Raw genomic sequence first — 55,717 nt, 5'->3', positions numbered from 1 at the left:
ATACCGGGGTTGAGGTCAATTGGAGATCAATGTGGCGCGCGCGTACGCCGTGACGACTGCCGCTCTACGCTCTTTGCACCGCACCGCACCGTCCCTCGCTCGCCCACCCCAGGAGCGCCCGCGTGACCGAACAGCCGACCAAGCCCGGCGTTCCCATACCGGACAGGGCGAACGCGGGGGGAGGGAGCACTCCTGTCGAGTGCTCCCCCCCTCCGCCGTCAGCTTCCCACGGTCAGGGCGCCCTGAAGGGCGTCAGTGCCGCGGGCCCTGCTTCCGGTCGCGCATGCCTTCGCCCTTGGCGTTGCGCTCGCCCTTGGCGTCGTCGAACTCGATCTGCTCCTTGCGCACGGTGTCGGAGACCTCCTGGGTCTCGGTGACCTTCTCGGTCTCCAGGCGGACCCGCTCGACCGGCACGGACTCCTTGCTGACCACCGCCCTCTCGGCGTGCAGGGTCACTTCGGTCTGCTCCTCGCCGATGTTGGCACGCGTGCTGCGGTCACCCTCGCGGATGGGCTCGCGTACGACGCGCACCTCCTCGTGGGAGAGGGGCACGGAGGTCTTCACGTCCTCGCTGACGACCACCTTGCGCAGTCGGGCGTGCCCGACCTCTTCCTCTTCCGTCCCGACACGCAGCCGCTCCTCGGAGCGCACCATCTCGTGTTCGTGGGCGGCCTTGCTGTCGTCGGCCGCTCCGGATCGGGTCGCGAACTCACGCGCGCCCGCGTTGCGGCCCTCGCCTGCGCCCATGCCCATACCGGCACCAGCACCGGCACCGGCCATCCCCGCGGCCCCAGCGCGGTCGCGGCCACTGGCCGCCGGCTTACGGGGCTGCTGCGTGCCACCGGGACGGGTGAGGCCGTAGTGGGCGTAGAGGTCCTGCTCCTGGTCCGGCTCGAGGTGCTGGTCGGCGTCCACGCGCGGGGCCTCCTTGACGGCCTCCTTCGTGGCCGCCACGTGCAGCTCGTCCTGCTGGCGGCGGGCTCCGGAGAGCGGCACGAAGCTCTGCTTCATACCGAAGAGACCGGTCTTGACGGTCACCCACTCGGGACGCCCAGTTCGGTCGTCGAGATACACCTGCTCGACGCTGCCGATCTTCTCGCCGGTCCGGTCGTAGGCCGTAAGGCCCGCGAGCCCATCGGCGCTGGTGAAGGCCTCGCCCTGAGTCATGGGTGATCACTCCCTCGCAGCGGGCGACGGGCAGAATCGAATTTCGCCACGGACGTCGCACGCGTCCCCTCCATCGCGCGCCCCACAGGTGCGTGACGCAACCAGGAGAGTCACTGAGCGTGCGCGGATGGCTCGCCGAGAGCCCTTCGGGGGGCTATTTGCGGCGATCGGGCCGATCTGGTCCCTCATTCCCTCGTTAGCCCGTTCGAGTGAGGGGGTGGGGGTGGCTAGGGGAGGGCTGCCCCTACCGGGAGGGTTGCTGCCCCCAGTGGCAGGGCCGCCCGCATCAGGACCTGTTCCGTTTCGGACGGGAAGAAGCCGGTGATCCCCTGCATCAGGCACAGCGCGGTGCTCACGCGTCGGGGGAGCGGCCGCAGCAGTCCCACCGGCGCGAGGGCGGGCCCGCACGGTTGGGTTCGTGCCCGGTCCAGTTCGTTCTCGGCGTCCTGGACCTCACCGTTGTGGATGTGGACGAGAGCGCGCCGGACACTGCCTGACGCCTGTTCCGAGACGGTCAGGAGCGCGGCGATGCCAGATGCGGTGATACCGGTGGCTGTGGTGCCGGACGTGGCCGTGGTGGTGCCCGATGTGGCGGGGTCGGCGGTCGGCCGGGTCGCGGCCGTCGCGGATCCGGTGGGGGCGCACTCGCGGGCAGCCAGCCGGAGATGGGTGCTTGCCTGGTCCAGGATTTTGACGATCGCACACAACCGTCCCGTGTCGAACGAGGCCATGGGATGACTCCTCTTCGATGCCGCGTGGCGATGAACACGCGCACGAGTATTTGGTCCTTCAGGCGTATCACCGGTACATGCCCTGCCCGAACCCCCGAGAGGGGAGCGCACGCGGCGCGCAGGGAAGGGTGCACGCGGGCACACGGACCCGGATTTCCGCCTGGGGGCGCACAGTTCGGCCGCGCATGGGACGAGTTCGGGGCTACGGCTTGGGGCTCAGCCCCTGTCGGTCGCTACCCTTCGATGCCCTGTTCGGGGCAGTGCACCGCCGGGGTGCGAGCCATCTCCACCGTGAACTGCGCTCCCGCGAGCAGCGCCAGGTTGGACACCCAGAGCCACACGAGGAACACGACCACTCCCGCCAGCGAGCCGTACAGCTTGCCGTAGGTGCCGAACCCCGAGGCGTACAAGGTGAACAGGCCCGAGGACAGGAGCCACAGCAGCGCGGCAAGCAATCCGCCGGGCAGGCTGCGGCGCCAACCGCGCTCCGAGGGCGGCGCGTTGAAGAAGAGTACGAGGACGAGCAGGACCACCAGGCAGACCAGGGTGGGCCATTTCATGACATTCCATACGGTCTGCCCCGCGTCGCCGACACCGGCGTACTGCCCCACGGCCTGGGCGAGCGAGCCGCTCAGTACGAGCACGACCGCACTGGCGGCCAGCAGCGCGAGCAGGGCGACGGCGGTCATGAGCACACGGTGCGCCTTGCGCCACGCGGGCCGCGTGTCCTTCACGCCGTGCATCGCGTGCAGCGCCCGCCGGAAGACGGCCGCGTAACTGGAGGCGGACCACAGCGCGCTGACCCCGCCGGCGACCACGACCGTCACGGCGGCGGAACGCGCGCCGGCCATCTCGGTGAGCGCCTCGTTCAAGGCGCTGCCCGCCTGCGCCGGCGCCCAGTCGGTGACCTCGGCGATGAGCGTCTGCGTCGTGCCGGGACTGACGAGGCTGATCAGGCTGACCGTGACCAGGAGGGCGGGCAGCAGAGCGAGAATCGCGTAGTACGTCAACGCCGCGGCCCAGTCCGACACGTCGTCGTTCCACATCGACACCGGGGTACGGCGCAGTGCGGCCCCCCGCCGCGCCCACGGGGAAGGGGCATCGGCCCGCCCGGCAGCAGCGGAGAGTGTGCCGGACCCGTCCGCGACGCCGGCGGACGCCGCATGCGCGGGTGTCGCGGAACTGTCCATGGGGCTACTCCTCGTTGTCTCTTGCGGACGGCGCTCTGCGCCGCCTTCCCGGCTCGACCCCTTGGACACGTGTCGCGCGGGTCCGTCACGCGGAAGCGGGCGGAAAGTAATCTTCCCCTTCCCGCTGCGCGCCGGTCGCAGCGGGTACCAGCGCACCCGTGCACGTGAACACGCTTGCGGACGTTGCCGTTCCATGACATAGCGGACGGAGCTGTGACGCGGGCGGGGGCAACGGGTGCGGGGTGTCGCGGGTCGTATGTGGCATGAGGGTCGGGCAACAGACAGGCCGGCCTTTCGACAACGGGGAGTTGACGATCATGAGCGTTCGTATGAGCCGAGGACTGTGTGCACTGGGGGCCGCGGTGGCAGTGGCGGGTGTGGTGGCCGGTACGGGTCCGGCGGCCGCCGCCGACTCGCCCCGGTTCCTGGCTCCGTCCGAACTGCCGCCGCACGCGACGTCGGCCTGGACCGCGGGACCGGTGACCGCCGGGCAGCCCGACCCGCTGCCGATGTGTGTGGGAGGTGCCCTGCCGTCGATCTCCGTGCACCGCGCCTACCGCACCGACCTCGACACCGGCGCCCTCCAGGTGACGGTCGTCGAGCGCAGCGAGCAGCGTGCCAAGGACTTCGCGGCCCTGTTGCGCAAGGACCTCGACAACTGCGCGAAGGATCTGATGAACCAGGATCCCGAGATCACCGCGACGCAGAAGTACTACGGAAAGCTGAACGTCGAGGAGGGCGCCCACGTCTACGGCGTCCACACCGAGGCCACGTGGGGAGCCTCGGACATCAACATGTTCTCGGTCGGCCGGGACGGCACCACGGTGACACTCGTCCAGTGGGGACAGATGGGCGGCTTCGCCCAGGCGCAGGTGGCCGACTTCAAGACAACGACCGTCAAGGCGGTCAACAAGCTGTACTGACGAGACAGGAGTGACCCCAGTGTCACCGGTGCCGCCCGTCGTCTCGACCGACGGGCGGCACCGGTGCGTTCCGCGCGTGCCTTTCGCCCGAGTTCGAACCCCCTACTTCCGGCCAGGATTAGGTTAGGCTAACCTTCATGCCGTGAGATCAGGTGAACGCGCAGGTAGCGCTACCCGTCCGCGCGGTCACGAACTGTCCGCCGAGCACATGACCGTGTCGTACGACGGCGTCGATGTCGTCCACGACGCCGCCATCCAGCTAAGGCCCGGCGAAGTGACGGCCCTCGTCGGACCCAACGGAAGCGGCAAGTCGACGCTGCTGCGCACCGTCGCCCGCCTGCAGGGCGCCCGGCTCGGCACGCTGACCCTGGATTCCGGCACGGCCGAGGCCGCCGACGGCTTCGACCTCACCGCCCGTCAGTTCGCCCGGCGCGTCGCGCTCCTGACCCAAGGACGCCCCACGCCCGGAGGTCTGACCGTCCGTGACGTCGTGGAGTTCGGCCGCTACCCCTACCGGGGCCGCTGGGGCCGGACGGATGCCGGTGGCGTCGCCGTGGTGGACCGCGTGCTCGCCATGACCGGCGTCGACGGTCTGGCCGACCGCGCCGTCGACCAGCTCTCCGGCGGACAGCTCCAGCGGGTGTGGCTCGCGAGCTGTCTGGCCCAGGAGACCGGCGTACTCCTCCTCGACGAGCCGACCACCTACCTCGACCTGCGCTACCAGATCGAACTCCTCGACCTCATGCGTGACCTCGCGGACGACGGCGGCATCGCCGTCGGCGTCGTCCTGCACGACCTCGACCAGGCGGCCGCCGTCGCCGACCGGATCGCCCTGCTCGACGCGGGGCGCATCGTCGCCGACGGCGCCCCCGATGACGTACTGCGACCGGAACGCCTGTCCGAGACCTACGGCATCCGCATCGAGGTCGACACCGACCCCCTCACCGGCCGGCTGCGCACCCGCGCGATAGGCCGCCACCACAGCAGACGTGAAAGGCTCCACACCTCCTCATGAGACGCCCCCTCATCGCCGCGGCGGCCGCCAGCGCCGTGGCCCTCATCCTGTCCGGTTGCGGCACCTCCGAGCCCGCCGAGACCGGTTCGGACAAGAAGTCCGAACCGATCACTCTCACCGACGCGGGCGGCGCGACGGTGAAGCTCGACGGCCCGGCCAAGAAGGTCGTCGGCACCGAGTGGAACGTCGTCGAATCCATGGTCACACTCGGCGTGGACCCCGTCGGTGTCGCCGACGTCAAGGGCTACAAGGCGTGGGACTCGGCGGTACCGCTCAAGAACGAGCCCAAGGACATCGGCACCCGCGGTGAGCCGAGCATGGACACCCTCGCCGGTCTCACCCCGGACCTCATCGTCACCACGACCGACATGTCGGCGTCCGCGGTGAAGCAGATGAAGAAGGTCGGCCCGGTCCTCCAGGTCAAGGCCGCCGACGGCGCCGACCAGGTCGGGCAGATGATGGACACGCTCGACGTCATCGCCAAGGCCACCGGCACGACCGACGAGGCCAAGAAGGCCAAGGAGTCGTACGAGGCCAAGGTCGCCGAAGGCAAGAAGGCGCTGAAGGAGGCCAAGCTCGACGGCTCGAAGGTCGCCTTCGCCGACGGCTACGCCGCCTCCAACCAGGTCTCCATTCGCGGCTACACCAGCAACTCCCTGCTCGGCGCCGTGAATGAGGACCTCGGCCTCAAGAACGCCTGGAAGATCAAGGGCGACAAGGACTACGGCCTCGCGACCACCGACGTCGAAGGCCTCACCGAGCTCGGTGACGACGTGCGGTTCGTCCACATCGGCAACAAGACCGACGGTACGAGCGACGTGTTCACCGACGAACTCGCCAAGAACGGCGTCTGGAAGTCGCTGCCGTTCGTCAAGTCCGGTGACGTGCACCCGGTGGCCGACGGCATCTGGATGTTCGGCGGGCCCGGGGCGATGGAGGCGTACATCGACGCCCTCGTCGACGCCCTGACGAAGTAACGCCGTGGCCGTCACCGCAACTCCCCCCGCCACGCCCGAGCGCGCGGCTGTGTCCTCCTCGGGTGCGGTCGCGGTGACGGCCGGGCTCGTACTTCTGGTCGCCGTCCTGGCCGTCGTCGACGTCACCCAGGGCACCAGTTCCGTCGGCCCCGGCCAGGTGTGGAAGGCACTCACCGGCCAGGCCGAGCAGGGCGACTCCTCCGTCGTCATCGCCTCACGCGTGCCGCGCATGGTCGCCGGGATACTCATCGGCCTCGCGCTCGGCGCGGCGGGCGTCGCGCTGCAGGCGGTGAGCCGCAATGTGCTCGCCGCGCCGGACACCCTCGCCGTCAACGCGGGTTCGTACCTTGCCCTGACCGCGCTGGTCGCCAGCGGTACGACGGCGCCGCTGCTCGCCTCCTCGGGAGTGGCGTTCGTCGGTGGACTCGCGGCGGCCGCCGTCGTGCTCGTACTCGCGGGGCGGAGCGCCGGAACGGTCCGCCTCGTCCTGGCGGGCAGCGCGCTCGCCCTGGGACTCAACGCCATCACCGAGGCGTTGCTCCTGCTGTTCCCCGAACGGACCGAGGGCCTCTACCAGTGGGGCCAGGGAAGCATCAGCCAGAACGGATTCGACGGCGTGGCCCAGATGGCGCCCGTCATCGTGGCCGCCCTCGCGGGCCTGCTCCTCATCGCCCGCCGCATCGACGCCCTGGCCCTCGGGGACGACGCCGCGCACGGGCTCGGCATCCCGGTCCGCGGCACGCGCGTCACGGCCGTCGTCCTCGCGTCGCTGCTCGCTGCCGGGACAGTGACCCTCGCAGGGCCGATCGCCTTCGTGGGGCTGTGCGCACCGGCCCTCGTACGGCCACTCGCCGGCCGTTTCCGTGCGCTCGTGCGCCATCGGACCCGCATCCCCGTCGCGGGTCTCGTGGGCGCGGCCCTCGTGCTGGGTTCCGACGTACTCCTGCGTGCTGTGACGTCGTCCCAGACCGCGGTCACCGTGCCCACGGGCGTCATCACGAGCGTCGTCGGCGCCGTGTTCCTCGTCGTCATGGCGATGCGCACCCGCGACAGCGGCCATGCCGGCGCGCCGGACCGGCTGCGCATTCCGAGCCGGACGGCGTACGTCATCACCGTGGTGCTTCTCGTGGGCGCGCTGGTCGGCGTCACGACCGCCGCGGTGCTCGTCGGCGACAGCACGTTCCTGCTCGGCGACGTGGTCAACTGGCTGCGGGGACAGTCGGGCCAGGCCATCACCTTCGTCCTCGACACCCGCGTGCCGCGCGTGCTCGCCGCGCTCCTCGCGGGTGCGGCGCTGGCCCTGTCCGGCACGCTCGTGCAGTCCGTGACCCGCAATCCGCTCGCGGAACCGGGCGTCCTCGGCGTTTCCGGCGGAGCGGCGCTCGGCGCGATCATCCTCGTCACCTCGGCACCGGGCTCGGGACCGTGGAGCATCGCGGGCGCGGCGTTCGCCGGCGCCGCGGTCAGCTCCCTGGTCGTCTTCGGGCTCGCGGCGAAGGGCGGCTTCCAGAACAGCAGGCTCGTCCTCGTCGGTATCGGCGTGTCCTCGGGAACGATGGCGCTCATCAGCCTGCTCATCGTGCTCACCGACCGGTTCAGCGCGACCAAGGCGCTGATCTGGCTCTCGGGCTCCACCTACGGACGGACCGGCACCGACGTCCTGCCGGTCGCGGCCGTACTCGTGGCGGCGACGGTCGTGGCCGTCGCCCGCCGCAAGGAACTCGACCTCGTGTCGCTCGACGAGGACACCCCCCGGCTCCTGGGCCTCGACCTGGCTCGTGGACGCCTCGGCTTCCTCGTCGTGAGCGTGCTGCTCAGCGCCACCGCCGTGGCCGCCGCCGGCACGATCGGCTTCGTGGGCCTCGTGGCACCGCACGCGGCTCGCGCGCTGGTGGGGCGACGGCACGTACGGGTCGTGCCGGTCGCGATACTCCTCGGGGCGACCCTCGTCTGCCTCGCGGATCTGCTGGGCCGGACCGTGATCGCCCCGGCCCAGATGGGCGCGGGGCTCATGACGGCGGTCGTCGGGACGCCCTACTTCGTGTACTTGCTGGTGCGCAGCCGCCGGTAGCGGGTGGCGGCTGCGTGCTGCTACGACGCCATGGTTCCGCGCTGCCTGAGCAGCGGCAGCACGTGGTTCCTGACCGCTGGAGCGAGCTGAACGTCCTGCTCGTGACCGGAGACCCACCGCAGGGCGGACAGCTCCGCGGCGGGCTCGGGCACTTGGCCGATGTACGCCTCGAAGACCGTCAGCTTCATGGGTGTCCGCTCAAGGGCCGCCATGGCCTCGACATGGGCCAGGAACTGCGGTTCCAGGGGCTCCACCCCGAGTTCCTCGTCCAGTTCACGGACCAGGGTCTCCAGCTGTGACTCACCCGCATCAGGCTTGCCGCCCGGCAGGTAGAAGACATCGGGGGCCGCCTGTTTGCTGACGACGAGGAGGTGTCCCTCCTGAACGATCGCGGCTGCCACCACGGCCAGCGGGGCTTCCCCGTCGATGTCGTGGGCGGCGTGCGTTCCACTGTCGTGTGTCATACGGGCCATCTTCCCAGGAACCTCAACAGCACCCATGGCGCCCGAACGTGGGCCGGAGCGGGACAGAAGTGGCCCCGCCGCGACGGGGGGACGCGGCGGGGCCAACTAAGCGAGTGCCCGGCGAGGCGCGACTCACTCCTGCTTTCGGCTGTTTGTTTTCAGCGGTGATCCGGCACACCGCACCGCCCGCCACCGGGGCGGGAGGCGGGCGGTGCGGCGGATCATGCGGGGGCGGGCGGCGTCAGCGCCGCATCGGTACCTCCGCGGGCTTCTCGGCGTCGGATTCGCCGTCCTGGAACGTCTTCATCCGTACGGCTTCCGTGCCGCTGTCGTTGTGCCGCAGGGCCCAGTTCTCCAGCGTCGTACGGCACGCGTGGTCCAGATGGCGCACCGCCGTCAGATCCAGCTCGATGGGCCGGTCCTTGGGCAGGGCCTCCAGCGTCTCCAGGATGCGCGGAAGCCGCAGGAACGTGGCGTTGCCGGTGAGGGTGACCACCATCCGGCCGCCGGTCAGTTCCCGCACGTCCAGGTTCACATGGGAGGTGTCCCAGGCGGACTTGACCACCGCGAGCACCAGGCCGAGCACCACGCCCTCGAACATGTTGGTCACCACGATGGCGATCGCGGTGGTGGCGAGGACCAGGGCCTCGCCCCGGTGGGTACGGGCGAGCGGGACGATCGCCTTGACGGGGATCAGCTTGCAGCCCGCGTGGACCAGGACACCGGCGAGCGCCGCCAGCGGAATGACGCCGAGCGCGGCCGGAAACAGCACGGCGAAGAGGAGCAGCCACGCGCCGTGCAGGACCCGCGAGAGCGGGGTGCGGGCGCCGGCTTCGACGTTGGCCGAACTGCGGACGATGACCGCCGTCATGGGCAGAGCACCCAGCACACCGCACACCGTGTTGCCGATGCCCTGGGCGACGAGCTCCTTGTCGTACTGCGTGCGCGGTCCGTCGTGCATGCGGTCCACGGCCGCCGCGCTGAACAGCGATTCAGCTGATGCGATCAGAGTGAATGCCAGGACGGTGCCGAGCACGGCCACACTGCCGAGGGACGCCAGGTCGCCGAACCCCGGCGGCTGGATGGCGTCGATCAGGCCGCGCACCGTCACGTTGGCGACGTTCAGACCGAGCCCGGCGGACACGGCGGTCGCCAGAGCGACGGCGGCCAGCGGGGCGGGCACCACACGTACGGCCGCGGGCAGCTTCGGCCACAGCAGGAGTACGGCGATGGTGCCGAGTCCCACGGCGGCGGCGGTCAGTGAGGTGGTGTCACCCAGCACGTCGACCAGCAGGCCGGGGAGCCCGGCTATCTTGTCGAGGCCGGAGCGCGGCTGCTCGGCCCCGGCCATGGTGTACAGCTGGCCGAGTATCAGTACGAGCCCGATGCCCGCCAGCATGCCCTGGACGACGGACACGGAGATGGCGCGGAACCACCGGCCGCAGCGCAGCAGGCCGAGGATGATCTGCAGGGCGCCGGTGAGCAGCACGATGGCGCCGAGCATGCCGAGCCCGAACTCCTGTACCGCCTCGAAGACGAGCACGGTGAGCCCTGCGGCGGGTCCGCTCACCTGCAGGGCGCTGCCCGGCAGGAAGCCGACGACCAGGCCGCCGACGATGCCGGTGACCAGGCCCAGTTCGGCGGGCACGCCGGAGGCGACGGCCACGCCGACGCACAGCGGCAGGGCTACCAGGAAGACGACGAGCGAGGCGAGGAAGTCCTTGCGCTTGACGCCCGGTTCACGCAGCGGGCTGAAGGGGGAGCGGAGTGAAGCGAGGAAGTTGGACATGAGGGTGGGGGGTCCTGTCGTGGGAGCGGTCCGGTGGGTGTGGCGCGACAGCTCTCACAGCGGACCGAACGCCGGCCGGTCGTCGAACGACGGGCGCTGGCAGGTGACGGTGCCGGTGTGCACCTCGTAGTACCAGGCGTGCAGGGTGAGCGAGCCGTCGGCGACCCGCTCTCTCACGCAGGGGTACGCGCGCAGCCGCTCCAGCTGTGCGAGCACGTGTGTCTGCACGGCCTCCGCCACGTCCGAGGAGGCCGGGGCGAGGGAGCGAAGGGCGGCGTCCGGGGCGACGGAATGGTCGAGCCAGTCGCGCACGGCCGGTACGGCCGACAGGTCTTCGCCCCGCAGCAGGGCGCCCACCGCGCCGCAGTGCGAGTGTCCGCAGACGACGATGTCCCGGACTCCGAGCACGCACACCGCGTACTCGATGGTGGCCGCCTCGCTCATGGGGCGGCCGTCCCGGCTGGCGGCGTCGACGGTGGGGTAAGGCGGTACGACGTTGCCCGCGGTACGGAGTTCGAAGAGTTCGCCGGGGCGTGCGCCGGTGATCAGCGTCGGGACGACGCGTGAGTCGGAGCACGTGACGAACAGGGCTTCGGGTGATTGCCCGGCCTCGAGAGCCTGGAAGGCCTCGGTGTTCTGCGGGTCCGCGACATGTGTCGCGGCGAAGGAACGAGCGTTGTCGATGAGGGTTTTCATGATGTGGCCTGCCTCCTGCGTCTCTGTGGCTGAGCCGGGACGCGGTGTGGTCGGGTCGATGGTGACAGTGAGGCGCTGAGGGCCGCTGAGTGACAGCGGGCACCCCTTCGCCCCGGTGACAGCCTGTACGGCAGCCGTGTCTCTCACTTTGCCATCGCATTAACCTTTGATGACAGAGCAAAATCCTGCCAAAGATTGAGTAATAAACGCCCCTGAGCAGGGATTTGGTCGAACTCTCAACCGTTGGGTAAGGATTCATGTGGAGATCATGTGGAGTACATGCGGCCGTTCCGTTCGCGCCACCTTGCAGTCGCGACGTTCTTCGCACGCTGGGCTGACCGCCACCGCGCCGCTACGGTGCAGGCGTGATCGGTTCTGCGCCGACCCTTCTCCTTCTCGACGTCGATGGCCCCCTCATCGCCTTCGGGGCGACTCGGGGGCGGCATCGCGCTGAGGCTCGGCTTGCCTTTACCTAGGGCCTGCTCCCTGGGGCAGAACGGTCGGCCTGAGTACCTCCTGGCACCACTGGCGGAAGCCGGTGGGCGCGTAGGCGGGAGTGCTCGGTGCGGCGGCGCCGTAGAAGCCCTGGGTGTTCATGGCCTCCGTCATGTCGGCCAAGCCCTGCGCCCAGGCCTCGCTCGCCCCGTAGCGCAGCATCGTCGCCTTGTAGTCCGCGCTACTGGTCTGCCGGACGCGCACCGGACGGCCGAGCACCTCGGAGATGACCCGCGCCATGCCCTCGGGGGACAGGGCATCAGGTCCGACCAGCGGGACGTCCTGCTGCCCTGTCCAGGAGTCGTCCAGGAGCAGCCGGGCCGCCGTGGCGGCGATGTCCTCGGTCGCGCAGGTGCGCAGAACCCGGTCGTCCGCCAGCGCAAGGAAGAACGCGCCCGCGTCACGGATCGACTCTGCCTGGCCCAGCAGGTTCTCCATCAGGAACGGCGGACACAGCGCCCGGTAGTGCACCTTCGTGTCAAGGATCGCCTCGTCCATGGCGAGCGACGCCGAAATCTGCCCGGCGTTCTTCGCCACTGCCCGGCCCAGCGTGGAGACGCCGACGACCCGCTCGATGCCCTGGTCGGCGATCACCTTGCGCAGCGACTCGGTGAAGTCGTGGAAGTGGCCTTCGACGCTGTCGGTCAGAGGCGCCGGTGGCGCAAGCCAGAACACGCGGTCGGCGCCCTCGCACGCCTTCCTCTGTCGCCGAGCCTGCTGCGTCGCGTGTCCGGACTGAAGGATCGATCCGCTCCGGCTTCTTACCCTCAGGGCAATGCTTCTGCCTTCATAGTCTCTGTTGGCTGCTCGCCGTTCGGTACCGGTGAACTGCACCAGTACCTCGACGACATCGGCAGCGAGAGCCGCGACCTGGCCCAACTGCTCACGCTCGTCGGACTCGGGGGCCGGACCCCGCTGCTGCCCGCCTCCATCGCCACCCGCTATCCGCGCCCGGGCGTCGTCTACCGGCCGGTGCCGGACGCACCGCCCGTGGTCCTCGCCATCGCCTGGCCGCAGCAGTCCCGTTCGACGGCCACGGCGGCCCTGGTCCGCGCCGCCGCGTCCGTGGCCGAGGCAGTCAGCCCGCAGAGTCCGCCGCGTCGTCGGCGTCAATGATGTGCACCGCGGCCTCCTCGGCGGAGGCCGCCCCGCCGTCGATGCCCATGTCCTCGCCGATCATGTCCTGTTCGGCGTCGTCCTCCGCGTCCTGGCTGGCCCCGTCGTCCGGGGCGAACAGGCGCCCGGCGCGGGCGTCTCCCACTTGTGCCTCGTCGATCGGCTCGCCGTCCGTGTCGGTCGTGTCCCCGATGCCGTCGTCGTCCTCGGTGGGCCCGGGGACTTCGAGCGCGGGATCGGGCCGCTCCTCGGAGAGGCGTTCCGTCAGGCTCTCGCCGTCCTGCTGCTCCTGAGCGGTGGTGCCGGTGTGGGCCACCCCGAGTGGCCGCTCGGGAGGCGACCAGCCCTCGTCGTAGGGATCCGCCCCGCGGTCGCTGAGCGTGTCCTCCGCGTCGAGGATGCCCTCGTCCTCGCGGACCTCCTCCGCATCGGGCTGGTAGACCTCGTCGCCCATGACCTCGTCGTTTCCCACTGTGCTCGTCCTCCTCCATGCGCGACTGTTGCCGGTTTCCTGCCGTGTATCCACCCTGATCCAGAACACACGTTCCGGCATGCCGGGGCGGGGCGCAGATGCGCCGGGTCGCTGGTCATCGCGTTCCCGGCGGGCGCCACTCCAGGAGCAACAGCGTCGCGTCGTCGCGCAGTTGGTTGTCCTGCCGGTCGAGGATGGAGTGGATGAGCTGGCGCAGTGCCTCCGGCGCGGATTCGCCCGCGGCGGTCGCGCGGATGATGCTGTCCGTGAACCGCTCAAGGCCGAACTCGGCGCCGCCCCCGGTCCGCAGCTCGGTCACCCCGTCGGTGTACATCAGCACCCGGTCACCCGGCTCAAGAGCCTCCTCGTGGACCTGCCACGCCACGTCGGCCAGCAGGGCGGGCGTGCCCATCGGCGGCTGGGCCGGTCGCTCGAGCGCACGGTCGAGCACACGTTGGTCCCGGATCAGCAGGGGTGGCGGATGGCCGCAGTTGCACCAGCGCAGCACCCCCTCGGCCAGGTCGAGCTGGGCGAGGATCCCCGTGCAGAACTGCTCGGGCAGCCATCCGGCCAGCGCGTGCTGGACGGTGTCGACGAGGTCGGGCAGCTCGGCCTCGGCCCTGCGGGCGTTGCGGCAACCGGCCATGGCCATGGCGGTCGTGAGGCCCGACGCGAGATTGTGGCCCATGGCGTCCAGGATCGCCACGTGCAGGGTCGAAGGGGTCAGGGAGTGATCGAAGGCGTCGCCGCCGATCTCGTACGCCGGTTCGAGGACGGCGGTCGAGATCACGTGGGAGTTGCCGATCGTCCTGGGCGGCAGGAAGGCGCGCAGCATCTCGGCGGGAAGCTGCATGGTCTCGGATCGTGTCCGGCGCGCGAAGCTGTCGCTCGACGCCCGCTTCGAGGTGATCGTCATGGCGAGGACGGAGGCCAGCATGCGGCAGCGCCGCAGCAGTGCGACGTCGATGACCGACGCCGTGGCGCCGATGACACCGAGACGCTCGGCGCCGTCGATCAGCGGCAGCCAGACGACGATCCTTCCCTGGGCCAGTTCCTCGACGCGCAGCGCGTGCGCCCGGTAGGCCGAACCGGCGACAGAGGTGTCCACACCGAGCGTGGTCGGCCCCTCGGCCAGCGGCACCAGGTACCGCTGCTGGATGTCCACGAGGTACACGTCGATCCGGTCGAGCCCGACCGCGTCGGCGAACCGCTGCGCCAGGTCGGGAAGCTCCATCGGAGACGCCGCCTGCGCCGATGCGAGCAGCTGCTCAAACAGTTGTTCCCCGGGGCCGGGCTGTCGGGGGCCGCGCCTCCCGGTTCCGGGGCCGGAGCCGGGGCTCTCGGGACCGGTGCTCCCGGGGCCCGGCTCCCTGGGCTGGCTCGACATCTGTGATCACCGCCTCATCAGCAGTCTCACACCGGGTCCCGGATCTCGCCCGGGCTCGGCCGTACGGGGCCGCGGATTTCGCGTACACCCCCGGAATTCCGGCACACACGAGCTCTCCCCGGTGCGTCGGATCGGCCGTCTCAGCGGTTGACCCCGGTCCGCAGAGCCGCGCAAGCGCAGCGTAAGGTCGCGGACCGGCCGCATGCGGCCGAACTGACCAATACCGTCACCCGAACAAGGAGCCGCTGGTCATGCCAGCCAATGACGCCGCTCAGGCGCCGATCTACGACACCCTCGTCCAGGAGCACGGCGACGTCCTCGCGACAGCCCGCCAGGCCGCCGAGGAGACCCAGCAGAGAGCCGAGGCCGTGCTCGACTTCAGGGGGCCGATCTCGGTCGTCCCGGACGCTCCGGCCGCCGAGTCCGCGTAGGCGCCCAGGAGGGCCTCCGGTTCCCTCGCGTGCCCCGCGGCCCTCGATGGGCGACGCTGGAAGCACACGTACGCCGTCGCGGTACCGACGGCCGGAGGTGCCGATGGATCCCGTCCGGGCGCTGGAACGGATCGCCTTTCTGCTGGAGCGCGGCCGCGCACCGACCTACCGTGTGCGCGCCTTTCGCACCGCTGCCGCGGTGATCGGCTCGCTTGCCGACGGCGAGACGGCGCGGCGCGTCACCGACGGCTCCCTGGAGTCGCTGAAAGGGATCGGCCCCAAGACCGCCGCGGTGGTCCGCGAGGCGCTGGCAGGCGACGTTCCGGAGTATCTGGAGCGTCTTGAGGCTGAGGCCGACGCCCCGCTCGTCGAGGGTGGCACCGGGCTGCGGGCGCTGCTGCGCGGCGACTGCCACCTGCACTCCGACTGGTCCGACGGCGGCAGCCCGATCGAGGAGATGGGCCGGGCGGCCCGAGACCTCGGCCATGAGTGGGCCGTGCTCACCGACCACTCGCCACGGCTGACCATCGCCCATGGCCTGTCGCCCGAGCGGCTGCGCGAGCAGCTGGCGGTGGTGGCCGACCTCAACGCACGCTGGGCGCCCTTCCGGCTGCTCACGGGCATCGAGTGCGACATCCTCGACGACGGATCGCTCGACCAGGAGCCCGAGCTGCTCGATCAGCTCGACGTGGTGGTCGTCTCCGTGCACTCCAAGCTGCGCATGGACGCCGCCGCGATGACGCGGCGCATGGTCGCCGCCGTCAGCGACCCTCGGGCCGACATCCTCGGGCACTGCACCGGCCGACTGGTCACCGGGCGCGGCAGGCCGGAGTCGCGGTTCGACGCGGACGCGGTGTTCGCGGCGTGCGCGGACGCGGGCACGGCGGTGGAGATCAACAGCCGGCCCGAGCGGCTCGACCCGCCGCGTCGGCTGCTGCGCCGGGCCGTGGACGCCGGAGTGCTGTTCTCCGTGGACACCGACGCGCACGCGCCGGGGCAGCTCGACTGGCAGGTGTTCGGATGCGCGCGGGCCGAGGAGTGCGGGGTGCCCGCCGAGCGCGTGGTGACGACCTGGACGGCGGAGAAGCTCCTTGCCTGGACGGGGGAGAGCCGGGCCGCAGCCTGAGGGCGTTCGAGGCGCGACTCGGGATCAGAGCGCGCGCGTCAGGACCCGGTCCGGAGTGAGCGGCAGTTCGCGCAGCCGCCGTCCGGTCGCGTGGTGCACCGCGTTGCCGATGGCCGCGGCTGTCCCGACGATGCCGATCTCGCCGATGCCCTTGCTGCCCATGGGATTGAGGTGGGGGTCGTCCTCGTCGATCCAGTGCGCCTCGATCGCGGGTACGTCCGCGTGCGCCGGTACGTGATAGGCGGCGAGATCGGCCTCCGTGAAATCACCGAAGGCCGGGTCCATCGTGCTGCCCTCGGTCAGCGCCATGCCCAGGCCCATCGTCATCGCGCCGATGAACTGCGAGCGTGCCGTGCGGGAGTTGAGGATGCGCCCCGCCGCGTAGACGCCGAGCAGTCGGCGTACCCGGACCTCGCCGGACACCGTGTCGACGCCGACCTCGGCGAAGTGCGCGCCGAAGGAGTGGCGGGAGTAGGCACTGTCAGCGTCGGCCTCGCCCGCCGTGTCCGCCGTGGCACCGACGCCCTCCGGAGGCAGCTGCTGGCCTTGCTGTCCCGCCAGGCGCGCGGCCAGTCGCGTACAGGCCTCGTGGACGGCCCAGCCCCATGAGGCCGTCCCTGAGGAGCCGCCCGCCAGCGGGGCGTTCGGAAGGTCGCTGTTGCCGATGTCGGTGCGCACGGAGTCCAGCGGGACGCCCAGCACGTCGGCTGCGACCTGGGACAGCACGGTGCGGGCGCCCTGGCCGATGTCGGTGGCGTTGACGCGGACCACGAAGCTGCCGTCCGGGTAGGCGTGGGCGGCAGCCCGGCACGGCGCGACGACCACCGGGTACGTCGCGGAGGCGACCCCGCTGCCGATCAGGACGGGCCCCTCGGAGCGCGAGCGCGGGCGTGGGTCGCGCTCGGACCAGCCGAAGCGACGGGCGCCCTCGCGCAGGCACTCGGCGAGGTGGCGGCTGCTGAAGGGCTTGGAGCTGTCGGGCTCGGTGCCGGTGTCGTTGCGCAGCCGCAGCTCCACGGGGTCGATGCCGAGGGTCACGGCGAGTTCGTCCATCGCCGACTCCAGGGCGTACATGCCGGGCGCCTCGCCGGGTGCCCGCATCCAGGAGGGACTCGGCACATCGAGCGGGACCACGCGGTGGGTGGTGCGGGCGTGCGGCGAGGGATACATGATGCGCGTGGCGGCGGCGGCCGTCTCGACGAACTCCTTGACGCGCGAGGTGTGCGCGGCCACCTCATGGATCACGGAGGTCAGCGTGCCGTCCTCCTTTGCCCCGAGGCGCACCCGGTGCAGCGTCGGTGCCCGGTGGCCCACCACGGCCGCCAGCTGGCGGCGCGGCAGGACGAGTTTGACGGGCCTTTCGGTCACGCGGGCGGCCAGTGCGGCGAGCACGACGTGCGGCCGTGGCGTGCCCTTGGAGCCGAAGCCGCCGCCGACGTGCTCCGAGATGACCGTGACCTGTTCCCTGGGCAGCTCGAAGAGGCCGGCCAGGACGTTGCGGACCGTGGTGGCGCCCTGGCTGCTGTCGTGCACGGTCAGGTGCCCGTCCTGCCAGTGGGCGGTGGCCGCGTGCGGCTCCATGGGGTGGTTGTGCAGCGGTGGCACCCGGTAGGCGACATCGACGCAGGCGGGCGCGGAGGCGTACGCGCCCTCCGCGTCACCGCGCACGTGCTCGCCCGATGTCCCGTCCTCGTCCTCAGGTACATAGGCGTCGGGGTGATCGGCCTTCAGGGTGACGTCGTGCGCTTCCTCGGCGTAACCGACCTTCACGGCCGCGGCGCCTTCGCGTGCCGCCTCCAGTGTGTCGGCGACGACGAGCGCGACGTACCAGCCCCGGTGCGGAACACGCGCGTCCTGCAGCACGGCCAGCGTCGCGTCGTCCGGCTCGGCCAGGCGCGGCGCGTTCAGATGGGTGAGGACTTCGACGACGCCCGGCAGCTCCAGGGCCTCGGTGGCGTCGACGGCCGTGACCGTGCCGCGCGCCACCGTGGCGGGGACCGGCCAGGCGTAGGCGCACCCCTCGGGGGTGTGCTCGGCGGAGTAGCGGGCGGTCCCGGTCACCTTCTGCGGGCCCTCCCTGCGCTCGGCGGGAGCTCCGAGGGCGCTGACGGTGTCCGGCATGGGGTTCTCCCTGGAGGGGGCTGAGTTTCAGGAGGCGGGGGACGAGTCGGCGAGGCGCCGCAGTACGTCACACGCGAGATTGCGGGCCAGGCGCACCTTGAACGCGTTGTCCCGCAGCGGCTCGGCCGCGCAGAGCTCGGCGTCCACGGCGCGCAGGAACGCCTCGTCGCTCGGAGGCTCGCCGAGCAGGGCCCGCTCGGCTTCCCGGGCGCGCCAGGGCCGGTGGGCCAGGCCGCCGAACGCGATGCGCACCTGGCGTACGACGGAGTCCTCGACGTCCAGGACCACGGCCACCGAGGCCAGCGCGAAGGCGTACGAGGCGCGGTCGCGGGCCTTGCGGTAGGCGGAGGGCAGCCTCGCGGTCGCGGGCGGGAGCAGCACACCGGTGATGAGCTCCCCGGGTGCGATCTCGGTGTCCAGGTCCGGGCGGTCGCCGGGCAGCCGGTGGAACTCGGCCACGGGCAGGGTGCGGCGGCCCCGCACACCGTGCAGCTCCACCTGGGCGTCGAGCGCGGCGAGCGCGACCGCCATGTCGGAGGGGTGCGTGGCGATGCAGAGCCGTGAGTGGCCCAGGATCGCGTGGTCGCGGTGGACCCCGTCGCGTGCGCCGCACCCGCTGCCGGGCTCACGCTTGTTGCACGGCTTGGCCAGATCCTGGAAGTAGGGGCAGCGGGTGCGCTGGAGCAGGTTGCCGCCGGTCGTGGCCACATTGCGCAGCTGCCCCGACGCCCCCGCGAGCAGGGCCTGGGCGAGAACGGGGTAGCGGTCGCGCACCAGCGGATGGGCGGCGAGGTCGCTGTTGCGTACCGTCGCTCCGGCCCGCACGGACCCGTCGGGCAGTTCCTCCACCGCGTCCAGCGGCAGCCTGCTGACGTCGATCAGTCTCCCGGGGCGTTCCACGCCCAGCTTCATCAGGTCGACGAGATTGGTGCCGCCGCCCAGATAGCGGGAGCTCGGGCGGCCCGCGTGGGCCGCGGTCGCCTCTTCGACGCTGTAGGCGCGCACATACCGGAAGGGCTTCACCGGGTCACGTCCTCGACGGCCTCGACGATGTGGGGGTACGCGCCGCAGCGGCACAGGTTGCCGCTGAGCCGCTCACGGATCTCGTCCCTGGTCAGCTCCACGGGGTCGCCGGTGGCGGCGTCCGGAGCCGTCACATGCGACGCGTTGCCCGCCGCGGCCTCCGCCACGGCGCCGACGGTCGAACAGATCTGGCCCGGGGTGCAGTAGCCGCACTGGAAGGCGTCGCGCTCCAGGAAGGCCCGCTGCACGGGGTGCAGGTCCTCGCCGTCGGCGGCGTGCAGCCCTTCGACGGATGTGATCTCGCACCCCTCGTGGGCGACGGCGAGCAGCAGACAGCTGTTCGCGCGGCGCCCGTCGACCAGAACGGTGCAGGCACCGCACTGGCCGTGATCACAGCCCTTCTTGGCGCCGGTGAGACCCAGCTGTTCGCGCAGGACGTCGAGAAGTGTCGAACGGTGGTCGACGGTGGGGCGGCACGGTGTGCCGTTCACCGTCAGGGCCACTTCCGAGCGGAACACATCGGTTCCCATGGCGCTCTGCTCCCTCGTCGACGCGTGGTCTGCGGTGTCACCGCGTAACCAGCCTGAGCCAGGACACACGTTCCGGCACGCCGGGCGCGTGCGGGCGGTGCATCGGCTCACCCCGGGGCGAGGGCGTCAGGGCTTGCGGGCGAGGCCGCCGTGCTCGCCGATGGGCTCAGGGGCGGGGGAGTCGGTGTCCGGGCGCCAGAAGGGGACCGAGACGACGCCGGGCGCCAGGAGCTCAAGGCCGTCGAAGAACGCGGTGATCTGGTCGACGGGGCGCAGGAAGTACGGCACGGCGCCTGTTGCGTTGTAGGCGTCCTGGGCCTGTTCGTAGGCGGCGTCGGTGCCCCGCGAACCGTCGTTGATGGAGAGGTGGCTGCCGGAGGGCAGGCCTTCCATCAGTCGGGTGACGATGGCGCGCGCCCGGTCGTAATCGGCGACGTGGCCCAGGATGTTGCTCAGGATCAGGGCGGTGGGGCGCGTGAGGTCGAGCGTCTCGGCCGCGGCCGCCAGGATGCGGTCGGGGTCGGACAGATCGGCGTCGACGTACGCGGTCGCTCCCTCGGAGGTGGAGGTGAGCAGGGCGCGGGCGTGCGCGAGGACCATCGGGTCATGGTCGACGTACACGATCCTGGTCCGGGGATCGAGCCGCTGGGCGACCTCGTGGGTGTTGTCCACGGTCGGCAGGCCGGTGCCGATGTCCAGGAACTGCCCGATGCCCGCCTCGGTGACCAGATGGGTGATGTTGCGGCGCAGGAAGGCGCGGCTGCTGCGGGCGACCGTGACGATGCCGGGGAAGACGGCGCTGTAGGCGTCGCCGGCCTGCTCGTCGACGGGGTAGTTGTCCTTCCCGCCCAACCAGTGGTTCCAGATCCGGGCCGAGTGCGGCACCGATGTGTCGATCTCCTGATGCGCCGCGGAACCGGGCGTCGTCATGGGGTCGGTCATGGTTGGGGCCCGTCTTTCCACCGAGGCGTGAACCGTTCAACGCACAACCTACGTCTCAACAGTGCGGACGCGTACACCAGTTCACTGCTCGGCGGGTCGAATCGTCGATGCTCGGCGGCGCCGGGGACGACGGTATGGCGGGACGGCGCGCGCTCCGCGAGGATGCCCCCTTCGCGTGAGGTGTCCGACGGCTCCTGTGGAGCGTGTGCGGCCGGGAGGAAGGGAAACGCGATGGGAACACACGCGGCGGCGAGACGGCGCAGACCGGTCGTGTTCGCGGCGCTCGGCACCACACTGCTCGCCGCCCTGCTGTCCATCCCGAGCGCCGGGGGAGCGCCGCAGTCGGGCGACGCCTGCGGCGGTGTGGGCACTGAGCTGCCGCGCGGCGACTGCGGGCCGTTCTGGCAGGTCGTCGCCGAGGATTTCACCGGCGACGAAGTGCCGCTGGGCGCGTTCAGCGACTGCGACCACCACACCGACACGTCCGCCGCGTACTGCGGGGGACTCAAAGGCTCCTACCGCGACAACTGGTGGGCCTACCCCACCGGTTGGCGCGACACGGCCAACGATCGCGGCCGTGACGTCGTGGGCGTCTACCACCCGGAGGACACGGTGAGCGTCGGCCCTGCGGAGAATGGCGACGGCCGGATGCGTATCCGGATGTGGCGGCCCGACGACGGCGGTCCTGTCCACGCCGCTGCGGTCGTACCGCGTGCCGTCATGCAGATGAAGTACGGCAAGTACAGCGCCCGTATCAAGGTGACCGCGCCGGCCCCCGGATACAAGTCGGCCTGGCTGCACTACGGCGGCGGTTGCGAGATGGACCACCCCGAGGGCAACTGGGCCGGATCCCTCACCGCCTTCCACCATCCGTGCGGCGGCGGTGAACAAGGCACGTTCCGCGGCGCCGACGAGTGGACCGAATGGCACACGGTGTCGACCGAATGGACCCCCGGACGCGTGCGCTTCTTCGTGGACGGACGGGAGACGGGACAGGACACCCGGAGCGTGCCGGACCAGCCGCTGTCCTGGATCCTGCAGAACGAGAGTGCCCTCGAAGGCCCGGGAGCGGCGCCCGGCAGCAGTGCGCAGCTGGAGATCACCTGGGTCGCCGCGTACGCGTACGACTGGAAAGAGAGCCGAAGGGGACCCGAGTAGTCCCGTGAGGCGTGGGCAGCCGCCTCGTGCAGCCGCGTTGGTGATGTTTCAGCCGGAGCAGTTCGGCAAACCGTAAAAATATGGTGCAAATCGGCTACACGATGATGACCGAGCAGGCGGGTCCCCGTGCCCTTGTCGACGATCTGGTCGCGGCGGAGCGGGCCGGGTTCGACTTCTCCGTCACGTCCGACCACTACTTCCCCTGGCTCGAATCGCAGGGGCACGCGCCCTACGCGTGGAGCGTGCTCGGTGCGGCGGCGCAGGCGACCTCGCGGATCCCGCTCATGACGTACGTGACCTGCCCGACGGTGCGTTACCACCCCGCCGTGGTGGCGCAGAAGGCCGCGACGATGCAGTTGCTCTCCGAGGGGCGCTTCAGGCTCGGTCTCGGCTCGGGCGAGAGCCTCAACGAGCACGTGGTCGGCGCGGGATGGCCATCCCCGCAGGTCCGCCTGGAGATGCTCGAGGAAGCGATCGGCGTCATCCGCGCGCTGTTCACCGGCGACAACGTCAACCATCAGGGCACCCACTTCGACGTGGCGAACGCCCGCCTCTGGGACCTGCCCGACGAGCTGCCCCCCATTGGAGTGGCGGTCTCTGGCGGTCGGTCCTGCGAGCTGGCCGGACGTCTTGCCGACCTGGTCATCGCGACCGAACCCAAGGCCGGACTGATCGAATCCTTCGACCGGCACGGCGGCAGCGGCAAGCCGCGCGTCGGCCAGCTGCCCGTCTGCTACGACACCGACAAGGACGCGGCCGTCGCCCGCGCGCACGACCAGTTCCGCTGGTTCGCCGGCGGCTGGCCCGTCAACTCCGAGCTGCCCGGACCTTCCGGTTTCGCGGGCGCCACGCAGTTCGTCACCGAACAGGACGTCGCGGACCAGATCCCGTGCGGTGACGACGTCGGCGCGTTCGTCGAGGCCGTACGCCCCTATGCCGAGGCGGGCTTCACGGAAGTCGCCCTCGTCCAGGTGGGCGGCGACCACCAGCGCCCCTTCATCGACTGGGCCGAGAAGAAACTGCTGCCCGCCCTGCGCGACCTCTGAGCCCGTAGATACCCGCCCGCACATCGGGTACCCGTGATCACACGTCAGGTACCCGCGACCCCACTGGAGAACAGCGTGAACGACACACCCGACCCGGCCGCCCCCATCGCGCAGTCCGACTCGCCCGACCTGGTGCAAGTGGTCCTCGGCGAGTGCTCGGCGGCCGACGCGGACGCCGTATTCGGCGTGCTGCGGACCCACTTCGCCTCCGACCGCGGCGAGGACGCGCCGCACCGCACGGAGCAGCCCCGCCCCGCCGTCTGGACCGGCGGCTTCCTCGCCTCCGGCAGCCCGGGTCCCGTCCGTGGCGTGCTCCTCGCGGGGTCGGTCACCGCCGATCTGCAAGGCAGCCCGGTGGCGGTGGACCGGCTGCGTGCCACGCTCGAATCGGCGTTCGTCGTCTCGGACACCGGCACCGCATCCGGCGACCAGGAGGTGCAGGTGCAGTTGCGCCTGACGGGCGCGGAGCACGGGGAGCCGCCGCTCCCGGGGCACTGACCCCCGGGGCACTGACCGGGCCGCTGAAGGGCCGCCGAGAGGCGGCCCTTCAGCCGTCAGCCCTTGGTGCCCGGTGTCAGCCCTTGGAGTCCGGGTCGGACGGGCCGTACCAGACCGTCGTGGCGTTGCAGAACTCGCGGATGCCGTGTCCGGCCAGCTCCCGCCCGTAGCCCGAGCGCTTGACGCCGCCGAAGGGCAGGCCGGGGTGGGACGCGGTCATGCCGTTGAAGAAGACGCCGCCCGCCTGGAGGTCCCGTACACAGCGTTCGATGTCCGCGTCGTCGCGCGTCCACACGTTCGAGCTGAGTCCGAACGGCGAGTCGTTGGCCAGGGTGACGGCCTCGTCCAGGTCCGCCACGCGATACATCGTGGCCACCGGGCCGAACGCCTCCTCCTTGTGGATGCGCATCTGCGGGGTCACGTCGGCCAGGACGGTGGGGGAGTAGTACCAGCCCCGCTCCTGCTCCTTGGGGCGCTGCCCGCCGCACAGCGCGGTGGCGCCGTGGGCGAGCGCGTCGTCGACGAGTTCCTCCAGATCGCTGCGCCCCTGCTCGGTGGAGAGCGGGCCGACGTCGGTGTCCTCGCTCGCCGGGTCGCCGACGGTCAGCTCCCTCATGCCCGCGACGAACCGGTCACGGAAGGCGTCATAGACGTCGGTGTGCACGATGAAGCGCTTGGCGGCGATGCAGGACTGACCGTTGTTCTGCACCCGGGCGGTCACCGCGGTCGAGGCGGCACGCTCGATGTCGGCACTCGGAAGCACGAGGTAAGGGTCGCTGCCGCCCAGCTCCAGGACGGTCTTCTTGATCTCGTCGCCGGCGGTGGACGCCACCGAGCGGCCCGCGGGTTCGCTGCCGGTGAGGGTCGCCGCGACCACCCGCTCGTCGCGCAGGATGCCCTCGACGGCGCCCGAGCCGATCAGGAGCGTCTGAAAGCAGCCATCGGGGAACCCGGCGCGGCGGAAGAGATCCTCCAGGTAGAGGGCGGTCTGGGGCACGTTCGACGCGTGCTTGAGCAGACCGACGTTGCCCGCCATGAGGGCGGGGGCCGCGAACCGTACGACTTGCCAGAGCGGGAAGTTCCACGGCATCACGGCGAGCACGACGCCCAGCGGGCGGTAGCGGACGATCGCCCGGGTCGCCCCGGAATCCTCCACGTCGGCCTGCGCGGGGTGCTCGTCCGCAAGCAGTTCCTCGGCACGCCCGGCATACCAGCGCATGGCCTTGACGCACTTGGCCGCCTCGGCCTTGGCCGCCTTGATGGGCTTGCCCATCTCCGTGGTCATGGTCCGGGCAATGGCCGCGTTGTCCTCCTCAAGGAGGTCGGCGGCCTGGTTCATGAGCCGGGCCCGCTCGGCGAAAGCGCTGGTGCGGTACTGCCCGAACGTGGTGTGGGCGACCGCCAGGCGGCGCTCGACCTCCTTGTCACCGAGCGACTCGAAGGTCTTGAGCGTCTCGCCGGTGGCGGGATCGACCGTGGCGATGGGCATGCCGTTCCTCCTTGGAACGCCTAGCGCGACTTGGGAGGATCCTCGTGGGGCTCTTCCCAGGAATCCGCGCGGGGCTGGGGCTCCTGTGGCGGGTCGGGGCGGCGGGCGGCCTGTCGCCGCCCGAAGTAGAAGAGGGCGAGCAGTACGGCGACGATCACCACGCCGATGATCAGCATCAGCGACGAGGTACCGCTTGCGGCGAGGAGCATGTATTGCCTCCTGTAGGGCCCGAAGCCTGTGGCTCCGGGCGTTGCTGGCCCCGGGATTCACCCTAGAGCGACATGCTCGGGGAAGCATGTGCGGGGACCTGACGAGTGCCCGGAGATACGGAGCGCACACTTCCGCGACTGGTCGGATCCCCCGGACGGAGTCCTTCAGAGGATCTCCAGAGGCTCCTTGCGGACCGGCGCGGGGAACGCGGCATCCAGCGCCTTGAGGTCATCGGCGGTGAGGTCGACGTCGAGGGCGGCGTGGTTCTGCTCCACGTGCGCCGCCGTGGAGGCCTTGGGAATGGCGATGACGTCGTCATGACGCAGCACCCAGGCGAGCGCCACCTGAAGGGGGGTGCAGCCGTGCGCCGACGCCACGGACTCCAGGGCCTCATGGCCGAGCAGCCGCCCCTGTTCCAGCGGGGAGTAGGCCATCAGGGGCACCGAGCGCTCGCGGCACCAGGGGAACAGGTCGTACTCGGGGCCGCGGCGGGTGAGGTTGTAGAGCACCTGATCCGTCTGCGGGCGGACGCCTTGGGGCAGATCCGCCAGGTCGTCGACATCGAGATTGCTCACGCCCCAGGCGCCGACGCTGCCGCGGCTCACCAGACCTTCCAGCGCCTCGACGGTCTCGGCGAGCGGCACACCGCCCCGCCAGTGCAGCAGATACAGGTCGATCCGGTCGGTGCCCAGACGGCGCAGGCTCGCATGGCAGGCGTCGACGGTGCCGCGGGCGTCGGCGTTCGACGGCAACACCTTGCTCACCAGGAACACGTCGTCGCGGTGCCCGCGGATCGCCTCACCGACCAGCTCCTCCGATGCGCCGCTCCCGTACATCTCCGCCGTGTCGATCAGTGTCATGCCGAGGTCCAGGCCCCTGCGCAGGGAGGCGAGCTCCTCGGCGCGGCGCGAAGGATCGTCGCCCATGCGCCAGGTGCCCTGGCCCAGGGCGGGCACGCTCACTCCGGAGGGGAACGTCACTGTCTTCGCCGCTGCCATCGCGTATCCCTTCTCGTATGCCGTCAGGCTCGTACGCCGTCACGCCAAGGACATCACACGTGATCACCACCAGTACGCGGGATGGTGCGGTGCGCCGGGCTGCGAAGCCCTGACGTGCGGCTGCCCGCGACCAGGTCCGGTGCTCACCGCACTGACCGAGAACGACGAAGTCGAGTCCCCTGCCCTCGACTCGAGCGCGTCCCCAACCTCTCAGGGCAATACACCTAGGCCTGGCAGTCGACGGAACCGTCGGAACCGTCGCAACTGGCGGACCGACCGAATCGACGGAATTCGTCTCACCGCACCAGGCAGGGCCGCTTGTTGTCGAACTGCCAGTCGGGGATGAGGTAGCGCATGCCGGTGGCGTCGTCGCGCGCGCCCAGCGCCTTTCGCTGGTAGAGGTCGTGGGCCGCGAGCAGACGGTCCATGTCGAGCTCGATGCCCAGGCCGGTGGCGTCGGGCACGGCGATCTCCCCGTCGACGATGCGGGGCGGGGCGGTGGTGAGGCGCTCCAGGCCCTCCTGCCAGATCCAGTGGGTGTCCAGGGCGTTGTAGTCGCCCGGGGCCGCGGCCCCGCAGTGGGTGACCATGGCCAAGGAGATGTCGAAGTGGTTGTTGGAGTGGCATCCCCAGGTGAGCCCCATCGCGTTGCACAGCTGAGCCACGCGCACGGAGCCCTGCATGGTCCAGAAGTGCGGATCCGCCAGCGGGATGGAGACCGACTGCAGGGCCAGGGCGTGGGTCAGTTGCCGCCAGTCGGTGGCGACCATGTTGGTGGCGGTCGGCAGTCCCGTGGCCCGGCGGAACTCGGCAAGGACCTCGCGGCCCGAGTAGCCGTCCTCGGCACCGCAGGGGTCCTCGGCGTAGGCGAGCGTGCCGGTCAGGGGCGTGCACAGCTCGATCGCCTCACGCAGGGACCATGCGCCGTTGGGGTCGAGGGTGATCCGGGCCTGGGGGAAGCGGTCCTTCAGCGCGCGTACGGCAGCGACCTCTTCGGCGCCCTCCAGGACCCCGCCCTTGAGCTTGAAGTCCCGGAATCCATAGCGGTCGTAGGCGGCTTCGGCCTGCCGGACGATCGCGTCGGGGGACAAGGCCTGCTCGTGCCGTATGCGGTGCCAGTCGACGGGGGATTCGGGCTCGCGGACGTACTCCAGATCGGTGCGGTCGGGGTCGCCGACGTAGAAGAGGTAGCCGAGGACGCGGACCGAGTCGCGCTGTTGTCCGTCGCCGAGCAGCGCCGCGACGGGGACCTCCAGGTGCCGGCCCAGGAGGTCGAGCAGCGCGGACTCGACGGCGGTGACGGCGTGGACCGCGGTGCGCAGGTCGAAGGTCTGCGCGCCCCGCCCGCCGGCGTCACGGTCGGCGAAACGGCCGCCGATCTCGCGCAGGACGCGCTTGTAGTCACCGACGCGGGCGCCGACGACGAGGGACTCGGCGTCACGCAGGGTCTGGGTGATCTTCTCGCCGCCCGGCACTTCACCCAGGCCCGTGCGGCCTTCGGAGTCCTTCAGGACCACGATGTTGCGGGTGAAGTAGGGGCCGTGTGCGCCGGAGAGGTTCAGCTCCATGCAGTCCCGTCCTGCGACCGGGTAGACGTTGAACGCGGTGACGGTCGGCTGCCTGTTCATGATCAAAGATTCCTCAGATAGGGGGCGCGGGGAGGGCGGGGTGGTGGCCGGGCGGTGGTTCAGAGGCTGAGGACGTCCAGGGCCCACTCCACCGCGAGGACGCCGCCGAGGCCGAGGACCGCGAGCACCGTCGTGTAGGTGGTGCGGACCTTGATCGCTTCGATGACCGAGAGGTTGAAGTACTCCTTGAACAGCCAGAATCCGGGATCGTTGACGTGCGAGAAGGCGATCGAACCGCAGGAGACGGCGAGCACGAGCATCTCGGGGTGGACGCCGCTGCCCGCCAGGAGCGGCAGCACCACGCCGGAGGCGGTGACGACCGCGACCGTGGCGGAGCCGAGGGCTATGCGCAGGATCACCGCGATGAGCCACGCGAGGATGAGCGGTGAGATGGACCAGCCGTGAGTGGTGTCCTTGATGTGGTCGGAGATGCCCCCTTCGACCAGGACGTTCTTGAAGGCGCCACCCGCTCCGATCACGAGCAGGATCATGGCCATTGCCCCCGCCGCCGACGAACAGGAAGCACTGACGTCGGCCAGGCTGCGGCCGATGCGCGGCCCGAACGCCCAGATGGCAAGGAGGAGAGTGAGGAGCAGCGCGATCGGTGCCGAGCCGATGAAGGTGATGAAGTGGAGGAACGGGCTCTCGCCGGAGGCGGCCATCTCGGTCACCGAGGCACCGGCGATCAGTACGACGGGGAAGAGTGCCACGGTCAGGGCCCAGCCCAGGTCGGGCATCTCCTCGTCGGTGAACTCGCGCTCGCTGACCAGGCCCTTGGGAATGGAGGGGTTCATCGCCTTGATGAACGGCAGCCGCGGCCACACCAGGGCGATCAGCGCACCGGCGGGTATCGCGATGAACAGGCCGTAGACCAGCGTCAGGCCCACGGACGCGTGGAACGTCGCGGCCACGGCGGTGGGGCCGGGATGCGGCGGCAGGAAGCTGTGCATCGTGGAGAGCGTGATGGACATCGGAAGCCCGATCCACAGCAGCTTCGCCCCCGTGACGCGTACGAGGGTGAACGCGATGGGCACGATGATGATGAAGGCGACCTCGTAGAACATGGTCACGCCGATGAGCATGGACGTGACCACCATGGCCACTTGGACCCACCGCGGTCCGAACGCGTCGAGCATCTTGTTGGCGATGCGTTGTGCGGCACCGGAGTCCCCCATGACGCGGCCGACCATCGCGCCGAGCCCGATGACCAGCATCGTGTCGCCGATCTGGCCGCCGATGCCCTCCGAGAGGACGTCCGGGATCGTGGCCACCGGGATCCCCTGCACCAGCGCGACGCCGACCGCCACGACCAGGAGGGCGGCGAAGCCGTTCAGTTTCAACCGGGTCATGAGGAACAGCAGGATCAAGACGCTGACCCCGACTACGACGAGCGGCATTTCAGTTCCCCTTTGAACTGTGGATCAAGTCGCCTGCAGACGGCGGTGTCGGGCCGTACGAACGTGGCGGGCAGGACGGGCGGTGAGGCGGATCAGGCCCTGTGCCGTGCCGCCGAGACCAGATCAAGACCCGCGTCGAGGACCTTCTCCAGGTCGGCGAGGTCGTCCGGACTCGGGTCGGTGAGGGGCGCGCGCACCGGGCCGACGGGGAGACCGCGCAGCCGTGCGGCGGCCTTGACCAGCGAGACGGCGTACCCCGGTGCCCGGTCGCGCAGCTCGACGAGCGGGACGTAGAACTCCCGCAGCAGCCGGTCCATCGCCGTGTCGTCCCGCTCCCGCATCGCGGTGAAGAAGGCATCGGCGATCTCGGGGGCGAAGGCGTGGACGGCTGATGAGTAGGCCGGGACGCCGACGGTGGCGTAGGCGCGGGCCTGGATCTCCGCCGTGGCGGCGCCGTTGAAGAAGAGGAAGTCGTCGGGGGCGGCGAGGGTGAGGCGCTGCAACCGATCGAGGTCGCTGTGCCCGTCCTTGAGGCCGATGACGCCGGGTATCTGTGCGATCCTGCGCACGGCCCCGGCGTTGAAGGTGACCTGCCCGCGCTGGTAGGCGATGAGGGGCAGCCGGGTGCCTGTGGAGATGCGGCGCAGCTGTTCCACCAGGCCGTCCTGCGACGCCTCGACCAGGTAGTGGGGCATGACCAACAGGGCGTCCGCGCCCTCCTCCTCGGCGATCCGGGCGAACCGCAGCGACTGGGCCCAGCCGTATCCGGTGCCCGCGACCACCGGTAGACGGCCGTCGGCGACCTCGACCGTGACCCGGATGACCGCGCGGTACTCCTCTTCGTCGAGCGAGAAGAACTCGCCGGTTCCGCATGCGGGGAACACGGCGCCGGGCCGGGTGGCCAACTGGGCGGTCAGATAGGAGCGGTAGGACTCCAGGTCCAGGCTGCCGTCGCTCCCCATGCTCGTGAGCGGGAAGGAGAGAACGCCGTGCGCCATGCCTTCCCGCAGTCGCTGGGCGACAACATCCTGGGGCTGCGTACTGGGCCTCGTGCTGGCCTTCGTACCGGTCTTCGTACCGGTCTTCGTACTGGCCTTCGCGCTGGGCTTGTTCGTGCTGTGCTGGTTCACGAAACTCATCTCTATATGCAGATGGCGTCCACGTATGAGAATGGAGGCTAGAGTCATGAACGATCGGGGTCAATGGCCAGGCGCCGCGGATCTACGATGGGCGGATGGCGGACAGCAGAACGGACCGCGGGTCCGGCCCAGGCGTTCGCGGGGTGAAGTCGGCGCTGCGCACCGTCGCGCTCCTTGAACTGCTCGCCGAACGTGCCGAACGGCCGGCCCGCCTGGACGAGCTCGCCGAGGAGTTGGACGTACCGCGCAGCAGCATGTACCAGCTGCTGCGGACCCTGATCGACTGCGGCTGGGTGCGCACCGACACCACCGGATCGCTCTACGGCATCGGTATCCGCACGCTGCTCACCGGCACGAGTTATCTCGACAGCGATGAGCGGGTGCGCGTCATCCGTCCGTACCTGGACGAGGCCTCGGGCGCCTTGGGGGAGACGATCCACCTGGCGCGGCTCGACGGCCCGCACGTCGTGTATCTCGCGACCCGCGAGTCCCACGAGTATCTGCGCACCATCAGCCGGGTCGGCCGCCGCGTCCCCGCACACGCCGGAGCCCTGGGGAAGGCGCTGCTCGCCGAGCGTCCGGATGGCGAACTCCAGCTCCCTGAAGGTCCATTGACTGCCTTCACGCAGAGCACGCACACCGGCAGGGCCGCCCTGCTGGCCGACCTCGGGCGGGTGCGTGAGCGCGGCTACGCCATCGACTGCGAGGAGACGGTGAGCGGCATCGCCGGCTTCGGGTTCGCCCTGCGGTACGACGCGCCGGCCGTCGACGCCATCAGCTGCTCGGTACCCGTGGCCCGGCTCACCGACGTACATCAGGGGCGCATCGTGTCCGTCATGCGGGAGATCCAGGGAAAGATCGAGAGTCTCCTTTCGCCCGTCGCGGGCGCTCCCGACTGGCGCTGACGGCGCGGCGCGGCGCGGCGCGGTGCGGTGCGGTGCGGCACTGCGCACGACATGCCGCTCCCACTTGATAGGCAAGTCGCGACTTGCCTATGGTGAGGGTCATGGCGGAGGATGTTTTCAAGGCGCTCGCCGATCCCACCCGTCGGCACATCCTCGATGAGCTGGTGGAACGGGACGGTCAGACCCTGTTCGAGATATGCGCCCGGCTGACGAACAAGCACGGCCTGGGGCTGTCCCGTCAGGCGATCAGCCAGCACTTGGCCGTACTGGAATCCGCGGGCCTGGTCCATTCGCGTCGCCAAGGCCGCTACAAGTTCCACGACCTGAACACCGAACCTCTTGAGGTCATTGTGACCCGATGGCTCAAGCCCGATGCACCGGAGAACACCCCATGAGGATCCATCTGACCAGCGTCTTCGTCGATGACCAGGAAAAGGCCGCGCGCTTCTACACCGATGTCCTCGGCTTCGTGAAGAAGCACGACGTCGTGGTCAGCGAGGAAGGGGACCGGTGGCTGACCGTTGTCTCGCCGGAAGACCCCGACGGGACCGAACTGCTCCTCGAGCCCTCCGGCCACCCCGCTGTGCGGCCGTACAAGACGGCGCTGGTCGAGGACGGCATCCCGGCCACCGCCTTCGCCGTGGAGGACGTCGTGGCGGAGTTCGAGCGGCTGCGTGAGCTCGGGGTGTTCTTCACCCAGGAGCCGCTGGAGATGGGCCCGGTCACCACCGCCGTCCTCGACGACACCTGCGGCAACCTGATCCAGATCGAGCAGCACGGCAAGTAAGCGCCCCGCGCGGCGGCCGACCGCGAAAGTCAGTAGCGCCCCCGCTCCTCGCGGGCGACCATGGCGCGCATGAGCGACGAACCTGAACGGTGGAGCCGGGCAACCACCTACCCCGACATGTGGGCCGACCCGGACGACGACCCCCGCAACAGCGACGGAGTCAGTCCGGACGGGGAGCTGGCCACGCTGGAAGACTTCCTGACGAACTACCGCATGACTCTGCGGATGAAGTGCGACGGCCTGGACGCCGAGCAGCTGGCCCGGCGTTCGGTTCCGCCGTCGACGATGTCGCTGCTCGGCCTGCTCCGACACCTGGCCGAGGTGGAACGGGACTGGCGCAACTGGATCAGCGACGGAGACCCGCTGCCGAAGCTGTACGGCAAGCGCGACGCGGACTTCGACGGAGCTGTCGCAGAGCAGGCCCAGGTCGATGCCGCATACGCCGATCTGGCGCGCGAACAGGCCGCGACGGACGCCGCGCTGGCCCGGCATCCGGATCTGGGCGAGCGCCTGGGGAAGGACGGGTTCGCCGTCCGGGAGCTGATGGTGCACAGGATCGAGGAGTACGCCCGTCACTGCGGGCAGGCCGACCTGTTGCGCGAGTGCATCGACGGCAGGGTGGGCCAGTGATGGACAGGTGGGCCAGTGACGGACGGGCGGATGGGCCGGTGACGGCGGGTCAGTGACGACGGCCGGTGTATCGCCCCGCCGGACACGCCCTCCCCGTGATCCTCGCGGTCGCGGCACATGCCTGCGAGGGAGACCCCGCACCACGTCCGCCGTTCGGTGACTCCCGGCTTGCGGGTTCGCTACCGACCGGTGTGTGCATTGTGCGAAGATCCGGTGACCGCGATGGTTGACGTCGGCAACGGCCGCACAGCCAGGCGGACTTACCGGGTGGGGAAGACGGGAGCTGGCGGTGGCGTCACAGCCGTGGACTTCAGGCATGCGTTCAGCCGCCGAGAGCGACACCGTAGCGGACCGGCAGGTGCCGCAGCCGTCGGTGCTTCTGGTCGAGGACGATCCCGGCGATGCCCTCCTGGTCGAGGAGCTCGTCGCGGACAGTGCTTTGAAGATGCGACTGCAGTGGGTGCGTTCCATGGCCCAGGCGCGTGAGGCGCTGGCCTTCGAGATGCCGGACTGCGTGCTGCTCGACCTGCATCTGCCGGATGCCCGGGGGCTGGAAGCCGTCTCCGTGATCCAGTCCCATGCCGAACAGGTCGCCGTCGTCGTGCTCACGGGCCTCGCGGAGGAGGAGACCGGCCTCGCCGCCGTGGCCGCTGGGGCCCAGGACTACCTCGTCAAGGGCCGTGTCGAACCGGAGCTGTTCGGCCGGGCCGTGCGCTACGCGATCCAGCGCAAACAGGCCGAGCAGGCGGCCGTCGCCCTGCAGGCCAGCCAGATGCAGGCACAGGAGAACGCCAGGCTGGAGCGGGGACTGCTGCCCAGGCCACTGCTGAGGAGCGCGGGCGTCGACGTCGTGGCCCGCTACCGGCCCGGCCGCGCCCGAGCCCTCCTTGGCGGCGACTTCTACGACATCGTGCAGAGCGCGGACGGCACCGTGCACGCGCTCATAGGGGACGTCTCCGGCCACGGGCCCGACGAGGCGGCCCTCGGCGTGGCACTGCGCATCGCCTGGCGCACGCTGGTGCTCAGCGGCATCACCGGCCCCGAACAAGTGGTTCGGCTCGAGGAGATCATGCTGGCGGAGCGGGTGAAGCCGTACGTCTTCGCCACGCTGACGAGTCTCTCCGTCCCGGCGGGGGCACAGCACGTGCGGGTGACGCGCGCCGGCCACCCCGGGATGCTGCTGCGCACCGTCGAGGGCGGCGTCGAGTGGGTGGAGGTGGCCGGCGGTCCTGCCCTGGGCGTCGCGCCGGGCGTTCTGCTCTGGCCGGTCGAGGAATTTCCTCTTCCGGCCGGCTCGGCCCTGGTGCTGTTCACCGATGGTCTCTTCGAAGGGCATGTCGGCCATGGCCGCGAGCGGTTGGGTGAAGCGGGACTACTCGGCCTGGCAAGGGAGTTGACCGCGCTGGCACCCGAGGCTTTTGTCGACACGCTGATCCAGCGGGCCGAGGACCTCGCCGAAGCACAGGGCGGTCTGGCCGACGACGTGGCCGTGGTTCACCTGCGCTGGCGTGGCGCCGAAGACGGGAACAACGGGAACGGCGGGAACGGCGGGAACGACGGGAACGACGGGAACAACGGGAACAACGGGAACGACGGGAACGACGGGGACAGAGACGCAGACGGGCGGACGGAAACTGTGGCCGGGGGCCGCCACAAGAACGGCATCGGGGAGCAACGCCGTGGCTGAGACGACGAGCAGGGCATGGATCGGCCGTCGTCTGACGGTGCGGGGCTGGTTCCAGCTGGTGCTGGCACTGATGGTGCTCCTGGTGGTGGCCGGCACCGTGGTCGGCGCCCGCCTACTGGGGCAGACCGCGGACGTGACCGACCAGTTGGTCGATCGCCTCCAGCCGGCCCGAACGCAGGCGTACCGACTGCAGACCGCTCTGGTGAACCAGGAGACCGGCGTCCGGGGCTACGCCATCACCGCCGACCGCCAGTTCCTGGATCCCTACACCCAGGGCAAACGGGACGAGGCCCGCGCTGCCGCTCGGCTGCGCGACCTCATCGAAGACAGGCCCCGGCTGATGGCGGACCTCGACGCGGTCCAGCGGGAGGCGGCGGACTGGCGGCGCGCGTACGCCGAACCGCTGGTGTCCGAGGTCACGCCCGGTGCACCAAGCTCGGTCGCCGAGGAGAACGCAGGGCGCGGCAAGGAGGTCTTCGACCGGATCCGCACGGTGTGGTCCGCGCAGAACGCCGACCTGGCCCGGGCCGTCGAGGTCGGCAAGGACGAGTTGGACAGCACCCGCTCGGTGCGGACCGCGATCCTCGGTGCCATGGTGGCGGTCTTCGTCCTTGCCGGGGCCGCCCTGGCGTTCCTGGTGCACACACTGGTGGCCCGTCCCCTGGAGGCTCTGCGCGTCTCATCGCGGCAGGTGGCGCGCGGCGATTTCGACCACGTCATCACGGTCGACGGTCCCGCGGACCTCAGGGCGGTGGCAGCGGACGTGGAGGATATGCGGCAGCAGATCGTGGAGGAACTGGAAGCCTCACGCCGCCAGCGGGACGCGCTGACCCAGCAGGCGGCCGAACTGGACTCCCAGGCCGTGGAACTCCGCCGCTCCAACGCCGAACTGGAGCAGTTCGCCTACGTCGCCTCCCACGATCTGCAGGAGCCGCTGCGCAAGGTCGCCTCTTTCTGCCAGCTCCTCGAGAAGCGGTACGCGGACGCGCTCGACGACCGGGCCAAGCAGTACATCGACTTCGCGGTCGACGGCGCCAAGCGCATGCAGGTCCTCATCAACGACCTGCTCACCTTCTCCCGTGTCGGGCGCCTCAACGACGCCCGGGTGCCCGTCGACCTCGACCAGTCCCTCAGCAGAGCGCTGGCCAACCTGGACGCCTCCGTCCAGGACACCGGCGCGCTCGTCGAACGCCCCGGGAAGCTGCCCGAGGTCATCGGCGACCCGACGCTCCTGACGATGCTCTGGCAGAACCTCGTCGGCAACGCCGTCAAGTTCCACCACCCCGAGCGCACCCCGCGGATCCGGATCACCTGCGAGGCGGACGAGAGCTCCGGTGCCTGGAATCTCCGCGTCACCGACAACGGCATCGGTATCCCCGAGGAGTTCGCGGAGAAGGTCTTCGTGATCTTCCAGCGGCTGCACGGCCGCGACGCCTACGGGGGCACCGGCATCGGCCTTGCACTGTGCAAGAAGATCGTCGAACATCACGGCGGCCACATCTGGGTGGACAGCGGCTATGCCGGAGGAACGCGTATCTGCTTCACCCTGCCGTACGGCACCGACACCGGCACCGACGCCAACACCGCCGCCGACACCGGCACCGACGCCAACACCGCCGCCGACACCGCGGAGGACACCGCACCCCGCACCGAGGAGAAGGCCCTGACATGACCACCCCTTCTGCCACGCCGATCGATGTGCTTCTCGTGGAGGACGACCCGGGCGACGAGCTGATGACGCGCGAGGCTTTCGAGGACAACAAGATCCGCAACAAGCTGCACGTGGCCCGGGACGGCGAGGAAGCGCTCGACTTCGTCTATCAGCGCGGTGAGTACGTCGGAGTACCGCGTCCCGACCTCATCCTGCTCGACCTCAACCTCCCCAAGTACGACGGGCGCCAGGTCCTGGAGAAGATCAAGTCGGACCCGGACCTGAAGGACATCCCGGTGGTGGTACTCACCACGTCGGCGGCGGAGGAGGACATCCTGCGCAGCTACAAACTGCACGCGAACGCCTACGTCACCAAGCCGGTCGACCTCGACCAGTTCATCGCCGCGGTACGCCAGATCGACGACTTCTTCGTCCAGGTGGTACGCCTGCCACGCCGCAGAGGCTGAGGGGCCACGCCACGTCCTCGGAATCCACGTAGCCACGGCGGTGAGTGCGGGACTAGATTTCTCGCTCGTGACTGAGACTCCCTCCTACCTGAGCACGACGGCGGATGCCTACGATGCCGTCGCCGTCCTCTATGACGAATTGTTCCGTGACGCTCTCGACGCCCGTCCGCTGGATCGTGCGCTGCTCGCCGCGTTCGCCGAGCTCGTGCTGACCAACGGCGCCGGACCCGTGGCCGAGTTGGGATGCGGCCCTGGGCAGGTGACGGCGCACCTGCGGGATCTGGGCCTGGACGTCTCCGGTGTCGACCTGTCGCCGGTGATGATCGATCTCGCCCGTGGGAACTTCCCGGACCTGAGGTTCGATGTCGGTTCCATGGACGCCCTGGACCTGGTCGACGGTGGGGTGAACGGCATCGTGTCGTGGTACTCGATCATCCACACGCCACCCCGGGACCTGCCTGCGTACTTCACCGAGTTCCGCCGGGTACTCGCACCCGGCGGTCACCTCCTGTTCGCCTTCTTCGAGTCGGAGGAGGAGCCGGTCACGCCGTTCGACCACAAGGTGGCGACCGCGTACCGGTGGCCGATCGACGCCCTCGCGGGAATGGCCCGCGACGCCGGGTTCGCCGAGGTCAGCCGGATGCTGTGCGAGCCGGAAGAGGGCGAGCGGCAGTTCCGTCAGGGACGTCTGCTGATGCGCGCGGGGGAGTGACCCGGGCGGACGCGTGGCGATCGCGCGGCGATAATGAACTCGCCCGCGCCGGGCGCTGAACCTATTCTCACCGGAGCGGGATCGCGCGGTCCCGCAGGTTGCGGCGCCGTGGCAGAGCGGTCCATTGCGATCGGCGTGGGGGAAGCCCCTCTCACGCCGACTGACGGGAGCCGGGCGGGCCTTGTCCTTCCCTGTCCGCGGGTTCGAATCCCGTCGGCGCCGCAGCCGACCCAGAGTCTGAGCCCGTCGCCCGCCTCCGCTGACTGGAGCCCGCATGAGCACCCCCGCCCCCGCCGCTCCGGTGTTCGTCGGGCCCGAACAGACCACGGCCGTCGGGCGGGGGCAGATCAGCGTCCTGTGGTCGCTCGGCGGCCGTACGCGGGATCTCGACGCCGACGCCGTCCGGCTGGCTCCGGGTGCGAGCACCGGCGAGCACGCGGAGGACGACTTCGGCGTCCTGCTCACCGTGCTGACCGGCACCGGTGAACTCCGCACCCAGGACGCGAACTGGCAGCTCACGCCCGGTTCCCTCGCCTGGCTTCCCGCGGGGGCCACCCGCCGCGTGGACGCTGGGGAGGAGGGGCTCGTCTACACGACGGCCCACCGCCGCCGCCCGGCCCGTGGTACCGGTACGGATACCGCCGGTGGCTTCGACGCGGGAGAGCCGGTGTGTCTGCTCGGCCGGGTCTGTCCCGAGTGCGGCCGTCTCGCCGCCGAACGCGATGCCCTCTACTGCGCCCGCTGCGGAACACCGTTGGCCGACTGAAGGGCCCACGCGGAAGGCGGCAAGCCGACCGGTGGCACGCGGCTCCCCGCCCGTCCATCCACGGTCCTCCTCCAACGGTTCTCGGCAACGTAAGACAGGAGCCCCTCACGATGTCCGAAACGAACGCGGGTCGTCCCGGTGCGCAGGACGTCCTGTCCGGTGACCACCGCTCCGCGCACCTCCTCGCCGAGAACGTGCACTGCGTGCTCGGGGACCGGACGGTGCTGCGCGATGTCTCGCTGAAGGTGTCCCGGGGCGAGCGGGTCGGCCTGATCGGCGAGAACGGCCGGGGCAAGTCGACGTTGCTGCGCGCCATCGCCGGTGAACTGCCGCTGCAGCGGGGTCAGGTCGTGCGGGCGGTCGCGGGCCAGGTGGGGTTCCTGCCGCAGGAGCCCGGCTTCCCGGCCGGTCTCACCATCGAGGACGTGCTCGCGCGGGCGACCGCCGAGTTCCGCGACATGACCGAACGCATGCGCGCAGCCGAACAGTTGATGTCATCGGGAAAGGACGATCTGAGCGAGGTGCTCAGTGAGTACGGGCGGCTCCAGGACGAGTTCGCCCGACGGGGCGGCTGGGAACTCGACGCCCGCGTCGGCGAGGTGTTGGACGTGTTCGGTCTCGGCGCCCTGGACCGGCAACGGCCCACCGAGACGCTGTCGGGCGGTGAGCGATCCCGCCTGGCGCTCGTCGAACTGGTCCTCGCCGAACCGGCCGGGCTGCTCCTCGACGAGCCGACGAACCACCTCGACGACCGCGCGGTGGACTGGCTCGTCCCGTGGCTGGCCCAGTACCAGGGGCCTTGCCTCATCGCGTCCCACGACCGCGTACTGCTTGACACCGCCGTCACCGCCATCGTCGACCTGGACGGCCCTCGCGGCACCACCGTGCGCTACGGCGGCGGCTACCGCGACTACCTCGACGAACGCGCCGCCGCGCAAGCACGCTGGTGGCAGGAGTACCGCGACTGGCGCCAGGAGCTGGCGGAGACCCGGCGACGGCTCGACAAGGCCGACAGGACCGGCCGCACCTTCGGCGGGATGCGGGACAGCGACAAGCTGTCCTACAACCTCGCCGGAGGCGCTGCCCAGGCTGCCGCGGCCCGCGCGACCCGCGCGGCTCGGCAGCGACTGGGGCGGCTCCTCGACGAGGAAGTGCGGCGCCCGCCCCAGCCGCTGGCCTTCAAGGCGCCGGAGAGCGAGAGTGCCGAGCTGCCCGACGGAGCGCTGCTCCGGGCCGAAGGCCTGGTCGTCGGCGATGTCGTGCGTGGTGTGGACCTGGAGCTCGCTCCTGGTTCGCTGCACGTGATCACCGGACCGAACGGCGCGGGCAAGTCCACGCTCCTGTCCGTCCTGGCAGGCCTTCGGGCCCCCGACGCGGGGACGGTCGTACGTGAACCGGGGCTGAGCATCGGGTACTTGCCACAGGAGAGTGACTTCTTCCAGGAGCGGCGCGGCGTACTGGACACCTTCGCCGCACACCGCGCCGCCTATGTCGACGACGCCGCGAGGGAGCTGACCCGGTTCGGTCTGTTCGGGATCGCGGACTTCGACGTCCCGGTGAACCGGCTTTCCGTCGGCCAGCTGCGCAGGCTCGAACTCGCGCTGCTGTTCTCACGGCGCCCCAGCCTCCTGCTGCTCGACGAGCCCAGCAACCACCTCAGCCTGGCTCTCGTCGAGCAACTACAGGAAGCCGTACGGCAGTTCACTGGGCCGGTGGTGATGGTCACCCACGACCGGGCCCTGCGCGAACGCCATCGCGAGAGCCTGCTGGAGCTGGTCGAAGGACGGCTGATCCGGCCTGGTCCGAACGAGAGGCCCTAGTTGTCCACGTCTCCGTACGCCGTGCCGACCTTGAGTCCGTCGACCCAGTTGATGACGCGCTTGTCCTTGACCTCGGAGCCGTAGGAGCCGAACCGGGTGTCGTTGCCCAGGTCGTCCCAGGTGCGACCGGAGAACTCGGCGACCTTGGTGCCGTTGTAGAAGGCCGTCACCCAGCCGTCGGAGGCGTCGGACGAGGTGTGGATGCCGAGCACGATGCGCTTGTACGTACTGGTCGTGACGGGTGTCGACCACTTCAGCGTCCACTTCTCGCCGACCTCGATGTGGAACAGCTTGAGCACGCCGCCCTCGACCTTCATCAACACCGGGTAGTTCTGCTGGTGTTGATCGTTGGTGCCGTACGACTTCCACTGGAAGATCGTGCCCGCGTCCGGGGTGTTGGTGGAGGTGTCCCAGCCGATCCAGTACGTCGAGTTGTTCTTGAACGTGTACCGCGAACCGCCGACGCTGATCCCGTGGGCCTCGCAGCGCTGGAGGCCGAGCGGCTTGTTGAACTTGAAGACCTGGCCGCGGCCGTCGCCGTTGTCCTGCGTGGAGACGCTGCCGGGGGCGTCGCAGAGGGTCGATGAGAACACGCCGGTCCCTCCGGAGGCGTCCCCGTCCCAGATGACGGAGGCGTCGGCGGGGGCGGCGGTGAGCAGGACCAGAGAAGAGGCGGCGGCCGTGAGCGCGCCGTTTCGCTTGCGCATGTGGGGGCTCCTTGCGAGTGGGGGGAGGGGGCTCGCGGGGCTGTGTGCCATCCGTGCGACGGGTGGAGAGTAAACGGTTTCTAGCATGGCTATGACTGAACACTCAATAGAGAAGCGCCAGTTGAGCGTCGCCACATAGAAACCGGTATCTGTCGCAAGCCGGTCCGTCGGGGGTGGTGACGTCGCGTCATCGTGCCTCTAACATCCGATGTACCCGCCCCCATGTCTCCCTCGTGACGCACAGGACACTCAGAAGGGCCCTTAACATCCGATGAATCAATCCGGGACCTGGGGCAGTCGTAGAGGAGATTCGTGATGCGCAAGGTGATCGGCGTCATGCTTGCCCTCCTGCTCGCCGCCGGAGCAGCAGTGGCAAGCCCTCACCCGGCGGTCGCCGCAGCGGTCGCCACGCAGCCGGACCGGGCCGACGGCCCACGTACGCAAGGCATTCCCGGCGAGATCGAGCCCAGCGACGACAAGGACCTCGCGGCCTGGCAGCAGCTCCAGTTCGGCATGTTCATCCACTGGGGCCTGTTCTCCGAGCTGGGAGGCGTGTGGAAGGGCAAGCCGGTCACCAAGGGCTACAGCGAACAGATCCAGATGTGGGCCGACATCTCCGAGGATGAGTACCTGGAAGTGGCCGAGCGGTTCCGGCCCGACCGGTTCGACCCCGCGGAGATCTGCTCCCTCGCGAAGCGGGCGGGGATGCGCTACGTGGTCATCACCAGCAAGCACCACGACGGATTCTCCATGTTCGACACCGACACCACCGGCTACGACGTCGTCGACGCGACCCCCTACGGCAAGGACCCGCTGAAGGCGCTCGCGAACGAATGCCGCAGCCAGGGGCTGAAGTTCGGCTTCTACTTCTCGCTCGTCGACTGGCACCAAGGCCACGACTTCGACGGCGACAACAACAATCCGATCCCCGCATCGATGGAGCCGGTCATCGAGGGGCAGCTCCGTGAGCTGATGACCAAGTACGGGGACATCGCCGAGGTGTGGTTCGACATGTCCTCGCCCACCGCCGCTCAGAGCCGGAAATTCGCCGGGATCGTCCGTGAACTCCAGCCGAAGGCGGCGATCAACAGCCGGGTGTGGAACAACAAGGGCGACTTCCGGACCCTCGGCGACAACGAGATCCCCGCGGTGGCGCTCGACGGCGCCTGGCAGACACCCGCGTCGATCTACCACGACACCTGGGGCTACCGCAGCTGGCAGAAGCGGGACGACCTGCCCGGCAAGATCAGGGACCTCGTCGGCGGACTGACCGGCGTGCGCGCCCGCGGTGGCAACTACCTGCTCAACATCGGCCCGCGCGGCGACGGTTCCGTCGTGGAGTTCGAGGCGGACGTCCTGCGCGGCATGGGCGACTGGCTGGATCGCCACCCCGACGCCGTACTCGGCGCATCGGCCACCCGCTTCGGGGGCCGGCCCTGGGGCGAGGTCACCGTCAACGACCGCGACCTGTTCCTGCACGTGTCCAAGTGGCCCAAGTCCGGTGAGCTTCGGCTGCCGGGCCTGGCCACCTCCGTACGCAAGGTCCACGAGGACGGCTCGAAGGACCGGCTCGACTGGCGTCGGGACGGGGACGACCTCGTCGTGACGCTGCCCGAGAGCCCGCGCGACCAGGTGCTGCCCGTGGTGAAGGTCGAACTCGGCGGCAAGCTTCGGATCATTCCGGAGCACACGGTCGCCCTCGGCCCGGACAAGGCCGCCGTCCTGGACACCGCCGACATCGAGCACGGCTACAGCTACGCCGACGACGGCAGCTACTCGAGCACCCACCGCACCACAGTGCGGCACACCGGCCATATCAGCGCCACCCGAGCCGAGCGGCTGTCGGTGGAGGTCCGAGGCGAGGCGAGGCCGGAGGCGGTCTACCGGGTTCAGGTCGGCAAGCACTCCCGGGTGGTGAAGGGCGCGGACCTGACCCGGCGCGCCGTCGGCCCCTTCGCCGTACGCGGAGGGAAGGTGACCCCCGTGACCATCACCCTGGCAGGGCCGGAGCACGCAGGGGAGGAACTCGGCCTGCGCCTGGACTCGTTGCTGGTCACAGCTGAGTGACGGTCATCCGAGTACGAGCGGGAGCTTCGCGGCCAGACCTTCAAGGCCGCCCAGTTCGGTCTGTTCCGCGTCGGTGGGGGTACGCCGTCCGGTGCCGATGAGCAGCGCGTCCGTGTCGGAGAACGACGCGGGGAACACGGCGCCGGCGATCTCCTCCAGCATCTCGCGGCTCCGGGCGAGGCACTCCGGGGGCGGTCCGGCCACGTGCGGGAGGTGCGCGATCAGGTCGAGGTGGTGCAGGGTCCATTCCATGACGTACGTCATGAGGTAGTCGCCCGCGGTGAGGACCTCGTCGCGGGTGCTCACCCGGGCGCCGGGATCGGCGAGTTCGGCGGCGCGGCCCGCGGCGGAGCCGACGTCGTCGAGGTGGAACTTGAGCAGCCAGGGCTCCTCGTACGCGGCGGCGAGGCGGACGGTCAGCGCGTCGAGCGGGTCCTCGCCGGTCGGCGGCGTCGTGGTGACGTCCCAGTAGGTCGACGCGGTGCGGGTCGGCTCCCTGTCGGCGGGGGTCACGAGGGTGATCAGGACGTCCTGGGCGTCGATGACGAGATGGCACGCCAGGTCCCGCACGAGCCACCCGGTGCAGCCGGAGGGCCGCGCGAAGTCCTCGTCCGGGAGTTCGGCGACGGCCGTGCGCAGCGCCGTCCATGAGCGTGAGAAGAGATCCACGCCGCAAAGGTAGTGCGATGCCACAGAGCCGGACAACCGCATTCGAGCGCCTCACGTGGCCGGGCCCGGCCATTCGGTGCCGGACCCGGCCACCTGGCCGGTGGCCGAGCGCGGTCGGACAGTAGAGTTCGAGTGCGCCAGCCCCCGAAGACCGAGGTACCGTCCGTGACCCCCGCCCCCACCGCACACCCCGTCCCGCCCGCAGTGAGCGTGGTGGGCATCGGAGCCGACGGGTGGGCGGGACTGCCCGACGCGGCGCGCACGGAACTCACCGAGGCTCAGGTCCTGATCGGCGGTCGGCGCCAACTGGACCTACTCCCTTCGCAGTGCACGGGGCGGCGCGTGCCGTGGCCCTCGCCGCTGAGGCCCGCCGTTGCGGACCTGCTCGCCGCGCACGCGGGCAGCAAGATCGCCGTCCTGGCCAGTGGCGACCCGATGTACTACGGAATCGGCCGAGCTCTCACAGAGGTCCTCGGCCCCGACCGGCTGCGCGTCCTGCCCCACCCGTCGTCCGTGTCCTACGCCTGCGCCCGCGTCGGCTGGCCGCTGGAGGACACCGAGGTCATCACCCTGGTCGGGCGGCCCGCCGCCCGCCTCGCCGCGGCCCTGCACGACGGCCGGCGGCTCCTTGTGCTCAGCGCCGACGCCTCCACACCGGCCGCGGTCACCGCGCTGCTGCGCGAACACGGCTTCGGGCCGAGCCCGGTCCGCGTCCTCGAACAGCTCGGCGGCGAGGGCGAGGCGCATGTCGAAGGAATCGCGGACACCTGGGCGCATCCGCCCGGGGACCCGCTGAACGTCATCGCGATCGAATGCCGACGCGCCCCCGACGCCCTGCGCGTCGGCGCCGTCCCCGGACTGCCGGACGACGCGTACGAGAACGACGGGCAGCTCACCAAGCGCCACGTCCGGGCCGCCACCCTCGGCGTCCTCGCACCGGCCCCCGGCGAGCTGCTGTGGGACATCGGCGGCGGATCGGGGTCCGTGGCGATCGAGTGGATGCGGACCCACCCCTCCTGCCGGGCGATCACCGTGGAGCGCGACCCGGCACGGGCGCAGCGCATCGAGCGCAACGCCGCGCACCTCGGGGTGCCCGCCCTGCGCGTGATCACCGGCCGGGCACCTGCCAGCCTGGCCGAACTGCCCACGCCCGACGCCGTGTTCATCGGGGGCGGCCTTACCGCGCCCGGCCTTCTCGACGCCTGCTGGGAGGCGCTGCCCACCGGTGGCCGCCTGGTCGCCAACACCGTCACGCTGGAGTCCGAGGCACTGCTCGCCGAGCGATACCGCCGACACGGCGGTGACCTGGTCCGCCTCGCCGTCGCGCACGCCGTGCCCGTCGGCGGCTTCACCGGCTGGCGCCAGGCGATGCCGGTCACCCAGTGGTCCGTACGCAAACCGTCGACGACCCCGAGCCCGCCCCCCACCGCGGATCGCTCAGCAGAAGCCCCCGCAGAACCCTCAGGAGACAACAGATGACCGTGTACTTCATCGGCGCGGGGCCCGGTGCGGCCGACCTGATCACGGTGCGCGGCGCCCGCACGCTCGCCGCCTGCGGGGTGTGCCTGTACGCGGGCAGTCTGGTGCCCCGCGAACTGCTCGCCGAGTGTCCGAAGGACGCCCGCCTGATCGACACCGCGCAGCTGGACATCGACCAGATCACCGCCGAGCTCGTCACCGCGCACCAGCGGGGCCACGACGTGGCCCGTCTGCACTCGGGCGACCCTTCCGTCTTCAGCGCCGTCAACGAGCAGATGCGGCGCCTCGACGAGGCGGGAGTGCCCTATGAAGTGGTGCCGGGCGTGCCCGCGTTCGCGGCCGCCGCGGCGGCGCTCAAGCGGGAGCTGACGGTGCCGACCGTCGGCCAGACCGTCATCCTCACCCGGATCGCCAACCGGGCCACCGCGATGCCCGAGGGCGAGGACCTGGCCACGCTGGGACGCAGCGGGGCCCTGATCGTGCTCCACCTGGCCGCCAAGTACGTGGACCGCGTGGTCGAGGAACTCCTGCCGCACTACGGGGCCGACTGCCCGACGGCCGTCGTGGCGCTTGCCTCCCGACCGGACGAGCTCATCCTGCGGGGGCCCCTCGACGAGATCGCGGAGCAGGTGAAGGCGGCGGGCGTGATCCGTACCGCCGTCATCATGGTGGGCCGCACGCTGGGCGCCGAACAGTTTCGGGACAGCCATCTCTACTCGCCTGGGCGCGAGCGCCACGCCTGCCAGTGACCTTTCGTTTCTGGCCGAATCGGTGCCATCGGAGACCGGTGACGTGAAGCGCCTCCGGCGCGAGCGGCATCGGGCCTACCGTGGGCGGACATGTGCAGGGCGAGCGGGTTGGCGAGCGGGTTCACGGGCGGGGTGGGCGTGGAGTGGCCCCAGTCGTCCCGGTCCGTGCGGGTCGGCGTCGCCAGGGTGGACGGCCAGAGCACGATCCGCGTGGCCGGCGAGCTGGACGTCGCCTCCGTGCCGGTCCTGGCCCGCGAGCTGGACCGCGCCGTGGAGGAATCCGCCGGCCGCGTGCTGCTGGACCTGAGCCGGGTGACGTTCTGCGGGACGGACGGAGTGGCCCTGCTCCTCGACAGCCGCCTGCGGGCAGCCGCCGCGGGCGGCAGACTGGTGGTGGAGCGGGCCCACAGTTCGGTGCTGCGCCCGCTTCTGCTGAGCGGGGACGAAGAGGGCCGCCGGATCGCCCGGGAACTGGCGACAACGCCGCTGTCGGAGAACGACCGGCGCCTGCGGCTGTCCGTGGTGTCGGCGGCGCTCTCGGCCGCGTTCGAGATCACCGGGGCGCCGATGGGCAACGCCCAGCTCTACGAGCCTGGGGGCGGCGTGCTGCGGATCGTGGCCCAACACGGCTTCCACCACCCGTTCCTGACCTACTTCGAGACGGTGGCCGACCGGGAGACCGCCTGCGGGGTGGCCGCACAGGACGGCAAACCGGTCCTCGTCGAGGAGGTGGCCGCCTCCCCGGTCTTCCTCGGCAACCCGGCGCTTGACGTGCTGGAGGAGGCCGGCGTCGGCTCGTGCGTCTCGGTCCCGGTCGCCTCCGGAACCGGCGCGCTGATCGGTGTGGTGTCCGTACACCACGCGCAGGCAAGGCGGTGGACGGACGAGCAGCGCCGCGCCCTGGAAGGACTCGCCCGCGCCGCCCTCTTCCTCTGCTGACGGCGGCCACCGGCAACCGGACTCCCTCAGCGCACGCTGCTGCGCCCGACGACCGTACCCGCCCGGTCGATACAGATGACGTCCACCGCGACCGGCGCGCCCCGCAGCACCGCCAGCGCCTCGTCACGCGCCGCCACCGCCACCAGATCCCCGAGCGGGACACCCCGCGCCTGGCACAACTGGAGTGCGGCGAGACCCGTGTTGGCGACCTCCACTTCGGCCGCCAGGGCCTCGTCCGCGCCGCCGCGCCGGGCGAGGGCGGCCAGGAACGGCTTGTCGACCTGGGAGCGGGCCGAGTGCAGGTCGAGGTGTCCGGCGGCGAGCTTCGACAGTTTCGCGAACCCGCCGCACACCGTGAGGCGGTCCACCGGGTGCCGCCGCACGTACTTGAGCACCGCGCCCGCGAAGTCCCCCATGTCAAGGAGGGCGATCTCCGGAAGGCCGTACTCGGCCACCACCGTCTTCTCCGAGGTCGAGCCCGTGCAGCCCGCCACGTGCGTATGCCCGGCGGCGCGTGCCACGTCCACGCCGCGGCGGATCGAGTCGATCCACGCCGAGCAGGAGTACGGCACCACGATGCCGGTGGTGCCCAGGATCGACAGGCCGCCCAGGATGCCGAGGCGAGGGTTCCAGGTGGAGCGGGCGATCTCCTCGCCGTGGTCCACGGAGATCGTGATCTCGACGTCTCCCGAACCCCGGTGCTCCGCGGCGACCCGAGCGATGTGGTCGCGGATCATCTGGCGCGGCACGGGATTGACGGCCGGTTCGCCGACGTCGAGCGGCAGCCCGGGCAGGGTGACCGTGCCCACGCCGGGCCCCGCCTTGAAGACCACACCCGAACCCGGCGGCAGCCGCCGCGCGGTGACCCGCACAAGGGCGCCGTGCGTCACGTCGGGGTCGTCGCCCGCGTCCTTGACCACTCCCGCCGTCGCCCGCCCCTCGGCCAGCTCCTCCACCGCGAGGGCGAAGGCCGGTGTCTGGCCCTTGGGCAGGGTGATGGTGACCGGGTCGGGGAAGTCGCCGCTGAGCAGGGCCGTATAGGCGGCCGTGGCCGCAGCGGTGGCACAGGCACCGGTCGTCCAGCCGGGCCGCAGACCGGTGTGCTTGAGTTGGGCGCTGCGCCCGCCCTTCGCCTCACTCATGGATGGATCCGATGCACGTACTGGTACTCGGCGGGACGACGGAGGCCCGCCGCCTCGCCGAGGAACTCGTGGAGGCGCTTCCCGCCCCGGCGAGGGTGACCAGCTCACTGGCCGGACGGGTGGCGAGCCCGAAGCTGCCCCCGGGCGAGGTCCGCGTGGGCGGCTTCGGCGGAGCCGACGGCCTGGCCGCCTGGCTGCGTACGCACCAGGTGAGCGCGCTCATCGACGCCACCCATCCTTTCGCCGAGACGATCAGTTTCAACGCGGCCACTGCTGCCGCTGCCGCCCATGTTCCCCTGCTCGCGCTGCGTCGGCCCGGCTGGGTGCCGGGCGAAGGCGACGCCTGGCACACGGTCGGCTCCCTGGCAGAGGCGGCCGACGCACTGCCCGCGCTGGGGCAGCGTGTCTTCCTCACCACGGGGCGCATGGGTCTTTCCGCCTTCGCCGCTCTGGACCAGCTGTGGTTCCTGATGCGTTCGGTGGACGCCCCGGACGCACCGCACCCCGCGCGGATGGAGGTCCTGCTCGACCGCGGCCCGTTCACCTTGGAGGGTGAGCGTGAGCTGATCCGCCGCCATCGCATCGACGTGGTCGTCACGAAGGACAGCGGCGGGGCCGCCACCGCCCCCAAGCTGGCCGCGGCCCGCGAGGCACGGATCCCGGTGGTCGTGGTGAGCCGACCGCCGGTGCCCGAAGGCGTGACAGTGGCCGGTACTCCGGAGCAGGCCCTGGCCTGGCTGCGCACACATGGCGGCAGCCAGGCCTAGCAGCACCGGAGGCTCAGTCCTCGGGATAGCGGCGGGGCGTCCACACGATCTGCTGTCCGTCGCCCCGCTGCTCCCAGCGGGTCTGCGAGGACCCGACGAGCAGGATCGTGCGCATGTCGACATCGGCCGGATCGAGATCGGCGAGCCGCACGGTGCGTACGCTCTCGGTCGGGCCGCCGACATCGCGGCCGAGCACCACGGGCGTGTCCGGCGAGCGGTGTTCGAGAAGCAGATCGCGGGCCTTGCCGACCTGCCAGGTCCGGCTGCGGGAGCCCGGGTTGTACAGCGCGAGCACCAGATCGGCCGATGCCGCCGCCCGCAGCCGCTGCGCGATCACCTCCCACGGCTTGAGCCGGTCCGAGAGCGAGATCGTGGCGTAGTCGTGGCCCAGCGGAGCACCCGCGCGGGCGGCGGCCGCGTTGGCGGCCGTCACCCCCGGCAGCACCCGCACCGGCAGATCCGCGTACTGCTTCTGCGAGGCCACCTCCAGGACGGCCGTCGCCATGGCGAAGATGCCCGGGTCGCCGCCGGAGACCACGGCCACGCGCCGCCCGCGCCGGGCGAGATCCAGGGCGAACTCGGCGCGTTCCGACTCGACCTTGTTGTCCGAGCCGTGCCGCACCTGCCCCGGGCGGACCGGCACCCGGTCCAGGTAGGTGGTGTAGCCGACCAGGTCGTCGGCGGCGGCCAGCACGCCACGGGTCTCGGGCGTGAGCCACAGCGGCCCGGCGGGACCCGTACCGACGACGGCCACCTCGCCGGTTTCCGGGGCGCGCTCGGGCCGGGGTGCGTCGATCCTGCTGGGCAGGACCGCGACCGCGAAGTACGGCACCGTGTCGGCGTCGACCGCGGCCAGCTCGTCGGTGCGCTCGCCTGCCATCGTGGCGCGCTCGACGTAGTGGGCCTCGGGCAGCCGCCCGGAGGCCTCGAAGGCGCGGCGTACCGCGGGGAACGTACGGCCAAGCTTCATCACCACCGCCGCGTCGGTGGCGGCGAGACGGGCGGTCAGCTCCTCCTCCGGCAGGGTGCCGGGCAGGATGGTGAGCACCTCCTCGCCCTCGGCGAGCGGAGTGCCGAGCCGGGCGGCGGCGGCGCTGACGGAGGTGACTCCGGGGATCACCTCGGTGGGATAGCGGTCGGCGAGCCGCTTGTGCATGTGCATGTACGAGCCGTAGAAGAGCGGGTCGCCCTCCGCGAGGACGGCGACCGTGCGTCCCGCGTCGAGATGCACCGCGAGGCGGGCCGCCGCCTCGGTGTAGAAGTCCTCCATCGCACCCCGGTAGCCACCGGGGTGGTCGGTCGTCTCCGTCGTGACGGGGTAGACCAGTGCTTCCTCGATGTGGTCGGCGCGCAGATGCTTGGCCGCGATGGACCGCGCGATCGACCGTCCGTGCCGGGCGCTGTGATAGGCGACGACATCGGCCTCGGCGATGACTTCCACCGCGCGCAGGGTCATGAGGGCCGGATCGCCGGGGCCGAGCCCGACACCGTACAGGCGGCCTGTCTTGTGCTCGCTCACGCTCATTCTTCCTCGCTGGCGATCGCGTTGAGTGCGGCGGCCGCGATGGCGCTGCCGCCCCTGCGGCCCCGCACGATCATGTGTTCAAGGCCTGACGGGTGCGCGGCCAGGGCGTCCTTGGACTCCATGGCGCCGACGAAGCCGACGGGCACACCGATGACGGCGGCGGGACGCGGTGCGCCCTCCTCGATCATTTCGAGCAGGCGGAACAGGGCGGTGGGCGCGTTGCCGACGGCTATGACCGCGCCCTCCATCCGATCGCGCCACAGTTCGAGGGCGGCGGCGCTGCGGGTGGTGCCGAGCTCGGCGGCCAGTGCGGGCACCGCCGGGTCGGACAGGGTGCACACCACGTCGTTGTCCGCGGGCAGCCGCTTGCGGGTGACGCCGCTCGCGACCATGGCCACGTCACACAGGATGGGGGCGCCGGCCCGCAGGGCCTCGCGGGCGCGGGCCACCACGTCCGGGGTGAAAGCGAGGTCGCGTACGAGGTCGACCATGCCGCAGGCGTGGATCATGCGGACCGCGACCTGGCTCACGTCGGCGGGCAGGCCCGCCAGATCCGCTTCCGCGCGGATCGTGGCGAAGGACTGGCGGTAGATCGCCGGTCCGTCCTTCTCGTACTGATGCACAGTGCGTTCGCTCTCTTGATAGGGCATGGAACAGTCAGGTGTCGCTGGGTCGTTCATGTCGTGTCAGCCGCGGGCCGCGGCCACGGCGGCGGCGAGCCCGCCGGAGCTGCCGGGGACGGTCACCGGAGCATCGCGATCCGCGCCGTGTACGCGGGAGATCTCATGGCCGTCAGGAGTGGCGACGACATCGACCCACTCCCCGTGGGGATGACCGCACCGGCGTGCGCAGCCGGACCAGTACACGGGCAGCGCCCCCACAGGCCCCAGGGCCGCCGTCGCCGCCGCGCGTACGTCGTCCAGGGACTTGGCGCAGCCGGGCCGACCGATACAGGCCCCCACCCCGGTCCAGGGCGAGTCGGATCCGACGATGAGGCCGGCGGCCCGCAGATCCTCCAGGAGTCGCACGGCCGCTCGCCGCTCGACTCCCGGCAGGACGACCCCGCGCCAGGGGGTCAGCCGCAGCTCGCCGCTGCCGCGGTGGCGGGCGGTGTCCGTCAGTGTCTGCCACTGGAGTGCGCTGACGCGCCCCAGGGGGAGGCCGAGGGACAGCGCCGCCGTGTCGTGCTTGTCGCGTTCGCTGCGGGGGCCGGGCACGACACCGAGGGCGGGGCCGCCCGGACCCTGGGGGAGCGGGGCGGTGGTGAGGGCGGGGCTGAACCCGGCCTGCCGCGACCGGCGTACGACCGCGTCGAGGAGGGGGCCGGTGCCGCCGGGCAGATCCGTCACCCGCCAGGCGCCCGCGTCGGGTGCCTGCTCCAGGAAGGTCTCGGCCGCCATGAGGGCGGCCCGCGGTGCCCGCGCGGCAGGTATCAGGACGGCGTCCCGCGCCGGGCCGATCCGCAGCAGTGCGTCTTCGTCGCCGCGCGCCGTCAGGGTCACGTCACCGCCCAGCGCACCCACGTCGCCCCGGCCGTCGTCGAGCGCGAACAAGAACCGGCCGGACAGGGCGGCGGCCTTGTCGCTGGTGCACAGCAGTTCGTCCAGAGCGGACAGCCACGGGCGGATGTCCCGCTCTCCCCGGCCGTCTAGCCCCGAAAGCGGTGAAGCCACCACGTTGCGCGCCCGCTCATGGCGTTCGGAGGGCAAAAGGCCCGATTCGCCCAGGAGATGGGCCAGTTCGCTCCCGCGGTCCGCGCGCAGACCGCGCAGCTGCACATTGCCGCGCGATGTGAGATGCAACTCGCCGTCTCCAAGGCGCTCGGCCAGATCCCGCAGCACGTCCGCCTGCCCCACGCTCAGCAGCCCGCCCGGAACGCGGACACGGGCCAGCGCCCCGTCGTCCGCCCGGTGCAGCCGAAGCGTCCCGGGGCAGGAGTCACCGCGGCTGCGGGCAGACTCGTCTCCCGGGAGCACTGGCGAGGGGACCGATGGGGGCATGGCGGCGAGCATACCGACCTATCGCAGCAGGTCCGCCTGCCCCCCGGTAGTTGCCAGGCCCTTAGTATTCCTAGCGACGGGCCAACCGGCCCGTCGTCGCCACAGACGGCGACAAGGGGAGGAAGCCCGGTGTGAATCCGGCGCGGTCCCGCCACTGTGAGCCCGGTCCTGGTGCCGGGTGAGTCAGGAACTCCCTTCCCCGAGCTCTCGTCCGCTCGAGCAGGGGAGACGCCATCGACACCACCCGGGGCGTGGACACCCCGAGGAAGGCCCGACGCCGCATGATCCTGCTCCTGTCGACGTCCGACACCGACCTGCTCAGCGCCCGCGCCGCAGGCGGACCGATCGCCTACCGCTACGCGAACCCCTCCCGGCTCCCGCTCGAGGACCTTCCGCAGCTCCTGGACGGCGCCGACCTGGTCGTCGTACGCCTGCTCGGCGGAGTGCGCGCCTGGCAGGAGGGCCTCGACCAAGTCATCGCCACCGGACGCCCCGTGGTCGTCCTCACCGGCGAACAGGCCCCCGACGCCCAGCTGATGGCCGCATCGACCGTCCCCATCGGCCTTGCCGCCGAGGCCCACGCCTACCTGGCCCACGGCGGCCCCGGCAACCTGGAGCAGCTGGCCCGGTTCCTCTCCGACACCGTCCTGCTGACGGGCCACGGCTTCGAACCGCCCGCCCCCGCACCCTCGTGGGGCCCGCTGGAGCGCACCGCCCGTCAGGTCGAGGGACCGACCGTCGCGGTGCTCTACTACCGCGCCCACCACATGAGCGGCAACACCGCCTTCATCGAGGCCCTGTGCCGCGCCGTCGAGGACGCCGGAGCCCGCCCGCTGCCGCTGTACGTCGCCTCGCTGCGTACCCCCGAACCCGAACTCATCGATGAACTGCGCGCCGCCGACGCGATCGTGACCACGGTCCTCGCGGCAGGTGGCACACGGCCCGCCGAGGCCTCGGCGGGCGGCGACGACGAGTCCTGGGACGCGGGCGCCCTCAGCGGCCTCGACGTCCCCATCCTCCAGGCGCTCTGCCTCACCAGCTCACGCAGCGACTGGGAGGACAACGACGAGGGCGTCTCCCCGCTGGACGCCGCGAGCCAGATCGCGGTCCCCGAGTTCGACGGCCGACTGATCACGGTGCCGTTCTCGTTCAAGGAGATCGACGAGGACGGACTTCCCGCGTACGTCGCCGACGCCGAGCGCGCGGCCCGCGTGGCCGGCGTCGCCGTACGGCACGCGCGCCTTCGCCACATCCCGGCCGCCGACAAGCGCATCGCGCTCGTCCTGTCCGCGTACCCGACCAAGCACTCCCGGATCGGCAACGCGGTCGGCCTCGACACCCCCGCGAGCGCCGTCTCGCTGCTGCGCCGACTCCAGGCCGAGGGATACGACTTCGGTACGGACGAGGTGCCGGGGCTTGTCTCCGGCGATGGTGACGAGCTGATCTACGCGCTGATCGAGGCAGGCGGCCACGACCAGGAGTGGCTCACCGATGAGCAGCTGGCCCGCAACCCCGTCCGCATCCCGGCGGCCGACTACCGCCGCTGGTTCGCCACCCTCCCCGCCGAGCTCCGCGAGTCCGTGGAGCAGCACTGGGGCCCCGCCCCCGGCGAGATGTTCGTGGACCGGTCCCAGAACCCGGAGGGCGACATCGTCCTCGCCGCTCTGCGCCGCGGCAACCTGCTCATCCTCATCCAGCCGCCGCGCGGCTTCGGCGAGAACCCGATCGCGATCTACCACGACCCCGATCTGCCGCCCTCGCACCACTACTTGGCCGCCTACCGCTGGATCGCCGCCTCCGCCGACGACAACGGCTTCGGCGCCGACGCGATGATCCACCTCGGCAAGCACGGCAACCTCGAATGGCTGCCCGGCAAGAACGCGGGCCTGTCCGCCGCCTGCGGCCCCGACGCGGCACTCGGCGATCTGCCCCTGATCTATCCGTTCCTGGTCAACGACCCGGGAGAGGGCACGCAGGCCAAGCGGCGGGTCCACGCCACCCTCGTGGACCACCTCGTACCGCCGATGGCCCGCGCCGACAGCTACGGCGACATCGCCCGTCTCGAACAACTCCTGGACGAGCACGCCCAGATCGCCGCGATGGACCCGGCGAAGCTGCCCGCGATCCGCGCCCAGATCTGGACCCTGATCCAGGCCGCCAAGCTCGACCACGACCTGGGGCTGAAGGACCGCCCTGAGGACGAGGGCTTCGACGAGTTCATCATGCATCTCGACGGCTGGCTCTGCGAGATCAAGGACGCCCAGATCCGCGACGGCCTCCATGTCCTGGGCGGCGCCCCGGCCGGTGCCGACCGCGTCAACCTGGTCCTCGCGATCCTGCGCGCCCGCCAGATCTGGGGCGGTACGGCGTCCTTGCCCGGCCTGCGCGAGGCGTTGGGCCTCGACGAGTCGGCGGCCACCCGCACCAGCGCCGACGAGGTCGAGGAGCAGGCACGTGCGCTGGTCCAGGCGATGGAGGATGCGGACTGGGCCCCGGACGCCGTGGCCTCGGTCGCGGCGGGCCACCCGCGGTCCGTCGCCGACATCCTCGACTTCGCCGCGAGCGAGGTCGTACCGCGCCTGGCTGCCACGACCGACGAACTGGACCACGCCGTCCACGCGTTGGAGGGCGGCTTCGTCCCGGCGGGGCCCTCGGGCTCCCCGCTGCGCGGCCTGGTCAACGTCCTGCCGACCGGCCGCAACTTCTACTCCGTCGACCCCAAGGCGGTGCCGTCGCGCCTGGCCTGGGAGACCGGCCAGGCCCTGGCCGACTCGCTCCTGGAGCGCTACCGCACCGACAACGGCGACTGGCCGACCTCGGTCGGCCTGTCCCTGTGGGGTACGAGTGCCATGCGCACCGCCGGTGACGACATCGCCGAAGCGCTCGCCCTCCTGGGCATCCGCCCGGTCTGGGACGACGCGTCGCGCCGTGTCACGGGCCTTGAGGCGATCCCCGCGGACGAGCTCGGCCGCCCGCGCATCGACGTCACCCTGCGCATCAGCGGCTTCTTCCGCGACGCCTTCCCGCACACCATCGGCCTCCTGGACGACGCGGTCCGCCTTGCCGCCTCGCTGGAGGAGCCCGACGAGGCGAACTTCGTCCGCGCCCACGCGCAGGCCGACCTGGCGGCCCACGGCGACGAGCGCCGCGCCACCACCCGCATCTTCGGCTCCCGCCCCGGCACCTACGGCGCGGGCCTGCTCCAGCTCATCGACTCCCGCGACTGGCGCACCGACGCCGACCTCGCCGAGGTCTACACGGTGTGGGGCGGCTATGCCTACGGCCGTGAGCTCGACGGGCGTCCGGCGCGGGAGGAGATGGAGACGGCGTACAAGCGCATCGAGGTCGCGGCGAAGAACACCGACACCCGCGAACACGACATCGCCGACTCGGACGACTACTTCCAGTACCACGGCGGCATGGTGGCCACGGTCCGCGCGCTGAAGGGCAGCGCCCCGGAGGCGTACATCGGCGACTCGACCCGGCCCGAGACGGTCCGCACCCGCACCCTGGTCGAGGAGACCTCCCGCGTCTTCCGGGCCCGCGTGGTCAACCCCAAGTGGATCGAGGCGATGCGCCGCCACGGCTACAAGGGTGCCTTCGAGCTGGCCGCGACGGTCGACTACCTCTTCGGGTACGACGCGACGACGGGCGTGGTCGCCGACTGGATGTACGACAAGCTCACCGAGACGTACGTCCTGGACCCGACCAACCGTGAATTCCTCCAACAGGCCAACCCCTGGGCCCTGCACGGCATCGCCGAGCGCCTCCTGGAGGCGGAGTCGCGCGGCATGTGGGCCAAGCCCGACCCGGCCGTGATCGAGGCCCTGCGCCAGGCGTACCTGGAGACGGAAGGCGATCTGGAGGGCGAGGACTGAGCACCGGCCTCCGGCCCGTGAACGAGGGGAGGGGCCCCCCCCCGCCCCCGGACGGGGCCACCCCCTCCCCCCCCCCTCCCTTTTCTCCCCGACCGCCCTCTTTTTCCGGTCTCCACGGCCCCCCCCCTTGCTTGCCCTTCC

Annotated in this window: 50 protein-coding genes, 1 tRNA gene, 1 pseudogene and 1 riboswitch; of the genes and pseudogenes, 27 read left to right on the top strand and 25 right to left on the bottom strand. The window is 70.9% G+C overall.

The features are described from left to right. Positions 1-252: 252 nt before the first annotated feature. The 3 genes from ACZ5CR_RS38730 to ACZ5CR_RS38720 form a co-directional block, all read right to left on the bottom strand. On the bottom strand, positions 253-1,167 hold the full coding sequence (locus tag ACZ5CR_RS38730; RefSeq protein ID WP_468866614.1) for a DUF2382 domain-containing protein: 915 nt from the start codon (positions 1,165-1,167) through the stop codon (positions 253-255). A 227-nt stretch (positions 1,168-1,394) separates the two neighbouring features. Continuing rightward, on the bottom strand, positions 1,395-1,898 hold the full coding sequence (locus tag ACZ5CR_RS38725; RefSeq protein WP_468866613.1) for a hypothetical protein: 504 nt from the start codon (positions 1,896-1,898) through the stop codon (positions 1,395-1,397). Positions 1,899-2,131: 233 nt separating this feature from the next. Next, complete coding sequence (locus tag ACZ5CR_RS38720; protein ID WP_468866612.1) at positions 2,132-3,088, bottom strand: YihY/virulence factor BrkB family protein; 957 nt, start codon at positions 3,086-3,088, stop codon at positions 2,132-2,134. 317 nt (positions 3,089-3,405) lie between these two features. Here ACZ5CR_RS38720 and ACZ5CR_RS38715 point away from each other — a divergent pair, with 317 nt between their 5' ends. The 4 genes from ACZ5CR_RS38715 (at position 3,406) to ACZ5CR_RS38700 (ending at position 8,074) form a co-directional block, all read left to right on the top strand. Continuing rightward, a complete protein-coding gene (locus ACZ5CR_RS38715) occupies positions 3,406-4,011 on the top strand; it encodes a hypothetical protein (protein ID WP_468866609.1) in 606 nt (201 codons plus the stop codon). A gap of 208 nt (positions 4,012-4,219) precedes the next feature. Then, positions 4,220-5,026: an ABC transporter ATP-binding protein gene (locus ACZ5CR_RS38710; protein WP_468866716.1), complete on the top strand. Its 807-nt coding sequence runs from the start codon at positions 4,220-4,222 to the stop codon at positions 5,024-5,026. Further along, positions 5,023-6,003, top strand: a complete 981-nt coding sequence (locus ACZ5CR_RS38705) for an ABC transporter substrate-binding protein (RefSeq protein WP_468866607.1) — start codon at positions 5,023-5,025, stop codon at positions 6,001-6,003. Before ACZ5CR_RS38710 ends, ACZ5CR_RS38705 begins: the two co-directional genes overlap by 4 nt. A 4-nt stretch (positions 6,004-6,007) precedes the next feature. Beyond that, positions 6,008-8,074, top strand: a complete 2,067-nt coding sequence (locus ACZ5CR_RS38700) for an iron ABC transporter permease (RefSeq protein ID WP_468866605.1) — start codon at positions 6,008-6,010, stop codon at positions 8,072-8,074. A 20-nt stretch (positions 8,075-8,094) separates the two neighbouring features. Here the strand turns inward: ACZ5CR_RS38700 and ACZ5CR_RS38695 are convergent, their stop codons facing one another. The 4 genes from ACZ5CR_RS38695 to ACZ5CR_RS38680 form a co-directional block, all read right to left on the bottom strand. Continuing rightward, complete coding sequence (locus ACZ5CR_RS38695) at positions 8,095-8,538, bottom strand: NUDIX hydrolase (RefSeq protein ID WP_468866602.1); 444 nt, start codon at positions 8,536-8,538, stop codon at positions 8,095-8,097. A 241-nt stretch (positions 8,539-8,779) separates the two neighbouring features. Beyond that, positions 8,780-10,327, bottom strand: a complete 1,548-nt coding sequence (locus ACZ5CR_RS38690) for a SulP family inorganic anion transporter (protein WP_468866599.1) — start codon at positions 10,325-10,327, stop codon at positions 8,780-8,782. A gap of 54 nt (positions 10,328-10,381) precedes the next feature. After that, positions 10,382-11,023, bottom strand: coding sequence for a carbonic anhydrase (locus ACZ5CR_RS38685; RefSeq protein ID WP_468866597.1), 642 nt, complete (start codon positions 11,021-11,023; stop codon positions 10,382-10,384). A 468-nt stretch (positions 11,024-11,491) separates the two neighbouring features. Continuing rightward, a complete protein-coding gene (locus ACZ5CR_RS38680) occupies positions 11,492-12,355 on the bottom strand; it encodes a Rossmann-fold NAD(P)-binding domain-containing protein (RefSeq protein WP_468866714.1) in 864 nt (287 codons plus the stop codon). A gap of 27 nt (positions 12,356-12,382) precedes the next feature. On the opposite strand from ACZ5CR_RS38680, the pseudogene ACZ5CR_RS38675 reads away from it, so the two are divergent. Then, positions 12,383-12,634, top strand: a pseudogene (locus tag ACZ5CR_RS38675) (LysR family transcriptional regulator); the annotation flags it as partial. Here ACZ5CR_RS38675 and ACZ5CR_RS38670 read toward each other — a convergent pair. Both ACZ5CR_RS38670 and ACZ5CR_RS38665 read right to left on the bottom strand, forming a co-directional pair. Continuing rightward, on the bottom strand, positions 12,597-13,088 hold the full coding sequence (locus ACZ5CR_RS38670; protein ID WP_468866712.1) for a DUF5709 domain-containing protein: 492 nt from the start codon (positions 13,086-13,088) through the stop codon (positions 12,597-12,599). The pseudogene ACZ5CR_RS38675 and the gene ACZ5CR_RS38670 overlap by 38 nt on opposite strands. A 133-nt stretch (positions 13,089-13,221) precedes the next feature. Continuing rightward, complete coding sequence (locus tag ACZ5CR_RS38665) at positions 13,222-14,340, bottom strand: PP2C family protein-serine/threonine phosphatase (RefSeq protein WP_468866595.1); 1,119 nt, start codon at positions 14,338-14,340, stop codon at positions 13,222-13,224. Positions 14,341-14,744: 404 nt separating this feature from the next. On the opposite strand from ACZ5CR_RS38665, the gene ACZ5CR_RS38660 reads away from it, so the two are divergent. Further along, positions 14,745-14,924 (top strand): hypothetical protein, encoded by a 180-nt coding sequence (locus ACZ5CR_RS38660; RefSeq protein WP_468866593.1) that lies wholly within the window; start codon positions 14,745-14,747, stop codon positions 14,922-14,924. A gap of 103 nt (positions 14,925-15,027) precedes the next feature. Continuing rightward, positions 15,028-16,050, top strand: a complete 1,023-nt coding sequence (locus ACZ5CR_RS38655) for a PHP domain-containing protein (RefSeq protein ID WP_468866590.1) — start codon at positions 15,028-15,030, stop codon at positions 16,048-16,050. Between the two features lie 24 nt (positions 16,051-16,074). Here ACZ5CR_RS38655 and ACZ5CR_RS38650 read toward each other — a convergent pair whose 3' ends face one another. The 4 genes from ACZ5CR_RS38650 to ACZ5CR_RS38635 form a co-directional block, all read right to left on the bottom strand. After that, positions 16,075-18,171, bottom strand: a complete 2,097-nt coding sequence (locus ACZ5CR_RS38650; RefSeq protein ID WP_468866588.1) for a xanthine dehydrogenase family protein molybdopterin-binding subunit — start codon at positions 18,169-18,171, stop codon at positions 16,075-16,077. 27 nt (positions 18,172-18,198) lie between these two features. Further along, on the bottom strand, positions 18,199-19,194 hold the full coding sequence (locus ACZ5CR_RS38645) for an FAD binding domain-containing protein (protein WP_468866586.1): 996 nt from the start codon (positions 19,192-19,194) through the stop codon (positions 18,199-18,201). Further along, positions 19,191-19,724, bottom strand: coding sequence for a (2Fe-2S)-binding protein (locus tag ACZ5CR_RS38640; RefSeq protein ID WP_468866584.1), 534 nt, complete (start codon positions 19,722-19,724; stop codon positions 19,191-19,193). Before ACZ5CR_RS38640 ends, ACZ5CR_RS38645 begins: the two co-directional genes overlap by 4 nt. Positions 19,725-19,850: 126 nt before the next feature. Beyond that, positions 19,851-20,666 carry an SAM-dependent methyltransferase gene (locus tag ACZ5CR_RS38635; protein ID WP_468866582.1) on the bottom strand — a complete coding sequence of 272 codons (816 nt, stop codon included), beginning with the start codon at positions 20,664-20,666 and terminating at the stop codon, positions 19,851-19,853. Positions 20,667-20,897: 231 nt separating this feature from the next. On the opposite strand from ACZ5CR_RS38635, the gene ACZ5CR_RS38630 reads away from it, so the two are divergent. The 3 genes from ACZ5CR_RS38630 to ACZ5CR_RS38620 all read left to right on the top strand — a co-directional run bounded on the left by ACZ5CR_RS38630 (position 20,898) and on the right by ACZ5CR_RS38620 (position 23,368). Continuing rightward, positions 20,898-21,824, top strand: coding sequence for a glycoside hydrolase family 16 protein (locus tag ACZ5CR_RS38630; protein WP_468866580.1), 927 nt, complete (start codon positions 20,898-20,900; stop codon positions 21,822-21,824). Positions 21,825-21,904: 80 nt separating this feature from the next. Then, positions 21,905-22,870: an LLM class F420-dependent oxidoreductase gene (locus ACZ5CR_RS38625; protein ID WP_468866577.1), complete on the top strand. Its 966-nt coding sequence runs from the start codon at positions 21,905-21,907 to the stop codon at positions 22,868-22,870. Between the two features lie 75 nt (positions 22,871-22,945). Then, on the top strand, positions 22,946-23,368 hold the full coding sequence (locus tag ACZ5CR_RS38620; protein WP_468866575.1) for a hypothetical protein: 423 nt from the start codon (positions 22,946-22,948) through the stop codon (positions 23,366-23,368). 76 nt (positions 23,369-23,444) lie between these two features. Here the strand turns inward: ACZ5CR_RS38620 and ACZ5CR_RS38615 are convergent, their stop codons facing one another. From ACZ5CR_RS38615 to ACZ5CR_RS38590, 6 genes are all read right to left on the bottom strand, one after another. Next, positions 23,445-24,857 (bottom strand): NADP-dependent succinic semialdehyde dehydrogenase, encoded by a 1,413-nt coding sequence (locus ACZ5CR_RS38615; protein ID WP_468866573.1) that lies wholly within the window; start codon positions 24,855-24,857, stop codon positions 23,445-23,447. A 20-nt stretch (positions 24,858-24,877) separates the two neighbouring features. Beyond that, positions 24,878-25,066 (bottom strand): DUF6479 family protein, encoded by a 189-nt coding sequence (locus ACZ5CR_RS38610; protein ID WP_468866571.1) that lies wholly within the window; start codon positions 25,064-25,066, stop codon positions 24,878-24,880. A gap of 165 nt (positions 25,067-25,231) precedes the next feature. After that, a complete protein-coding gene (locus ACZ5CR_RS38605) occupies positions 25,232-26,065 on the bottom strand; it encodes an aldo/keto reductase (protein ID WP_468866568.1) in 834 nt (277 codons plus the stop codon). A gap of 296 nt (positions 26,066-26,361) precedes the next feature. Beyond that, positions 26,362-27,693, bottom strand: a complete 1,332-nt coding sequence (locus ACZ5CR_RS38600; RefSeq protein WP_468866566.1) for an enolase C-terminal domain-like protein — start codon at positions 27,691-27,693, stop codon at positions 26,362-26,364. Between the two features lie 59 nt (positions 27,694-27,752). Further along, a complete protein-coding gene (locus ACZ5CR_RS38595; protein WP_468866563.1) occupies positions 27,753-29,090 on the bottom strand; it encodes a gluconate:H+ symporter in 1,338 nt (445 codons plus the stop codon). 92 nt (positions 29,091-29,182) lie between these two features. Further along, entirely contained in the window at positions 29,183-30,100 is a 918-nt protein-coding gene (locus tag ACZ5CR_RS38590) for a 5-dehydro-4-deoxyglucarate dehydratase (protein WP_468866710.1), read from the bottom strand. Positions 30,101-30,324: 224 nt separating this feature from the next. On the opposite strand from ACZ5CR_RS38590, the gene ACZ5CR_RS38585 reads away from it, so the two are divergent. From ACZ5CR_RS38585 to ACZ5CR_RS38535, 11 genes are all read left to right on the top strand, one after another. Then, entirely contained in the window at positions 30,325-31,134 is an 810-nt protein-coding gene (locus ACZ5CR_RS38585) for an IclR family transcriptional regulator (RefSeq protein WP_468866561.1), read from the top strand. 101 nt (positions 31,135-31,235) lie between these two features. Beyond that, positions 31,236-31,529: an ArsR/SmtB family transcription factor gene (locus ACZ5CR_RS38580; protein ID WP_468866559.1), complete on the top strand. Its 294-nt coding sequence runs from the start codon at positions 31,236-31,238 to the stop codon at positions 31,527-31,529. Then, positions 31,526-31,921, top strand: coding sequence for a VOC family protein (locus tag ACZ5CR_RS38575; protein ID WP_468866557.1), 396 nt, complete (start codon positions 31,526-31,528; stop codon positions 31,919-31,921). The genes ACZ5CR_RS38580 and ACZ5CR_RS38575 overlap by 4 nt, the downstream gene beginning before the upstream one ends. A gap of 60 nt (positions 31,922-31,981) precedes the next feature. Further along, positions 31,982-32,551 carry a DinB family protein gene (locus ACZ5CR_RS38570; protein ID WP_468866555.1) on the top strand — a complete coding sequence of 190 codons (570 nt, stop codon included), beginning with the start codon at positions 31,982-31,984 and terminating at the stop codon, positions 32,549-32,551. Between the two features lie 316 nt (positions 32,552-32,867). After that, positions 32,868-34,238: a PP2C family protein-serine/threonine phosphatase gene (locus tag ACZ5CR_RS38565; RefSeq protein WP_468866553.1), complete on the top strand. Its 1,371-nt coding sequence runs from the start codon at positions 32,868-32,870 to the stop codon at positions 34,236-34,238. A 70-nt stretch (positions 34,239-34,308) separates the two neighbouring features. Continuing rightward, positions 34,309-35,910 (top strand): sensor histidine kinase, encoded by a 1,602-nt coding sequence (locus ACZ5CR_RS38560; RefSeq protein WP_468866708.1) that lies wholly within the window; start codon positions 34,309-34,311, stop codon positions 35,908-35,910. Continuing rightward, complete coding sequence (locus ACZ5CR_RS38555; protein ID WP_468866551.1) at positions 35,907-36,356, top strand: response regulator; 450 nt, start codon at positions 35,907-35,909, stop codon at positions 36,354-36,356. Before ACZ5CR_RS38560 ends, ACZ5CR_RS38555 begins: the two co-directional genes overlap by 4 nt. A gap of 67 nt (positions 36,357-36,423) precedes the next feature. Further along, positions 36,424-37,068: a class I SAM-dependent DNA methyltransferase gene (locus ACZ5CR_RS38550; RefSeq protein ID WP_468866548.1), complete on the top strand. Its 645-nt coding sequence runs from the start codon at positions 36,424-36,426 to the stop codon at positions 37,066-37,068. 102 nt (positions 37,069-37,170) lie between these two features. After that, a tRNA-OTHER gene (locus ACZ5CR_RS38545) sits at positions 37,171-37,290 on the top strand. Positions 37,291-37,342: 52 nt separating this feature from the next. Then, positions 37,343-37,834, top strand: coding sequence for a cupin domain-containing protein (locus ACZ5CR_RS38540; RefSeq protein WP_468866546.1), 492 nt, complete (start codon positions 37,343-37,345; stop codon positions 37,832-37,834). A 110-nt stretch (positions 37,835-37,944) separates the two neighbouring features. Next, positions 37,945-39,654: an ABC-F family ATP-binding cassette domain-containing protein gene (locus ACZ5CR_RS38535; protein ID WP_468866544.1), complete on the top strand. Its 1,710-nt coding sequence runs from the start codon at positions 37,945-37,947 to the stop codon at positions 39,652-39,654. Here the strand turns inward: ACZ5CR_RS38535 and ACZ5CR_RS38530 are convergent. Beyond that, positions 39,651-40,361: a heparin lyase I family protein gene (locus tag ACZ5CR_RS38530; protein WP_468866541.1), complete on the bottom strand. Its 711-nt coding sequence runs from the start codon at positions 40,359-40,361 to the stop codon at positions 39,651-39,653. The genes ACZ5CR_RS38535 and ACZ5CR_RS38530 overlap by 4 nt on opposite strands. A 315-nt stretch (positions 40,362-40,676) precedes the next feature. Here ACZ5CR_RS38530 and ACZ5CR_RS38525 point away from each other — a divergent pair, with 315 nt between their 5' ends. Beyond that, positions 40,677-42,428 carry an alpha-L-fucosidase gene (locus ACZ5CR_RS38525; protein ID WP_468866539.1) on the top strand — a complete coding sequence of 584 codons (1,752 nt, stop codon included), beginning with the start codon at positions 40,677-40,679 and terminating at the stop codon, positions 42,426-42,428. Positions 42,429-42,431: 3 nt separating this feature from the next. On the opposite strand, the gene ACZ5CR_RS38520 is transcribed toward ACZ5CR_RS38525, so the two are convergent. Beyond that, the gene (locus tag ACZ5CR_RS38520) at positions 42,432-43,097 is read right to left on the bottom strand and encodes a maleylpyruvate isomerase N-terminal domain-containing protein (RefSeq protein WP_468866537.1); all 666 of its coding nucleotides are present in this window, start codon (positions 43,095-43,097) and stop codon (positions 42,432-42,434) included. Positions 43,098-43,262: 165 nt separating this feature from the next. Between ACZ5CR_RS38520 and cbiE the strand changes: the two genes are divergently transcribed. The 3 genes from cbiE (at position 43,263) to ACZ5CR_RS38505 (ending at position 46,264) form a co-directional block, all read left to right on the top strand. Further along, positions 43,263-44,576 (top strand): precorrin-6y C5,15-methyltransferase (decarboxylating) subunit CbiE, encoded by a 1,314-nt coding sequence (gene cbiE / locus ACZ5CR_RS38515; RefSeq protein WP_468866535.1) that lies wholly within the window; start codon positions 43,263-43,265, stop codon positions 44,574-44,576. Beyond that, positions 44,573-45,325 carry a precorrin-4 C(11)-methyltransferase gene (gene cobM, locus ACZ5CR_RS38510; RefSeq protein WP_468866533.1) on the top strand — a complete coding sequence of 251 codons (753 nt, stop codon included), beginning with the start codon at positions 44,573-44,575 and terminating at the stop codon, positions 45,323-45,325. The genes cbiE and cobM overlap by 4 nt, the downstream gene beginning before the upstream one ends. 90 nt (positions 45,326-45,415) lie before the next feature. Continuing rightward, the gene (locus ACZ5CR_RS38505; protein WP_468866531.1) at positions 45,416-46,264 is read left to right on the top strand and encodes a GAF domain-containing protein; all 849 of its coding nucleotides are present in this window, start codon (positions 45,416-45,418) and stop codon (positions 46,262-46,264) included. A 26-nt stretch (positions 46,265-46,290) separates the two neighbouring features. On the opposite strand, the gene ACZ5CR_RS38500 is transcribed toward ACZ5CR_RS38505, so the two are convergent. Further along, entirely contained in the window at positions 46,291-47,406 is a 1,116-nt protein-coding gene (locus tag ACZ5CR_RS38500; RefSeq protein WP_468866529.1) for a cobalt-precorrin-5B (C(1))-methyltransferase, read from the bottom strand. An 11-nt stretch (positions 47,407-47,417) separates the two neighbouring features. On the opposite strand from ACZ5CR_RS38500, the gene ACZ5CR_RS38495 reads away from it, so the two are divergent. Next, positions 47,418-48,173 carry a cobalt-precorrin-6A reductase gene (locus ACZ5CR_RS38495; RefSeq protein WP_468866527.1) on the top strand — a complete coding sequence of 252 codons (756 nt, stop codon included), beginning with the start codon at positions 47,418-47,420 and terminating at the stop codon, positions 48,171-48,173. Positions 48,174-48,186: 13 nt separating this feature from the next. On the opposite strand, the gene ACZ5CR_RS38490 is transcribed toward ACZ5CR_RS38495, so the two are convergent. From ACZ5CR_RS38490 to ACZ5CR_RS38480, 3 genes are all read right to left on the bottom strand, one after another. After that, positions 48,187-49,698, bottom strand: a complete 1,512-nt coding sequence (locus ACZ5CR_RS38490) for a precorrin-2 C(20)-methyltransferase (protein ID WP_468866526.1) — start codon at positions 49,696-49,698, stop codon at positions 48,187-48,189. Further along, positions 49,695-50,321: a precorrin-8X methylmutase gene (locus ACZ5CR_RS38485; protein ID WP_468866706.1), complete on the bottom strand. Its 627-nt coding sequence runs from the start codon at positions 50,319-50,321 to the stop codon at positions 49,695-49,697. The genes ACZ5CR_RS38490 and ACZ5CR_RS38485 overlap by 4 nt, the downstream gene beginning before the upstream one ends. 63 nt (positions 50,322-50,384) lie before the next feature. Then, entirely contained in the window at positions 50,385-51,710 is a 1,326-nt protein-coding gene (locus tag ACZ5CR_RS38480; RefSeq protein WP_468866523.1) for a precorrin-3B synthase, read from the bottom strand. 68 nt (positions 51,711-51,778) lie between these two features. Beyond that, positions 51,779-51,910, top strand: a riboswitch (cobalamin riboswitch). A gap of 69 nt (positions 51,911-51,979) precedes the next feature. Here ACZ5CR_RS38480 and cobN point away from each other — a divergent pair. Beyond that, a complete protein-coding gene (gene cobN, locus ACZ5CR_RS38475) occupies positions 51,980-55,576 on the top strand; it encodes a cobaltochelatase subunit CobN (protein WP_468866704.1) in 3,597 nt (1,198 codons plus the stop codon). Positions 55,577-55,717: the final 141 nt, after the last annotated feature.

Source organism: Streptomyces sp. NPDC031274 (assembly GCF_055570235.1).
This window is presented reverse-complemented; position numbering and strand designations above follow the sequence as displayed.

What these genes read in the sequence shown, in the direction of transcription:
- ACZ5CR_RS38730 (WP_468866614.1), bottom strand. Translation starts at nt 1,167, where the DNA reads ATGACTCAGGGCGAGGCCTTCACCAGCGCCGATGGGCTCGCGGGCCTT.
- ACZ5CR_RS38725 (WP_468866613.1), bottom strand. Translation starts at nt 1,898, where the DNA reads ATGGCCTCGTTCGACACGGGACGGTTGTGTGCGATCGTCAAAATCCTG.
- ACZ5CR_RS38720 (WP_468866612.1), bottom strand. Translation starts at nt 3,088, where the DNA reads ATGGACAGTTCCGCGACACCCGCGCATGCGGCGTCCGCCGGCGTCGCG.
- ACZ5CR_RS38715 (WP_468866609.1), top strand. Translation starts at nt 3,406, where the DNA reads ATGAGCGTTCGTATGAGCCGAGGACTGTGTGCACTGGGGGCCGCGGTG.
- ACZ5CR_RS38710 (WP_468866716.1), top strand. Translation starts at nt 4,220, where the DNA reads ATGACCGTGTCGTACGACGGCGTCGATGTCGTCCACGACGCCGCCATC.
- ACZ5CR_RS38705 (WP_468866607.1), top strand. Translation starts at nt 5,023, where the DNA reads ATGAGACGCCCCCTCATCGCCGCGGCGGCCGCCAGCGCCGTGGCCCTC.
- ACZ5CR_RS38695 (WP_468866602.1), bottom strand. Translation starts at nt 8,538, where the DNA reads ATGACACACGACAGTGGAACGCACGCCGCCCACGACATCGACGGGGAA.
- ACZ5CR_RS38690 (WP_468866599.1), bottom strand. Translation starts at nt 10,327, where the DNA reads ATGTCCAACTTCCTCGCTTCACTCCGCTCCCCCTTCAGCCCGCTGCGT.
- ACZ5CR_RS38685 (WP_468866597.1), bottom strand. Translation starts at nt 11,023, where the DNA reads ATGAAAACCCTCATCGACAACGCTCGTTCCTTCGCCGCGACACATGTC.
- ACZ5CR_RS38670 (WP_468866712.1), bottom strand. Translation starts at nt 13,088, where the DNA reads ATGGGCGACGAGGTCTACCAGCCCGATGCGGAGGAGGTCCGCGAGGAC.
- ACZ5CR_RS38665 (WP_468866595.1), bottom strand. Translation starts at nt 14,340, where the DNA reads ATGGAGCTTCCCGACCTGGCGCAGCGGTTCGCCGACGCGGTCGGGCTC.
- ACZ5CR_RS38660 (WP_468866593.1), top strand. Translation starts at nt 14,745, where the DNA reads ATGCCAGCCAATGACGCCGCTCAGGCGCCGATCTACGACACCCTCGTC.
- ACZ5CR_RS38655 (WP_468866590.1), top strand. Translation starts at nt 15,028, where the DNA reads ATGGATCCCGTCCGGGCGCTGGAACGGATCGCCTTTCTGCTGGAGCGC.
- ACZ5CR_RS38650 (WP_468866588.1), bottom strand. Translation starts at nt 18,171, where the DNA reads ATGCCGGACACCGTCAGCGCCCTCGGAGCTCCCGCCGAGCGCAGGGAG.
- ACZ5CR_RS38640 (WP_468866584.1), bottom strand. Translation starts at nt 19,724, where the DNA reads ATGGGAACCGATGTGTTCCGCTCGGAAGTGGCCCTGACGGTGAACGGC.
- ACZ5CR_RS38635 (WP_468866582.1), bottom strand. Translation starts at nt 20,666, where the DNA reads ATGACCGACCCCATGACGACGCCCGGTTCCGCGGCGCATCAGGAGATC.
- ACZ5CR_RS38630 (WP_468866580.1), top strand. Translation starts at nt 20,898, where the DNA reads ATGGGAACACACGCGGCGGCGAGACGGCGCAGACCGGTCGTGTTCGCG.
- ACZ5CR_RS38625 (WP_468866577.1), top strand. Translation starts at nt 21,905, where the DNA reads ATGGTGCAAATCGGCTACACGATGATGACCGAGCAGGCGGGTCCCCGT.
- ACZ5CR_RS38615 (WP_468866573.1), bottom strand. Translation starts at nt 24,857, where the DNA reads ATGCCCATCGCCACGGTCGATCCCGCCACCGGCGAGACGCTCAAGACC.
- ACZ5CR_RS38610 (WP_468866571.1), bottom strand. Translation starts at nt 25,066, where the DNA reads ATGCTCCTCGCCGCAAGCGGTACCTCGTCGCTGATGCTGATCATCGGC.
- ACZ5CR_RS38605 (WP_468866568.1), bottom strand. Translation starts at nt 26,065, where the DNA reads ATGGCAGCGGCGAAGACAGTGACGTTCCCCTCCGGAGTGAGCGTGCCC.
- ACZ5CR_RS38600 (WP_468866566.1), bottom strand. Translation starts at nt 27,693, where the DNA reads ATGAACAGGCAGCCGACCGTCACCGCGTTCAACGTCTACCCGGTCGCA.
- ACZ5CR_RS38595 (WP_468866563.1), bottom strand. Translation starts at nt 29,090, where the DNA reads ATGCCGCTCGTCGTAGTCGGGGTCAGCGTCTTGATCCTGCTGTTCCTC.
- ACZ5CR_RS38585 (WP_468866561.1), top strand. Translation starts at nt 30,325, where the DNA reads ATGGCGGACAGCAGAACGGACCGCGGGTCCGGCCCAGGCGTTCGCGGG.
- ACZ5CR_RS38580 (WP_468866559.1), top strand. Translation starts at nt 31,236, where the DNA reads ATGGCGGAGGATGTTTTCAAGGCGCTCGCCGATCCCACCCGTCGGCAC.
- ACZ5CR_RS38575 (WP_468866557.1), top strand. Translation starts at nt 31,526, where the DNA reads ATGAGGATCCATCTGACCAGCGTCTTCGTCGATGACCAGGAAAAGGCC.
- ACZ5CR_RS38570 (WP_468866555.1), top strand. Translation starts at nt 31,982, where the DNA reads ATGGCGCGCATGAGCGACGAACCTGAACGGTGGAGCCGGGCAACCACC.
- ACZ5CR_RS38565 (WP_468866553.1), top strand. Translation starts at nt 32,868, where the DNA reads ATGCGTTCAGCCGCCGAGAGCGACACCGTAGCGGACCGGCAGGTGCCG.
- ACZ5CR_RS38560 (WP_468866708.1), top strand. Translation starts at nt 34,309, where the DNA reads ATGGTGCTCCTGGTGGTGGCCGGCACCGTGGTCGGCGCCCGCCTACTG.
- ACZ5CR_RS38555 (WP_468866551.1), top strand. Translation starts at nt 35,907, where the DNA reads ATGACCACCCCTTCTGCCACGCCGATCGATGTGCTTCTCGTGGAGGAC.
- ACZ5CR_RS38540 (WP_468866546.1), top strand. Translation starts at nt 37,343, where the DNA reads ATGAGCACCCCCGCCCCCGCCGCTCCGGTGTTCGTCGGGCCCGAACAG.
- ACZ5CR_RS38535 (WP_468866544.1), top strand. Translation starts at nt 37,945, where the DNA reads ATGTCCGAAACGAACGCGGGTCGTCCCGGTGCGCAGGACGTCCTGTCC.
- ACZ5CR_RS38530 (WP_468866541.1), bottom strand. Translation starts at nt 40,361, where the DNA reads ATGCGCAAGCGAAACGGCGCGCTCACGGCCGCCGCCTCTTCTCTGGTC.
- ACZ5CR_RS38525 (WP_468866539.1), top strand. Translation starts at nt 40,677, where the DNA reads ATGCGCAAGGTGATCGGCGTCATGCTTGCCCTCCTGCTCGCCGCCGGA.
- cobM (WP_468866533.1), top strand. Translation starts at nt 44,573, where the DNA reads ATGACCGTGTACTTCATCGGCGCGGGGCCCGGTGCGGCCGACCTGATC.
- ACZ5CR_RS38505 (WP_468866531.1), top strand. Translation starts at nt 45,416, where the DNA reads ATGTGCAGGGCGAGCGGGTTGGCGAGCGGGTTCACGGGCGGGGTGGGC.
- ACZ5CR_RS38500 (WP_468866529.1), bottom strand. Translation starts at nt 47,406, where the DNA reads ATGAGTGAGGCGAAGGGCGGGCGCAGCGCCCAACTCAAGCACACCGGT.
- ACZ5CR_RS38495 (WP_468866527.1), top strand. Translation starts at nt 47,418, where the DNA reads ATGCACGTACTGGTACTCGGCGGGACGACGGAGGCCCGCCGCCTCGCC.
- ACZ5CR_RS38490 (WP_468866526.1), bottom strand. Translation starts at nt 49,698, where the DNA reads ATGAGCGTGAGCGAGCACAAGACAGGCCGCCTGTACGGTGTCGGGCTC.
- ACZ5CR_RS38480 (WP_468866523.1), bottom strand. Translation starts at nt 51,710, where the DNA reads ATGCTCGCCGCCATGCCCCCATCGGTCCCCTCGCCAGTGCTCCCGGGA.
- cobN (WP_468866704.1), top strand. Translation starts at nt 51,980, where the DNA reads ATGATCCTGCTCCTGTCGACGTCCGACACCGACCTGCTCAGCGCCCGC.